The 57,671-nt window shown below is 63.4% G+C and carries 47 protein-coding genes (1 of these 47 running past the window's edge); 25 read left to right on the top strand and 22 right to left on the bottom strand.

Annotated features, from left to right (window positions below; genetic code table 11):
- Both FQ746_RS33530 and FQ746_RS33520 read left to right on the top strand, forming a co-directional pair.
- Nucleotides 1–315: the end of a sensor histidine kinase gene (locus FQ746_RS33530; RefSeq protein ID WP_144114104.1), read on the top strand. It extends 1,209 nt beyond the left edge of the window; only the last 315 of its 1,524 coding nucleotides appear in the window; the start codon falls outside the window, past its left edge; it ends in the stop codon at nt 313–315.
- 434 nt (nt 316–749) lie between these two features.
- Entirely contained in the window at nt 750–1,913 is a 1,164-nt protein-coding gene (locus FQ746_RS33520; RefSeq protein WP_144114103.1) for a porin, read from the top strand.
- 75 nt (nt 1,914–1,988) lie between these two features.
- Here FQ746_RS33520 and FQ746_RS33515 read toward each other — a convergent pair whose 3' ends face one another.
- Both FQ746_RS33515 and soxC read right to left on the bottom strand, forming a co-directional pair.
- Nucleotides 1,989–2,570, bottom strand: coding sequence for a c-type cytochrome (locus FQ746_RS33515; protein ID WP_144114102.1), 582 nt, complete (start codon nt 2,568–2,570; stop codon nt 1,989–1,991).
- Nucleotides 2,563–3,846, bottom strand: a complete 1,284-nt coding sequence (gene soxC, locus FQ746_RS33510) for a sulfite dehydrogenase (protein ID WP_144114101.1) — start codon at nt 3,844–3,846, stop codon at nt 2,563–2,565. The genes FQ746_RS33515 and soxC overlap by 8 nt, the downstream gene beginning before the upstream one ends.
- 281 nt (nt 3,847–4,127) lie before the next feature.
- Between soxC and FQ746_RS33505 the strand changes: the two genes are divergently transcribed.
- The 5 genes from FQ746_RS33505 (at nt 4,128) to FQ746_RS33485 (ending at nt 11,889) form a co-directional block, all read left to right on the top strand.
- A complete protein-coding gene (locus FQ746_RS33505; RefSeq protein WP_144114100.1) occupies nt 4,128–4,718 on the top strand; it encodes a DUF2760 domain-containing protein in 591 nt (196 codons plus the stop codon).
- A complete protein-coding gene (locus FQ746_RS33500; protein WP_144114099.1) occupies nt 4,715–6,568 on the top strand; it encodes an Hsp70 family protein in 1,854 nt (617 codons plus the stop codon). The genes FQ746_RS33505 and FQ746_RS33500 overlap by 4 nt, the downstream gene beginning before the upstream one ends.
- A 1-nt stretch (nt 6,569) precedes the next feature.
- Entirely contained in the window at nt 6,570–9,452 is a 2,883-nt protein-coding gene (locus FQ746_RS33495; RefSeq protein WP_144114098.1) for an Hsp70 family protein, read from the top strand.
- A gap of 301 nt (nt 9,453–9,753) precedes the next feature.
- The gene (locus FQ746_RS33490; protein WP_144114097.1) at nt 9,754–10,974 is read left to right on the top strand and encodes an amidohydrolase family protein; all 1,221 of its coding nucleotides are present in this window, start codon (nt 9,754–9,756) and stop codon (nt 10,972–10,974) included.
- Nucleotides 10,975–10,992: 18 nt separating this feature from the next.
- Nucleotides 10,993–11,889, top strand: a complete 897-nt coding sequence (locus FQ746_RS33485; RefSeq protein WP_144114096.1) for a LysR family transcriptional regulator — start codon at nt 10,993–10,995, stop codon at nt 11,887–11,889.
- Here the strand turns inward: FQ746_RS33485 and FQ746_RS33480 are convergent.
- Both FQ746_RS33480 and FQ746_RS33475 read right to left on the bottom strand, forming a co-directional pair.
- Nucleotides 11,883–12,686 (bottom strand): alpha/beta fold hydrolase, encoded by an 804-nt coding sequence (locus FQ746_RS33480; RefSeq protein WP_144114095.1) that lies wholly within the window; start codon nt 12,684–12,686, stop codon nt 11,883–11,885. The genes FQ746_RS33485 and FQ746_RS33480 overlap by 7 nt on opposite strands.
- Complete coding sequence (locus FQ746_RS33475; protein WP_144114094.1) at nt 12,683–13,660, bottom strand: isopenicillin N synthase family dioxygenase; 978 nt, start codon at nt 13,658–13,660, stop codon at nt 12,683–12,685. Before FQ746_RS33475 ends, FQ746_RS33480 begins: the two co-directional genes overlap by 4 nt.
- A gap of 202 nt (nt 13,661–13,862) precedes the next feature.
- Between FQ746_RS33475 and FQ746_RS33470 the strand changes: the two genes are divergently transcribed.
- Together FQ746_RS33470 and FQ746_RS33465 are read left to right on the top strand one after the other, a co-directional pair.
- Nucleotides 13,863–17,498 carry a helix-turn-helix domain-containing protein gene (locus tag FQ746_RS33470; protein WP_144114093.1) on the top strand — a complete coding sequence of 1,212 codons (3,636 nt, stop codon included), beginning with the start codon at nt 13,863–13,865 and terminating at the stop codon, nt 17,496–17,498.
- A gap of 142 nt (nt 17,499–17,640) precedes the next feature.
- On the top strand, nt 17,641–21,390 hold the full coding sequence (locus tag FQ746_RS33465; RefSeq protein ID WP_144114092.1) for a helix-turn-helix domain-containing protein: 3,750 nt from the start codon (nt 17,641–17,643) through the stop codon (nt 21,388–21,390).
- 100 nt (nt 21,391–21,490) lie between these two features.
- On the opposite strand, the gene phnX is transcribed toward FQ746_RS33465, so the two are convergent.
- Entirely contained in the window at nt 21,491–22,294 is an 804-nt protein-coding gene (gene phnX / locus FQ746_RS33460; protein ID WP_144114091.1) for a phosphonoacetaldehyde hydrolase, read from the bottom strand.
- A gap of 20 nt (nt 22,295–22,314) precedes the next feature.
- Nucleotides 22,315–23,511 (bottom strand): 2-aminoethylphosphonate--pyruvate transaminase, encoded by a 1,197-nt coding sequence (locus tag FQ746_RS33455; protein ID WP_144114090.1) that lies wholly within the window; start codon nt 23,509–23,511, stop codon nt 22,315–22,317.
- 137 nt (nt 23,512–23,648) lie between these two features.
- On the opposite strand from FQ746_RS33455, the gene FQ746_RS33450 reads away from it, so the two are divergent.
- On the top strand, nt 23,649–24,530 hold the full coding sequence (locus FQ746_RS33450) for a LysR substrate-binding domain-containing protein (protein WP_144114089.1): 882 nt from the start codon (nt 23,649–23,651) through the stop codon (nt 24,528–24,530).
- A 59-nt stretch (nt 24,531–24,589) separates the two neighbouring features.
- Here FQ746_RS33450 and FQ746_RS33445 read toward each other — a convergent pair whose 3' ends face one another.
- Nucleotides 24,590–25,336 carry a glucose 1-dehydrogenase gene (locus FQ746_RS33445; protein ID WP_144114088.1) on the bottom strand — a complete coding sequence of 249 codons (747 nt, stop codon included), beginning with the start codon at nt 25,334–25,336 and terminating at the stop codon, nt 24,590–24,592.
- 431 nt (nt 25,337–25,767) lie between these two features.
- On the opposite strand from FQ746_RS33445, the gene FQ746_RS33440 reads away from it, so the two are divergent.
- Nucleotides 25,768–26,655: a LysR family transcriptional regulator gene (locus FQ746_RS33440; protein ID WP_144114087.1), complete on the top strand. Its 888-nt coding sequence runs from the start codon at nt 25,768–25,770 to the stop codon at nt 26,653–26,655.
- A 10-nt stretch (nt 26,656–26,665) separates the two neighbouring features.
- Here FQ746_RS33440 and tssM read toward each other — a convergent pair whose 3' ends face one another.
- From tssM to tssB, 9 genes are all read right to left on the bottom strand, one after another.
- Nucleotides 26,666–30,838: a type VI secretion system membrane subunit TssM gene (gene tssM / locus FQ746_RS33435; RefSeq protein WP_144114086.1), complete on the bottom strand. Its 4,173-nt coding sequence runs from the start codon at nt 30,836–30,838 to the stop codon at nt 26,666–26,668.
- A 37-nt stretch (nt 30,839–30,875) separates the two neighbouring features.
- On the bottom strand, nt 30,876–32,099 hold the full coding sequence (gene tssL / locus FQ746_RS33430; protein WP_409932462.1) for a type VI secretion system protein TssL, long form: 1,224 nt from the start codon (nt 32,097–32,099) through the stop codon (nt 30,876–30,878).
- Complete coding sequence (gene tssK / locus FQ746_RS33425) at nt 32,081–33,427, bottom strand: type VI secretion system baseplate subunit TssK (RefSeq protein ID WP_144114084.1); 1,347 nt, start codon at nt 33,425–33,427, stop codon at nt 32,081–32,083. The genes tssL and tssK overlap by 19 nt, the downstream gene beginning before the upstream one ends.
- Nucleotides 33,428–33,438: 11 nt before the next feature.
- Nucleotides 33,439–33,984 (bottom strand): type VI secretion system lipoprotein TssJ, encoded by a 546-nt coding sequence (gene tssJ / locus FQ746_RS33420; protein ID WP_144114083.1) that lies wholly within the window; start codon nt 33,982–33,984, stop codon nt 33,439–33,441.
- A gap of 98 nt (nt 33,985–34,082) precedes the next feature.
- Nucleotides 34,083–34,565 carry an Hcp family type VI secretion system effector gene (locus tag FQ746_RS33415; RefSeq protein ID WP_144114082.1) on the bottom strand — a complete coding sequence of 161 codons (483 nt, stop codon included), beginning with the start codon at nt 34,563–34,565 and terminating at the stop codon, nt 34,083–34,085.
- A 79-nt stretch (nt 34,566–34,644) separates the two neighbouring features.
- On the bottom strand, nt 34,645–35,157 hold the full coding sequence (locus FQ746_RS33410) for a hypothetical protein (RefSeq protein ID WP_144114081.1): 513 nt from the start codon (nt 35,155–35,157) through the stop codon (nt 34,645–34,647).
- Nucleotides 35,154–35,543, bottom strand: coding sequence for a tlde1 domain-containing protein (locus FQ746_RS33405; RefSeq protein ID WP_222105913.1), 390 nt, complete (start codon nt 35,541–35,543; stop codon nt 35,154–35,156). Before FQ746_RS33405 ends, FQ746_RS33410 begins: the two co-directional genes overlap by 4 nt.
- 82 nt (nt 35,544–35,625) lie before the next feature.
- Nucleotides 35,626–37,119, bottom strand: coding sequence for a type VI secretion system contractile sheath large subunit (gene tssC, locus FQ746_RS33400; protein ID WP_144114080.1), 1,494 nt, complete (start codon nt 37,117–37,119; stop codon nt 35,626–35,628).
- 39 nt (nt 37,120–37,158) lie between these two features.
- Nucleotides 37,159–37,743 carry a type VI secretion system contractile sheath small subunit gene (gene tssB / locus FQ746_RS33395; RefSeq protein WP_144114079.1) on the bottom strand — a complete coding sequence of 195 codons (585 nt, stop codon included), beginning with the start codon at nt 37,741–37,743 and terminating at the stop codon, nt 37,159–37,161.
- 428 nt (nt 37,744–38,171) lie between these two features.
- Between tssB and FQ746_RS33390 the strand changes: the two genes are divergently transcribed.
- The 6 genes from FQ746_RS33390 to FQ746_RS33365 all read left to right on the top strand — a co-directional run bounded on the left by FQ746_RS33390 (nt 38,172) and on the right by FQ746_RS33365 (nt 45,061).
- Nucleotides 38,172–38,894, top strand: a complete 723-nt coding sequence (locus FQ746_RS33390) for a TagK domain-containing protein (protein WP_144114078.1) — start codon at nt 38,172–38,174, stop codon at nt 38,892–38,894.
- A gap of 3 nt (nt 38,895–38,897) precedes the next feature.
- Nucleotides 38,898–39,485, top strand: coding sequence for a type VI secretion system baseplate subunit TssE (locus tag FQ746_RS33385; protein ID WP_144114077.1), 588 nt, complete (start codon nt 38,898–38,900; stop codon nt 39,483–39,485).
- 37 nt (nt 39,486–39,522) lie between these two features.
- A complete protein-coding gene (tssF, locus tag FQ746_RS33380; protein ID WP_144114076.1) occupies nt 39,523–41,406 on the top strand; it encodes a type VI secretion system baseplate subunit TssF in 1,884 nt (627 codons plus the stop codon).
- The gene (gene tssG / locus FQ746_RS33375; RefSeq protein WP_144114075.1) at nt 41,403–42,470 is read left to right on the top strand and encodes a type VI secretion system baseplate subunit TssG; all 1,068 of its coding nucleotides are present in this window, start codon (nt 41,403–41,405) and stop codon (nt 42,468–42,470) included. Before tssF ends, tssG begins: the two co-directional genes overlap by 4 nt.
- A complete protein-coding gene (locus tag FQ746_RS33370; RefSeq protein ID WP_144114074.1) occupies nt 42,467–43,606 on the top strand; it encodes an ImpA family type VI secretion system protein in 1,140 nt (379 codons plus the stop codon). The genes tssG and FQ746_RS33370 overlap by 4 nt, the downstream gene beginning before the upstream one ends.
- 117 nt (nt 43,607–43,723) lie before the next feature.
- Nucleotides 43,724–45,061: a TAXI family TRAP transporter solute-binding subunit gene (locus FQ746_RS33365; RefSeq protein WP_144114073.1), complete on the top strand. Its 1,338-nt coding sequence runs from the start codon at nt 43,724–43,726 to the stop codon at nt 45,059–45,061.
- Nucleotides 45,062–45,171: 110 nt separating this feature from the next.
- Here the strand turns inward: FQ746_RS33365 and FQ746_RS33360 are convergent, their stop codons facing one another.
- A complete protein-coding gene (locus tag FQ746_RS33360) occupies nt 45,172–46,068 on the bottom strand; it encodes a ProQ/FinO family protein (RefSeq protein ID WP_144114072.1) in 897 nt (298 codons plus the stop codon).
- 353 nt (nt 46,069–46,421) lie between these two features.
- Here FQ746_RS33360 and FQ746_RS33355 point away from each other — a divergent pair, with 353 nt between their 5' ends.
- The 3 genes from FQ746_RS33355 to FQ746_RS33345 all read left to right on the top strand — a co-directional run bounded on the left by FQ746_RS33355 (nt 46,422) and on the right by FQ746_RS33345 (nt 49,273).
- Nucleotides 46,422–47,540 (top strand): aliphatic sulfonate ABC transporter substrate-binding protein, encoded by a 1,119-nt coding sequence (locus FQ746_RS33355; RefSeq protein ID WP_409932464.1) that lies wholly within the window; start codon nt 46,422–46,424, stop codon nt 47,538–47,540.
- 84 nt (nt 47,541–47,624) lie between these two features.
- Nucleotides 47,625–48,512 (top strand): ABC transporter permease, encoded by an 888-nt coding sequence (locus FQ746_RS33350; protein WP_144114070.1) that lies wholly within the window; start codon nt 47,625–47,627, stop codon nt 48,510–48,512.
- Nucleotides 48,513–48,520: 8 nt separating this feature from the next.
- Complete coding sequence (locus FQ746_RS33345; RefSeq protein ID WP_409932463.1) at nt 48,521–49,273, top strand: ABC transporter ATP-binding protein; 753 nt, start codon at nt 48,521–48,523, stop codon at nt 49,271–49,273.
- A 41-nt stretch (nt 49,274–49,314) separates the two neighbouring features.
- Here the strand turns inward: FQ746_RS33345 and FQ746_RS33340 are convergent, their stop codons facing one another.
- Complete coding sequence (locus FQ746_RS33340; RefSeq protein ID WP_144114068.1) at nt 49,315–49,518, bottom strand: cold-shock protein; 204 nt, start codon at nt 49,516–49,518, stop codon at nt 49,315–49,317.
- A gap of 304 nt (nt 49,519–49,822) precedes the next feature.
- On the opposite strand from FQ746_RS33340, the gene FQ746_RS33335 reads away from it, so the two are divergent.
- Together FQ746_RS33335 and FQ746_RS33330 are read left to right on the top strand one after the other, a co-directional pair.
- Complete coding sequence (locus FQ746_RS33335; protein ID WP_144114067.1) at nt 49,823–51,268, top strand: NAD-dependent succinate-semialdehyde dehydrogenase; 1,446 nt, start codon at nt 49,823–49,825, stop codon at nt 51,266–51,268.
- A gap of 92 nt (nt 51,269–51,360) precedes the next feature.
- A complete protein-coding gene (locus FQ746_RS33330; protein WP_409932461.1) occupies nt 51,361–51,936 on the top strand; it encodes a GNAT family N-acetyltransferase in 576 nt (191 codons plus the stop codon).
- Between the two features lie 24 nt (nt 51,937–51,960).
- Here the strand turns inward: FQ746_RS33330 and kdgT are convergent, their stop codons facing one another.
- Nucleotides 51,961–53,031, bottom strand: coding sequence for a 2-keto-3-deoxygluconate transporter (kdgT, locus tag FQ746_RS33325; RefSeq protein ID WP_144114065.1), 1,071 nt, complete (start codon nt 53,029–53,031; stop codon nt 51,961–51,963).
- A gap of 213 nt (nt 53,032–53,244) precedes the next feature.
- Nucleotides 53,245–54,195, bottom strand: a complete 951-nt coding sequence (locus FQ746_RS33320) for a TauD/TfdA dioxygenase family protein (protein WP_144114064.1) — start codon at nt 54,193–54,195, stop codon at nt 53,245–53,247.
- 492 nt (nt 54,196–54,687) lie between these two features.
- Here FQ746_RS33320 and FQ746_RS35445 point away from each other — a divergent pair, with 492 nt between their 5' ends.
- The 3 genes from FQ746_RS35445 to FQ746_RS33310 all read left to right on the top strand — a co-directional run bounded on the left by FQ746_RS35445 (nt 54,688) and on the right by FQ746_RS33310 (nt 55,597).
- Complete coding sequence (locus FQ746_RS35445; RefSeq protein ID WP_260854260.1) at nt 54,688–54,819, top strand: hypothetical protein; 132 nt, start codon at nt 54,688–54,690, stop codon at nt 54,817–54,819.
- A gap of 60 nt (nt 54,820–54,879) precedes the next feature.
- Nucleotides 54,880–55,248: a hypothetical protein gene (locus FQ746_RS33315; RefSeq protein WP_144114063.1), complete on the top strand. Its 369-nt coding sequence runs from the start codon at nt 54,880–54,882 to the stop codon at nt 55,246–55,248.
- Between the two features lie 100 nt (nt 55,249–55,348).
- Nucleotides 55,349–55,597, top strand: a complete 249-nt coding sequence (locus tag FQ746_RS33310) for a hypothetical protein (RefSeq protein WP_144114062.1) — start codon at nt 55,349–55,351, stop codon at nt 55,595–55,597.
- Between the two features lie 68 nt (nt 55,598–55,665).
- Here the strand turns inward: FQ746_RS33310 and FQ746_RS33305 are convergent, their stop codons facing one another.
- Both FQ746_RS33305 and FQ746_RS33300 read right to left on the bottom strand, forming a co-directional pair.
- On the bottom strand, nt 55,666–55,920 hold the full coding sequence (locus tag FQ746_RS33305; protein WP_144114061.1) for a hypothetical protein: 255 nt from the start codon (nt 55,918–55,920) through the stop codon (nt 55,666–55,668).
- Nucleotides 55,921–56,116: 196 nt separating this feature from the next.
- Entirely contained in the window at nt 56,117–57,292 is a 1,176-nt protein-coding gene (locus tag FQ746_RS33300; RefSeq protein ID WP_144114060.1) for a 4-hydroxybenzoate 3-monooxygenase, read from the bottom strand.
- Nucleotides 57,293–57,671: the final 379 nt, after the last annotated feature.

The following is a 57,671-nucleotide window of genomic DNA, read 5'->3' as shown; positions in this document are numbered from 1 at the left end:
GGCCATATCGATGTCGATCTGGCGTTGCAGGACGGCAAGGTCGAGGTCACCGTCAGCGACACCGGCTCCGGCATTTCCCCCGCGCAGCGCGAAGCGCTGTTCGAGCGGCCGTTCAGTGCAAGCGGCGCGCATCGCGGCGGCGGTCTCGGCTTGCTGATCGTGCGGCGCATGCTGCAGTTGCACGACAGCCGCATACGGCTGGTCGAGCGCGACGCGACCGGCAAGGCAGGAACAATAGACACGCCCGGCGCGACCTTCCGCTTCGAATTGCCGACCGGCGACAGACAGGCGACTCAGCTTCCCGGCAACGCGTAGGCCTTCATTGCCGCGTCGTCACCGACGACGAAGGTCGCGCCCGCATCCCCTTCATGTTCGGCCCACACCACGCCGAGATGCCGCATCCTTTCTCTCCGCTATATCCCCTTGAATATAACGAGCGACAGCGCGCGCATCTACGGTGCAATCCGGTCGGCGTATGTGTCATAAAGACGACAATCAGCTTCGATACCGTTTACCAGAACATGACCAGTCGCTATATTCCGTAAGCTATAACGGATTGGACGTAACAACTCCTGCAAGGAATCCTGTAAAAAGCCGCGAGTTCGCCGGTGTCGGAAACACTTCCTCCCCTGCTGCCCGCCGCGATTCCTGTTTCCAGTCCATCGCATAGCCCACACAACGCTTCCCGTTGCTGCACGACATTCGTGCGGCTCGATGCTGCGCGCTCAATTCAGAACAGAAGGAAAAAAATGAAGAAGACTCTCCTCGCCACCGCCCTCCTCGGAACCGTCACGCTCAACGCGCATGCACAAAGCAGCGTCACGTTGTATGGCCTGATCGACGCCGGTATCAGCTACGTGAACAACGCGCGCGCCGGCACGAGCCATGAAGATCTCGTCAAGTACGACGACGGCGTGGCGTCCGGCAGCCGTTGGGGTCTGCGCGGCACGGAAGATCTGGGCGGCGGTCTGAAGGCGCTGTTCGTGCTCGAAAACGGCTTCAACAGCGGCAACGGCACGCTCGGTCAGGGCGGCGCGCTGTTCGGCCGTCAGGCCTTCGTCGGTCTGTCGCAGAACAACGTCGGGTCGGTTACCTTCGGTCGTCAGTACTCGTTTTCGACTGACTATCTGGGCGGCACGTATTCGACCGGTAGCCAGACCGTGGCCGGCAACTACGCCTACCACATCAACGACGTCGACCAGTTGACGTCGAGTCGCATCAACAACTCGGTCAAGTTCAGCAGCGCGAATTTCTCGGGCTTGACGTTCGGCGCGTTGTACGGCTTCTCGAACCAGGCCGGCGCGTTCGCCGGTGCGCCGGCTACCGGCACGACCGCCGCACCGGTTGCAGGTTCGTCGCGCACGTACAGCTTCGGCGTGAACTATGCGAACGGCCCGATCGGGGTGGGCGCCGCATACACGGACATCCGCTATCCGAGCCAGTCCACGCCGGCTTTCTCGACCACCATTGCCAACGTGTCGGCGGGTACCGTGCGCGGTCTGCGGACCTACGGCGTCGGCGGCCGCTATGCGATCGGCGCGGCCACGCTGTGGGCCCTGTACACCAACACGCGTTTCGAAACGCTGACCGGTTCGGCGACCACGTTCACCGCGTACGACGCAGGCGTGAAGTACGCGTTCACCGCGGCGCTGACCGTCGGTGCAGGTTACACGTACATGCATCTGGGCGACGCCGCCAAGGGTCACTGGAATCAGGGCGATCTGAGCGTGGACTATGCGTTGAGCAAGCGAACCGATGTCTACGCGCTCGGTATCTACCAGATCGCGTCGGGTCGCAACGGGACTCAGGACGTGCAGGCGCAGATCGGTTCGAGCACCAGCTTCTTCGGTCCGTCCGGTGCGGGCGCGGATAGCCAGCTGGCGTTCCGCGTGGGCGTGCGTCACCGGTTCTGAGCGACGGGTCGTCACCCGTACCGTGTCGACGATGGCGCTACCTCGAGGAACCGCCATCGTCGTTCGTCTTTCGCTTTATAAACTGCCCGGCCGCGGATCGCTCACGAAGCCGTTCCGGTTGGGCATCACGACACGCGGCAGCGACGCCGCATCGAGCCGCGTATCGGCCGGCACGATGCCGTTGCGGTTGAGCAGAAACGCGCTGACCGCATAGACCTCGTCGGCGGACAGCGACTGCGGCGCGTTATACGGCATCGCCCTGCGGATGTAATCGAACAGCGTCGTCGCGTACGGCCAGTAGCTGCCCACCGTGCGCTTCGGCTTGGCGCTCGCAAGCGACCCCAGACCGCCGACCAGCGGATCGCCGAGACCGCCTTGCCCCTCTGCGCCATGACAGGCCGCGCATTTTTCGGCGAACACGTGCGCGCCGGTAGCGACATCGCCGCTGCCTGCGGGCAGGCCGCGCCCATCCGGTCCGATGTCGATGTTCCACGCCGCGAGATCCTGCTCGGTGACGGGCGTGCCGATGTCGTGGCCGCTTGCGCCCGCTTGCGGCTCGCCGGGTGCGATCGACGAACAGGCGGCCAATGCGATCAGCGACAACAACGCCACCAGCATCGCTCGCCACACCCCACGGTTGTACCGGCGCTCACGCATTGAGCACCTCGCCGCTCGCCTCGACGCGCCATGACTGAATCGCGTTGTAGTGGTACTGCGAGTTCAGCCCGCGCGCGGCGACCAGCTCGGCGCGCGTCGGTTGCAGATAACCGGTCGAATCGGTCGCGCGCGACAGAATCGCCGCCGTGCCGCCGTCCCAATACCAGTCCGCCTGAAAAGCCGTGAGCGCGCGATCGCGCACCGTGCCGTCGAGCCGCGCGTCTCGCCAGGTCGCACCGCCGTCGGTGGACACCTCGACCTTGCGAATCGTGCCGCGCCCCGACCAGGCGAGACCGGTGATCGGGTAATAGCCGTGAGTCGTCAGCCGATGTCCCGGCGAAGGCCGCGTGATCACCGACTTCGCATCCATCTCGAACACGAACTGACGGGCGCAGCCGTTGCCGAGCAGGCTGGTGTACTTCGAGGTCTCTTCGCGCGTTTCGAGCGGCGCGTCGACCACTTTCAGCCGACGCAGCCATTTGACGTTCGTATTGCCCTCGAAGCCGGGCACGATCAGTCGCAGTGGATAACCGTTTTCGGGCCGCAGACGTTCGCCGTTCTGCGCGTACACGACCAGCGCGCGATCGAGTATCCGGTCGAGCGGCAGACTGCGCGTCATGGCCGCGGCATCCGCGCCTTCCGCGAGCATCCAGCCGCGGGGCGCGCCGGGCGCCGACGACAGTCCGCCCACTTCTTCCAGCAACGTCGACAGCCGCACGCCGGTCCATTCGCAACACGACAGCAAGCCATGCGTGAGTTGCACCGGCAAGCCGCTCGGGCCGTTCCACTCACTGCCGGTGTTGCCCGAGCATTCGAGAAAATGGATCCGCGATTCGGAGGGCAGGCGCACCAGGTCGTCCATCGTGAAGACCTTGGGCGTGCGCACGAGACCATGAATCGCGAGGCGGTGCTGCGCGGGATCGATGTCCGGCACGCCGTTGTGATGGCGCTCGTAGACCAGACCGTTCGGTGTGAGCGTGCCGTACAGATCGGCGAGCGGCGTCAGCGACGACGCCGCGCCGGGCAGCGGCCAAACGCGGGCGGCGCGCCGCACTACCTGGGCCTCGTGCGGCGACGGCAACCCGTAAGGATGGTCGAGAACCGGCGCGCCGGGCACGCGGCTTCCGGGTGCTATCTCTAGCGGCTTGAGCAGTTCGGATGCGGCGGCGCCCGCGGCTTGTGAGGCGACGAAACCGCCGGCCGCGAGGCGTCCGAGCAGACGCCGCCGGCCACGCGACGGCACGCGCTCGGGCGTTGGCTTGGGAAAATTCGGCATGGCTGGGCGTGTCGTGGGCAAGCTGACTATCGTAGCCACAGCTGGGGCCGCGCCCAACCGATGAATCGTCATATCGATTGCAGAAAGAACGGAGGAGCCCTAGCCCCAACCGCCCTTCGCCAGCCGCCATTTATCGGCTAATGACCGCTAGAATGGCCGGCTTTGCCCGGCGCCCGCGCGCCACAGGGCAAAATACGGGTTTTGCGCAGGCCGCGCCGCGCGGCCCGCCGCGTGCTGCAGGCAGGACAGCTCGTCCTTAACAGAGCCACTCAGGAGCATTGATGACCGATTCGAATCCCTCTTTCCTCGGCAGGATTTCGCTTGCCGTAGGCACTTTTTTCCGCATTCTCGGCGATGCCGAATTCGCCGGCAGCGTGCTGCGTCTGCGTGATGGCACGGCCGCCACCGCATCTGCCGCCAGCGCCGCCCCAGCCGCGAAGCCGGCCCCAGCGCCCGCTGCGGCCCCGACACCCGCCCCCGTCCTGAAAGAAGCCACCCCCGACGCCGCACTGCAACTGCTCGGCCTGCTGCAACGCGACGCCCGTCTGATCGATTTCGTCGAGGAAGACATCCAGCGCTTCAGTGACGCCGACATCGGCGCCGCCGCCCGCCTGGTTCACGAAGGCTGCCGCACGGCAATCCGCGAACATTTCACGCTGCATCCGGTTCGCAGCGAAACCGAGGGCAGCCGCATCACGCTCGCCGAAGGTTTCGACGCAGGCGCGGTGCGCCTGACCGGTAACGTGGTCGGCCGCGCGCCGTTCACCGGCACGCTCAGCCATCGCGGCTGGCGGGTCGACGACGTGCGCCTGCCACGCGTGAGCGAAAGCCACGATCTGAAGATCATCGCCCCCGCCGAGGTGGAACTGTGAGCGGCGCCCGCTATTCCATCGGCATCGATCTGGGCACGACCCACTGCGCACTGTCCTACGTCGACACCCACGCCAGCGACGGCGAGAAAACCAGCCAGAGCGTGCTGCCGATCGCGCAACTCAGCGGCCCCGGCGCAATCGACAATCTCGATCTGCTGCCTTCGTTCCTGTACCTGCCGCATCCGGACGAACTCGCGTCCGGCGACCTGTATCTGCCGTGGACGGGTCAACGCGAATTCGCGGTCGGCGAGTTCGCCCGCAGCCGTGGCGCGGCGACGCCGATCCGCCTCGTGTCCAGCGCGAAAAGCTGGCTGTGTCACCCGGGCGTCGACCGCCGCGCGGCGATTCTGCCCAACGACGCGCCGCCGGAAGTCGCGCGCGTCTCGCCGCTGGAAAGCTCGGTACGCTATCTGACGCATTTGCGCGAAGCCTGGGACCACGTCCATCCGGACGCGCCGTTCGGCCAGCAGGACATCACGGTGACGATCCCTGCATCGTTCGATCCGGCCGCCCGCGAACTGACGGCCGAAGCCGCCGAAGCCGCCGGCTACGGCCGCATGACGCTGCTCGAAGAGCCGCAAGCCGCGCTGTATAGCTGGATCCAGAAGAGCGGCGGCCAGTGGCGCAAGCAGGTCAAGGTCGGCGACATCATCCTGGTGGTGGACGTGGGCGGCGGCACGACCGACCTCTCGCTGATCGCGGTAATCGAGCGCGACGGCAATCTCGAACTGCATCGCGTCGCGGTCGGCGAACACATTCTGCTCGGCGGCGACAACATGGACCTCGCGCTCGCGCACGTGGTCGCGCGCAAGCTGGCGGCAGCCGGTACCCAGGCCGACGCGTGGCAACTGCGCGCCCTCACCTACGCGTGCCGCTCCGCCAAGGAAACGCTGCTGTCCGACCCGAGCGTCGACACCGTGCCGCTCGTCGTGCCGAGCCGCGGCTCGAAGCTGATCGGCGGATCGATCCGCACCGAACTCACGCGCGCCGAACTCACGCAGATCATTCTCGAAGGCTTCTTCCCGCCGGTCGATAGCGCGGCGCGTCCGGTCAGCCGCGCGCGCGCCGGTCTCACGCAACTCGGTCTGCCGTATGCGCAGGACGCCGGCATCACGCGGCATCTGGCGGCGTTTCTGGGTCGTCAGGTCGGCGCGCTCGCCGAACTCGACGGCCTGCGCGATCTGGCCCAACCGTCCGATGCGAGTTTCCTGCATCCGACCGCGGTGCTGTTCAACGGCGGGGTGTTCAAGTCGGCGTTGCTGGTCGAGCGTCTGATGGGCACCCTCAACCAGTGGCTCGGCGCTGAAAACGCGCCGCCCGCGCGCCTGCTCGAAGGCGCCGATCTCGACCTCGCGGTGGCGCGCGGCGCGGCCTATTACGGCTACGTGCGACGCGGCCAGGGCGTGCGGATTCGCGGCGGCACGGCGCGCGCCTACTACATCGCGATCGAATCGGCGATGCCCGCGGTGCCGGGGCTCGAACCGCCGTTGCAGGCGCTGTGCGTGGCGCCGTTCGGCATGGAAGAAGGTACCGACGCGCCCTTGCCCGCGCAGGAATTCGGGCTCGTGGTCGGTGAACCGGTGCACTTCCGCTTCTTCGGATCGTCGGTACGTCGTCAGGATCAGGTCGGCACGCTGCTCGACTTCTGGGGTCCCGAAGAGCTTCAGGAACTCGAGGAAATTCAGGCGACGCTGCCGGCGGCCGGGCGCACGGCCGGCGACGTGGTGCCGGTCAAACTGCACGCGCGCGTGACCGAGGCGGGCACGCTCGAACTCGAAGCGATCCCGCGCGGCAGCGACGAGCGCTGGAAGGTCGAATTCGACGTGCGCGGCGGCGTCACGGCCGAATGAGATGAAGCGGTACAGCGTCGGTATCGATCTCGGCACCAGCAACACGGTGCTCGCCTACGCCGAGGCGGGCTCGACGCAGATTCACGTGTTCGGGATCGAGCAACTGGTGAGTCCGGGCGAAGTCGCCGCGCGGCCGCTGCTGCCGTCCGCGCGCTATCACGCGGCGCCCGGCGAGTTGAAAGCGGGCGATCTGGCGCTGCCGTGGGCAGCGTCGGCGCCCGCCGCTGCTTCGAGTCGGGACGCCCGACACGATCAACCCGTCGTGATCGGCCGGCTCGCGCGCACACTCGGCGCGCAGGTGCCGGGGCGGCTGGTCGCGAGCGCGAAAAGCTGGCTGTCCCACGCTTCGGTCGATCGCACCGCGTCCATCCTGCCGTGGGGCGCGCCCGACGACGTCCGCAAAGTCTCACCGCTCGAGGCCAGCGCCAGCTACCTCGCGCATGTGCGGGCCGCATGGAATCGGCGGTTCCCCGACGCGCCACTCGAAACGCAAGACCTCGTATTGACCGTTCCCGCCTCGTTCGACGAAGGCGCGCGGGCGCTCACCGTACAGGCGGCGCGTCAGGCAGGCTTGCCCAAACTGCGGCTACTGGAAGAACCGCAGGCCGCGTTCTACGACTGGCTGTTCCAGCAACGCGAGCGGCTTGCCGCCGAACTGGAGCAGACCCGGCTCGTGCTGATCTGCGACGTTGGCGGCGGCACGACCGACCTCACGCTGATCGAAGTGAAACCGGGCGACGCGTCGGCCATGCCGCAATTGACGCGTATTGGCGTGGGCAATCATCTGATGCTGGGCGGCGACAACATGGACCTGGCGCTCGCGCATCGCGTCGAAGCGCGCCTCGCGCCGAGCGGCACGGAGCGCGCGCGGTTGTCGGCGGCCAGCCTCTCGCAACTGGTGGAACGCTGCCGCGCCGCCAAGGAGCTGCTGTTGGGGCCGCAAGCGCCCGATACCGTCCCGATCACCCTGCTCGGCGCCGGTTCGAAGCTGATCGGCGGCGCGCGCACGGTGCAGGTCACGCGAGCGGAAGTCGAGCAGATCATCGTCGACGGATTCTTTCCGGTCGTGGGGTCGCACGAACGGCCCGGGCGGCCACGCGGCGCGCTCGTCGAATTCGGGCTGCCTTACGCCGCCGATGCCGCCGTCACGCGTCATATCGCGGCTTTTCTGAGCCGCTTCGCGGCGCAATCGCGTGCGGCGCTGAATGGCGACGCGCCGGTTTCCGCTGAGTCCGCAGAGTCCGCTGAGTCCGCTGAGTCCTCTGACAAGACCACGCCGCTGCCCCTCCCCATTCCCGACACGCTGCTGCTGAACGGCGGCGTGTTCCGCGCGGACGCGCTCACGCGACGACTCGCCGACACCTTGGGCGGCTGGCGCGGTGCGCCGCTCAACGTGCTGCACAACGACAACCCCGACGTCGCGGTCGCCCGCGGCGCGGTGGCTTACACGCTGGCGCGTGCGGGCAACGCGCCGAAAATCGGCGGCGGCTCGCCGCGCAGCTACTTTCTCGTGCTGGACGAAGGCGCGGCCGACGCCCCGCCACGCGGCATCTGTCTGCTGCCGCGCGGCACCGGGGAAGGCCATGAAATCCTGATCGCCGATCGCACGTTTGCACTGCGTCTCGGGCATCCGGTGCGCTTCCATCTGGTGTCGTCGAGCGCCGACACGCGCTATCTTCCCGGCGAACTCGTCGAACTCGCCGGGGGCGACTTCGTGCGTCTGCCGCCGCTCGCCACCGTCGTCGCCGCGCAGGGTTCGAACGGCACGCGCCACGAAACCGAAGTCCGCATCGCGACCTCGCTCACCGAGGTCGGCACGCTCGACGTGCACTGCATCGAAATCGCGTCCCCCGGGCAACGCTGGCTGCTCGAATTCCAGTTGCGCCGCGACGATGCGCAAGTCGATCTCGCCGCCGCCGATCCGGCCCACGCCCGCCACCCGGCGCTCGATCAGGCGATCGAACAGATCGACCGCAGCTTCGGCGCACGCGCGCAGAAGGTCGATCCGAAAGAAGTGAAACGTCTGCGCGCACAACTCGAACAGTTGCTCGGTCCGCGCGACGGCTGGAACAGCGCGCTGCTGCGCGAACTGTTCGGTGCGCTTTGGGAACGCGTGCGCCGGCGGCGGCGCTCGGCGGATCACGAACGGCTCTGGCTGAACCTGGCGGGCTTTTGCTTGCGGCCGGGCTTCGGCTATCCGCTCGACGAATGGCGCGTCGACCAGGTGTGGTCGCTGTTCGACGACGGCATTCAATACGTCAACGACAGCCAGGTCTGGTCCGAATGGTGGACGCTGTGGCGCCGCGCCGCCGGCGGTCTCGACGAAACCGCGCAACTGCGCGTGCTCGACGCGATGGCGTATCTGCAGGGCGCGGCGCAGACGCGTCTCAAGCTGCCGTTCGACGTCGCGAAAACCGGCTTTACCGATATGGTTCGCCTGAGCGCATCGCTTGAACGCATTCCGGTCGAACGCAAGATCGAACTCGGCGAGTCGGTCCTGACGCGGCTCAAAAAGCCCGCGGAAAACCATCAGAGCTGGTGGGCGGTCGGGCGGATCGGCGCGCGGCGGCCGTTCTACGGCAGCGCGCATAGCGTCGTCCCGCCGGAAGTCGCCGCGCGCTGGCTGGAGGCGATTCTGGCGCTCGACTGGAAAAAGGTCGATCCCGCCGCGTTCGCCGCGGTGCAGATTGCCCGGATGACCGGCGACCGCTCGCGCGATTTGCCCGATGCGTTGCGCGAGAGCGTCGTGCGTCGGCTCGAAACGGCCGGGGCGCCGCACGCGTGGCTCGCGATGGTGCGCGAAACCGTCGAGCTGGACGATGCCGACGAAGGCCGGGTGTTCGGCGAAGCGCTGCCGGTTGGCCTCAAACTGATTGCGCGGTGATTGCGCGTTGATTGCGCGTTGATCTCGCGTTGATCTCGCGTTGATCTCGCGCTGATCTCGCGCTGCTCCCGGTTAGATCGCACGTCGAAGCGTGCAACCCGAACGATCGGACGTCTCGCGCACTGCCATTCGAAGATTCCCTGGCAATCGTGCGGGCGTCGCGAAGTACAATTCACCCGCCGCCCGGACGCCGTGTTTTTCTCCCGCGTCACGGGTCCGCGCTTTCGAGACATCATGCCCACCGTGGCCGCCGCATAGCGCAGCGCGGCCCGACGGTCGGCATCGCCAGCCAACGCCTGCCATGACCGCCACCGCCACTCCGTCTCATCAGCCCCATACCCTGCTCGTCACCGATGTCCGGCAAGTCGATGGCAGCCGCGTCGACGTGTCGATCGTCGACGGCCGCATCGCCGCACTCGGCCCTAACCTGCCGCGCGATGCCGCCACCGCGCTGGAAGACGGCGCAGGCGCGCTGCTGCTGCCCGGTTTCGTCGAAGGTCATACGCATCTGGACAAGACGACGTGGGGCATGCCGTGGTATCGCAACGAGGTCGGCCCGAAACTTACCGACCGTATCGAGAACGAACGCCATTGGCGCGCGCACAGCGGTCATGACGCCGGCGTGCAATCGCTGGCATTGGCGCAAGCGTTCCTGCAGGCCGGCACCACGCGGCTACGCACTCACGTCGATATCGACACCGTTGCCGGTCTGCGTCATCTCGAAGGCGTCCTCGCCACGCGTGAGACGTTGCGCGAGGTGCTCGACATGCAGATCGTCGCGTTTCCGCAGTCGGGCGTGCTCGGCCGTCCCGGCACCGACGCGCTGCTCGGCGAGGCGCTGGAAGCCGGCGCCGATGTGCTCGGCGCGCTCGACCCGGCGTCCATCGACGGCGATCCGGTGCGCTCGCTCGACGTCACGTTCGGACTCGCCGAGCGTTACGGCAAACCGGTCGACATTCATCTGCACGAGCCCGCCGAACTCGGCGCTTTCACGTTAGGTCTGCTGCTCGACCGGGTGGCCGCGCATGGCATGCAGGGGCGCGTGGTCGTCAGTCACGCGTTCTGTCTCGGTGCGCTGCCCGAGCGCGAACGCGACGCGCTGCTCGCGCGGCTCGCCGACTTGCAGGTCGCGCTGCTGACCACGGCGCCGCCTTCGGTGCCCGTGCCCTCGCTCAAGGCTTGTCTCGCGATGGGCGTAACCCTGTTCGGCGGCAACGACGGCGTGCGCGATACGTGGACGCCCTACGGTTCGCCCGACATGCTGGAGCGCGCGATGCTGATCGCGATGCGCAACGGTCTGCGCCGCGACGACGATCTGGCGCTCGCGTTCGACTGCGTCAGCAGCATCGCCGCCCGCGCGTGCGGTTTCGCGGACTACGGCCTGCACGTCGGCGCGCGCGCGGACCTCGTGCTGGTCGCGGCGGACACGCTCGCGCACGCCATCGTCGCGCGGCCGCCGCGCAGGCTGGTGGTGGCCAACGGCAAAGTCGTCGCGCGCCACGGCGCCGCGCCGGCGGTCTGAACAGGTTTCCCCCTTCACATGATCAATCTCTTCCAGGCCATGCAGGCCTTCATCAAGGTCGCCGACGTGGCCAGCTTCGCGCAGGCCGCGGAGCAACTGAACGTGTCGACCTCGGTCGTCACGCGCCATGTGTCGAGCCTCGAAAAACATCTGGGCATCCGGCTGTTTCAGCGCACCACCCGCAAGGTGGTGCTGACCGAAGCCGGTGCGGATTACGCGACCGGCTGCCGCGTGCTGCTCGCCGAACTCGACGAAGTCGAGTCGCGCGCCACCACCACGTCGAAGGAAGTGGCGGGCGAGTTGCGAATCGTCGCGCTCGGCAGCTTTTCGCTGTTCCGCCTGACGCCGCTATTCGCGACCTATCAGGCCGCGTTTCCGCTCGTGAAGCTGCGCGTCACGCTCACCGAGAAGCGTGTTGATCTGCTCGAAGGCGGCTTCGACGTCGGCATCGTCACCGAGCACATGATCCGCTCGGAATCTCTGGTAGCGCGGCGTCTGGTCGATTCGCGCGCGGTGCCGGTGGCCGCCGCCGCGTATCTGGACCACGCCGGTTATCCGCACGTCCCGGCCGATCTGGCCGCGCACCGGCTGATTGCCGCGCCGCTCGATACCAATCCGCAGACGTGGGTGTTCAGCGACCACGAGGGCAACGAAGCGAGCATCGCGCTCGATCCGTCGCTGACGGTGAACAGCATGATCATGCAGAAGCAGGCGGCGCTCGGCGCCATGGGCATTGCGCTGCTGCCGCTCGAAATGGTCACCGACGAATTACGCAGCGGCGCGCTCGTGCAGATTCTCACCGACTATGCGGTGCTCAATGGCGATATTGGCGTGTCGCTGGTTTATCCGAGCCGCGAATTCGTGCCGCGCAAGGTGCGCGAATTCATCGATCTGGCGGTCAGCTATTTTCATTGAGCGGCGGCGGCGGCGGGTTCAATACCGATGCCGATGCTCGCGAGCGCGTCGCACACCAGCGTCGCCAGTTCGGCAGGCCGGGCGAGTTGCGGCACGTGTCCACAGTCGATCGAGCGCACGATCGCGCCAGGCATCAGCGCCTGCATCCTGCGCTGCAGCGGCAGCAACACGGAGCGGTCGCGCAACGCCTCGATATAGATGCGCGGCACGCGGCCGAAGCGTTCGGCACTAAGCGTCGTGACCACCCTGCGGCCGCTTTCCTGCTGCGCGGTAAGTTTGCCGGCGGCGGCGCGCGCGGCGGCCGGCGGGCAATCGTGCAGAAAGATTTCCAGCGCGGCTTCGGGCGGCACGACGGTGTACGCGCGGTCGTCGCTCCATTGCAGATAAGGCGCGATGCCGCTCGCGTTCGGCACCTCGGCGGCGCTGGCCTCGACCAGTTCCGCGTAACCCATGCCGGCAGGCAGCATCATGCCCGCCACGTAGACAATGCACGCAATGCGCTGCGGCAACGCTTCGGCCAGTTGCGAGACCGGCACGCCGGCGCCGCTATGCGCGACCACGACCACCGGGCCATCGAACGTGTCCAGCGCATCGCTCAACGCGTCGACATAGCCGTCGAGCGATGCGGTGAAGCCGGCATCCTTCGACGGATCGGCGCCGTTGCCGGGAAGATCGACCGCCTTCGCGGGCCAGCCCCGCGAAGCCAGTTCCGGTAGCCACGCGTCCCAGGCCCAACTGCCCTGCCACGCGCCGTGGACCAGCAGCATGCCGGCGGCGCGAACCCGCGTGGGCATCATCCGTAGGTTCTCCGGTAGCACGCTTGCAGATGGTCGACCACCGTGATCGGCGGATACTTCGGCGCTTCATCGCCCGTCGTGCAGCCCGGCAGGCAACTGACCACGTAATCGGGACGCCCCGTGAAAAAGAACGGCATCGAGTAGCGCTCGCGGCCCGATGCATTCACTACCCGATGCAGCGTCGAGCGATAACGGTCGTTGGTCCAGCGCGCGATCAGATCGCCGAGATTGACGACGAAGGTGCCCGGCAGCGGCGGCACGTGAATCCAGCTGCCGTCGCTGTCCTGCACCTGCAGACCGCCATTGCCGTCCTGCCACAGCAGCGTGAGGCAACCGAAGTCCGTATGCGCGCCGCAGCCCTTCTGTTCGGGCAAGGCCTGCGCGGGTTGCGGTGGATAGTGCAACAGCCGCAACGTGCCCATGGCTTCGTCGCAGAAGGACTCGAAGTGGTCTTCGGGCAGATCGAGCGACAGCGCAAGCCCGCGCGTGAGGCGCTGGGACAGGGCGAACAACGCGGCGAAATACGCTTCCATTGCCGGGCGGAACGCGCTCTCGTGATCGGGCCACTGATTCGGTCCGCAATTGAAATCGCGCGCCACCACGCGCGGATGATCCAGCGGCAATTCGTTGCCGATGTAGAAACCTTCCTTCAGATCGGGCGGCGTGCCCGCTTCCAGCGTCTGACCGCGCAAAGGTTCATAGCCGCGATTGCAGAACGACTGAGCTTTGTCGAACCGGCGCTTGCCGGCTTCGGGCAGCGCGAAGAAACGCTCGGCTGCGTCACGCGCCGCGTCGATTAGCGCGGCATCGACGCCATGGTGGGAAATATAGAAAAACCCCTTGTCGATGCAGGCGGCGTGCAACGCTGTACCGACTGCCGCGCGTTGCAACGGATCGCCCGACGCGAGTCCCGCGACGTCGATCACGGGCAGGCTGGTTTGCGGTACCGCGCGCGCGGATAGAACTTCGGACATTCCGACTCCTTCGATGGCGTATCGATGGAGTCTAGAGTGCGACGCGCGATCAATAAAGCGCGAAAAAAATGTCGATGGGTGTGCCCGTTCCAGCGCCGAACAGGCGATGGATAAGTGCGACCTCGACGCGCGGCCGGCATGCTGCAATGGCATCGGCAGTTGTCATTCGCCGCTCATTCTTTATCGCACCGGGAGTTCATTCATGACTGAATCGTCAGTGAGCAGTTCGACGTCCGCGGCAAGCGGGCAGATTCGTGCATCGCATCACGAAAGCCAGGCATCGAGGCCTGCGGCGCCGGTTGGCGCGACACCTCGCGAGACCGCTGCGGGCTTCTCGCTGCGGCAAGCGCGTGGTCTTTCCGTGCATAAGACGGCTGCTCCGGCTAAAGCGACACAGGAGGCGGCCACCGACGCGGTGCTGCCGAACGCCAGCGTCGCGGAGTTCGAAGCGCTCAACCAGCGCTACGACACCGCCGCCGGTTATCTGCCCAACAATGCCGAGGGCGACACCCGTAACGCACAAAAAATCGAGGACGGCCTGCAGCAGGATATGACGGGCTATCCCCCGCAAGTGGTCCAGTTCCAGCAACGCACCGCGCATCTGCAAGGCATGCTGGCGAGTCTCCCCGAAAAGCAGCGTCAGTTCTATGCCGGCATTCTCGCGACGCTGAACGTGGCCTACCAGCTGGATACCCACGACGACACACGCTACGCGCTCGGCCAGAAGATGACCGAACTGGAAGATGCCGTACGCGGAGAAGCGACCCGGGTCGGCAACGATCCACTGTCTCGCGCGCTGGCCCAGTTCGAGCCGCCGATGGGAGAAGCCTGGCTGGGTAAGGAAGATCGCGAGAGTCTCGACGAACTCGGCCGGTTGCGTGACGACTTTCTCGATGCACCCGACGCCGATGAACGCGAAGCCGTGTTCCAGGAGGCGAGCGACCTCAAGCGGCAATTGCAGGCCAAAGTCTCGGTGGCGATCATCGAGCATCAGCGAAGCGCGACTGCCCAGTGGAAAGAAGCCAACGGCGAGGTCGACCGCATTCTTAAAGAGGCCGAAGCGCAGACCGATCCGGCCAGACGCTACGAACTGATCGGCCGGCAACTGTTCCAGATCGACCCCGGTCAGGACGCGTTGAAGGACAAAGTCGTGCTGGCCTTCACCCAGCGCATGCAAGATTCCCCGGCGCTGCGCGACAAGCTCGACACGTGGCACGACCAGGTCAGCGGGCCGCTCAACACGTATTCCGTCGGCGCCCCGAAGCGGTACACGGATATCCTCAAGAACCTGCCGCCGGTCAGCAACGACTATGTGCGCGATCTGAGCGACCAGTACAACGCGGTCCTGCAGGACGCCAGCACCAAGGACGAGTCCATTACCCCTTCGGCGCGGGCGATGAGGCTCGCGGGACAGATACTCGAAGTCATCGAGCGTGTGCTGTTGGGGCTGACACCCTTCGCCCCGCTCGCCGACATATTGCCGTCGACGCTGCCGCCCGGTGTGCGGATGGGGCTCGACTACGGCAGCGCTTATCTGGGCATGCTGGCGGGAGAAGGCTGGGGTGCTATCAAGGAGATCAGCCTGACGGGCAAGGCCATATCCAGTGGTTCCCGTGAGGCCGAACTCGGCGACCGGTCGGCCGGGAGCCAGCTCGTTAAAACCGGCGCCCGGGGTCTCGTCGAAAGCAGCGCGACCGAGTCCAGCCTGAGCCATGAAGCAAAGGCGGCCGAGCGGGCGCTGGAACAGAAGACGCTCGACGCGGGCGCGCCGCCCGCCGACCCGGCGCTCGAGGCCGCGCGTGCAAAGATGAGCGGGACGGCTCCCCACCCGGTCGACAGCTACGCGGCCGCCGATGTCCATCGTGAAGACCTCGAGCCCGGCAGCGCGCCGGGTCTTCTTGTCGACGCGAAAGGCGGCAACTATATCGAGCTGGGCGACAAGCTCCTGCCGGTGCGCTTCGACAAGGACAACAACACATGGCGCGTCGTCGACCGCGACAACGCGCTGAGACCGCAGTATCCGGTTCGTCTGAACGAGGCGACCCATCGGTGGGAATTGCATCACGACGTCGGATTGCCCGGCGGCAGAAAAAAACTCGCCGAACCAGTCCGCCAGGAAATCGTCCGCTTGTTGAAGGAAGGCGAACTGTCGTGGCGCAAGATTGCAGACAGGATGGGGACGACCGAGGATCAGGTGCGTACGATTGCGCATAAGGAGAATATCCGTAATCCCGCTGTCCGTACCCTTACGCCCGCCAGCCGGCAGGAAGCCATCAAACTACTGCGGCAACATCAGTTATCGATGTATCAGATCTCGAGAAAGCTGGATATTTCTTACAACACCATCCTCAGGCTGGCAAAGAAGGAAAATATCCCTTCGCGAGTGACTCGCCCCCTCGCGCCGACGCCACAGCAGGAGCAGGAAACGCTCAGGCTGCTCACGCAAGAGAATCAGCCCCGTGAGCAGGTCGCCCGGCAACTCGGCTTGTCGTCGGAATCAGTCCGGACTATCGCGGAAGACAACCGGGTGGCAGAGACACCCGCCGCATCGGTGAGCAATACGCGCATATCGCCGGCAATCAGGCAGCAGATCACCGACCTGTTGCACGAAGGCGCACTTTCGCAGGCGCAAATCGCGTCCCGCGTCGGGGTGTCCCGGTGGACTGTTGGAAGAATGGCCGCCGATACCGGCTATGCCCCTACTTACCCCTCCGGCGTGACGGCCAGCCAGGCCGCCTCAGTCTTCGAACTGTACGATCAGGGCAAGTCGACGAGCGAAATTGCGAATACGCTCGAGCTTCGGCCAGGCAGAGTCAGGCACATTCTGGCCCATTACAACCCGGAGACGAACAAAAAATCCTGGTGGGACACCACGCCTGAAATCCGCAGCAAAGCGATTGCACAACTCGACGCAGGCCACACGCGCAAGCAGGTGGCGCACGATCTCGGCCTGCCGATCGAAACCGTACGCGGCATCGCGAACCAGCAACGGGTTGCCCGGGATAACCTCGCGAAGGAACTGCTCGAAGAGGGGAAAACGCCAGGGGAGGTTGCGAATTCGCTGTCGATCACACCGTCGTACGTCCTGGGCCTGCAACGAGGCGTACCCGAAGGCACTCATGACATCCACCTGCCGCAGACCGACCTGGATACCGCGATGGACATGTTCGGCAAGGGTTACACGCGGCAGGATGTCGCCGATAAACTCGGACTCTCGAGGTGGCACGCCCAGTCGCTGGCCAATCAGTATCGCGCACGGCTGATGGACACCGTGACGCCGCAACAGCTGGACGATGTCGCACGCGCGCTCGCAACGCCGGGCTACACCTTCCGTACCGCCGATCTGGCCTGGGCGACCGGCTTGCCCGAAAGCACGGTTGCCTTCCTCGAACAGGAGTATGCGAACGGTTTTCTCGTGTTGCGCCCTCAGTCGCCTCAGGCGGGCCCATCATGGGCTGCGTCCGCCGCAACGGCCGAACGCTACGAATGGGTGCGGCCGCTAACGCCGGAGCAGCAGGTCCAGGCTTTTCACGAACTGGATACCGGGCATACGCCGCAGGAAATCGGCGCCGAACTCCAGGTGCCCGATGTCGCCGTCGAACAACTGTATGCGCAAGACGACCCGCTGGTCGCGCCGCTCGACGATCCCAGCATCTCCTCGCCCGCAGAGGATTTTGCACAAGCACCGACGACATTCACCGCGCAGGACGAGGCCGAGATCCGTCAGTTGTCACGGGACAGCGGGCTCAGCGCGGCCTTCATTGCCGGCTGGTTCAATACGACCGAAGAGGAAATCAGGAAAGTCTTGAAGCGAGGCGCCGGCGCGCCTCCGGCCTGACACGGGAACCGGCCGGCCTGCCATTGATGGATACCACCGGACCGGTCGGCCGGCATGCTGCAATGACATCAGCAGTGTCGTGTCGCTCATCGAGCCGATCGTTTTCACTGCGCCTTTTCTCTCTCTTCAGGAGTTCAGACACATGACGAGTCCCTCAGTGGGTAGCACGCCCTCCACCATTCCTGCCGATCTGCAACCGGTGCATCCGGAGACGGCGCCCGATACCAACCCGGCCGTCGCATTTCACGGGCCGAAGCGCCATGTCGAAACGTTTTCTCGCGCCCTGCCGCAGCAGGCGCGCTCTGCGCCTGCCGCATCCGGTAGCGCACGGTCCGCTCGAATCAGTACCGCCGCTACGCTGACAAACGGCTCGGGTGCGGCCAACGCGCCGGCCAATGCGCTGGCGCCGCGCCAGGATGCGCCAGCCGGACAGGAGCCGCCCGGCTCGAGCGCGTCCGGCATCCTGCCGGATGTCACGCGGGAAGAGTTCGAGAATCTGGCCCTGCGCTACGACACCGAGGAAGGCTACCTGCAAAGGCGCAGCGGCGCCGACATGCAGAACGCGCAAAAAATCGAAGACGGTCTCGACCAGGAGCTGACCGGCTATCCCGCTCCGGTCATCCAATTCCAGCAAAGACTTGCCCACGTTCAAGGGATGCTGGCCCAGTTACCCGACAGCGAGCGTCAGTTCTATGCCGGCGTGCTTGCGACAATGGGTGCGGCCTATCAGCTCGAAACCAGCCTCGACAAACGGTATGCGATCGGTCAGAAAATGACCTCGCTGGAAAATGCGATTCGCGACGAGTCCACGCGTGTGCTCAACGATCCCGTCGAGCGGGTCTTGAGCCAGTTCAATCCGCCCATGGGCGTCGCGTATCTGAGCAAGGAAGACCGGCAGAACGTCGACCTTCTCGCCCGGTTGCGCGACGACTTCATGGCGGCGCCGGACGCCGGCGAACGCGAAAAACTCTTCCAGCAGGCAACCGCGGTTCAGGAAAAACTGCAGGACCGTATCTCCGTCGAGATCGGCAAACGTCAGCGCACCGGACGGGCGCAATGGAAAGAAGCCAACGGTGAAGTCGACCGGATCCTGAAAGAAGCACGGGCACAGACCGATCCGGCGAAACGCTATGAACTCATCGGCCGCCAGCTTTATCAGAGCAATCCCGGTTACGACGATTTGAAGGACAAGGTCGTGCTGGCATTCACGCAGCGCATGCGCGACTCGCCGGAACTGCGCGACCTGCTCGACACCTGGCATAGCCAGGTGAGCGGACCGCTGAACGCCCATTCGGTGGGTGCCGCGAAGCGATACACCGACATCCTGAAACAGCTGCCGCCGGTGAGCGGAGATTATGTCCGCGATCTCAGCGACCGGTATAACGCCGTGCTTCACGATACGAGCGACAAGAACTATTCGATCCAGCCCTCGGTGCGCGCGGCGAAGCTGGCCGCACAGATCATGGAGGGCATCGAACGCGTGCTCCTCGGCCTCACGCCGCTCGCGCCGCTCGCCGACGCGCTGCCCTCGACGCTCCCTGACAACGTACGGATGGGCCTCGACTACGGCTCGGCCTATCTCGGCCTGCTGAGCGGCGAAGCGTGGGGAGCATTGAAGGAAATCAGCATCGCAGGCAGGGCCGCTTCAGCGGCGGGTCGCGATGCCGAGCTGTCCAGTCTGGCAGGCAGACGCACCGGCACGGCGGGCGGCGACCTCATGCGCGCGACGACCGAAGGCGTGATCGACGGAACTCGCATGGAGCAGAGTTTGAGCCAGCAAGCCCGGGCCGCCGAGCGAGCCCTGTTCCAGCAGACCCTCGACAACAACGGCCCGCTCGCCGATCCCAACAGCCTGCTCGCGCACCGGAGCGTGGAGCGCGGTCGTTATGCGTCGTTCGAACCGTATGCCGACGCGAACGTCTCGCGTGGAACCCTGCGCCCGGGCCCCACGCCCGGTATTCTCGTGGATGAGCGCGACGGCCGCTATATCGACCTCGCGGGCAAGCTTTATCACGTGCGTTTCGACAAGGACAACGGCACCTGGCGAGTCTTCATGAAAGACAATCCGCTTAAACCGCAGTATCCGGTCACCTTCGACGCAACGACTCGCCAATGGTCCCCGCATGACGATGTCGGACTCGCCGGTGGCGCGCCGAAAATGAAACCCGAAGTGCGGCAGGAAATCATCCGGCTGTTGAAGGAAGGGGAACTGCCGCGCACTAAAATTGCGGAAAAGATGGGTGTATCACCGGCGACGGTACTTAAAATCGCGAAAAGCGAGGGCATCGGACTGGCCGCCGACGCCTCCCTGCGTTCCCTGCCCCTGACGCCTGCTACCCGGGCGACGATCATCAAGCAGATTCAGGACGGGGAACTGTCCTATCGGGAGATCGGGAGGAGACTGGACATCTCGCAAGTGACAGTCAGCAAGATCGCCAAGCAGATCGGCGCGCCCAAGCCTCACGTTCAGCTCTCGCTCATGAACCGCGACGTGCCGGGCATGCTCAAGCTGCTTAGGGAAGGCAAAATGTCATACCAGGAAATCGCCAATCAATTCAACGTGTCGCGCGGCTCGGTCGCCCGTCTTGCTAAAAAACACGACATCACTCTGCCTGCGGCGATTTCGTTGCGAAATCTGAAAGTTACGCCGGAGATCGAGCAGCAAATCACGCAACTCTTACGCGAAGGAACCCTCACGCAACGCGAGATTGCCGCGAAATTCAATGTATCCGATACGACCGTGTACAACCTCGCGACCCGCAAAGGCATAGCCCCACCCAAACCGCAGGGCGTCACGCCCGAGTTGGTGAGCCAGGTTTTCTCCCTCAAGAATGAAGGAAAAACCAACGCAGAGATAGCGGATACCCTCAAGCTCACCGAGCGCAAGGTTCAGAAAATCTACGCCCACTACAACTCCCAGACCGCCAAAAAAACCTGGTGGGACACGTCGCCCGAAAATCGCACTACCGCGATCGCCATGCTCGACGCGGGCAAAGGCCCGAGCGAGGTCGCGCGCACGCTGAAGATTCCGGTGAATACCGTGGAGGGGATCGCCAACCAGCATCGCGCAGCAAGAGACACATTGATTCGCGAGCTTCTGGCGCAAGGACAGCCGCCCGACACGGTCGCCGAAACTTTGGGCGTCAGCCGCAGCTATGTCATGCAGCAGACGCGCGGTGAGGTGGCCAGCACTCACGACCTTCACTTCACGGTAAAAGAACGCGACGCGGTTATGGATATGTTCGCAAAGGGCTACAGCAAGGAAGACGTGGCGCACCGTGCGGGCATTTCGCCCTGGAAGGTCCAGAGCCTCGCCAATGAATTCCGCACGCAGACCATGGGCACCGTTTCGCAGCAGCAATTGAACGATGTCGCGGGTGCGCTGAATAACCAGGACTACACCTTTACGACAGTCGATCTGGCCAAGGCGACGGGTTTGCCGGAAAGCACCATCGCGCTGATGGAACACGAATATGCGGAAGGCTTCGTGATCAGGCGTCCGCAGTCGCCGCAAGCGGGCCCGTCGTGGGCCCAGCCGGCGACGCCGCCCGATCGGTACGAATGGGTTCGACCGCTCTCGCCGGCCCAGCAGATCGAGGCGATTCGCGAAGTGGACGACGGCAGGAGTCTGAAAGAAGTGGCCGAGCAACTCCAGCAACCCTATGCCGCCGTCGAGCGCCTGTACGAGGCCGACGATGTGCCGCTCGTGGCGCCTTACGACGATGCCGAAGGCATATCGATCGCCGATCACGTGGCGCCGTCGCCGAGCGCCTTCAGTGCAGACGATCAGGCGGAAATCCGGAAACTCGCGGAGAGCAGCGGACTGAGCCCAGGCTTCATTGCGACGTTGTTCAATACGACTGAGGCCGAGATCCGCAAGATACTCGGTTGACTCGACTGATGCGTGAGCGGCGCCGCGTTAGGTCCGCGTTAGGTCCGCGTTAGGTCCGCGTCGGGACCGCTTCGGGGCCGCTCACGCTACTGCCCGTTGCTCAGGGCCGCTCGCCGCGCGCCAGTCGTGCTTCGATCTCGTGCACGACCGGCATCAGGTCGGCCACGCTGTCGATCACGTAATGCGCACCGGCCGCTTTGAGCTTCTCGATCGCGGCCTTGCGTCGCCATGCGAATTCATCGGGCGCCAGCGCCTTGACGTCGGCTTCCGCCATGCCGAACGCGTTGCCGCTCACCGACACGCCGACTGTCCACGTACCGCCGTTGATGCCCTCTTCGATACCGACTTCGGTGTCGTCGACCTTGATCGCGTCGCGCGCGAGCCAGACACCGAGTTGCGGCAAGGTCTTGTAGATCATGTACGGCGACGGGCGCCCTTCCGGCGTGTCGCCGGTGCAGACGATGCTGTCCGGCGAAAAGCCCTGCGCCGCCGCGCCCGGCACGATCTCCGCCATGATCTCGCGGGTGTAGCCCGTCGTCGTGCCGATGCGGATGTCGTCGTGACGCAGCGCGCTCGCGACCTGCGCAACGCCCGGAATGACCGAGCTATAGCTCGCAGCCACCGCGATGTTCTTCGGGACGAAGACGTCGTAGACGGCGTCGATATCGGCGTCGCCCGGTGCATGACCGTACTTGTCGGCCCAGGCCTGCGCGACGCGCGGCAAAGCCATCAGCGCAGCGATGTGCGGCCGTTTGGCCATCCCCATCGGACCGCGCGCTTCGTCGATCGTGATCGACACGCCGAACTGCTCGAAGGTTTCCACGAAAGCGCCCATCGGCGCGAGCGAACCGTAGTCGACCACGGTGCCGGCCCAATCGAAAATGACTGCCTTGACGTGTTTCATCTGCATGACTCCTCGCGAATTCAAGAACGCGCGCGCGGCGCGGCGTGGTCCACGCCCATCGCCTGCAACGATGCGGCGCAGGCGTCGACGACGCGGCGCATGACCTGCGCATCGACCTGACCGATGCAGCCGATGCGGAAGCTCTCCGCCACCGTCAGCTTGCCCGGATAGATGATGAAACCCTTCTGTTTCATCAGTTCGTAAAAGCGATCGAACCGGAACGACGGATGCGCCGGCGAGAAAAACGTCACGATGATCGGCGAGCGCCAGTGTTCGTCGAGAAGCGGCTCGAAGCCGAGCGTCTGCATGCCGGCCACCAGCACGTCGCGATTGTTCGCGTAACGGGCGAGGCGCCCCGGCTGGCCGCCTTCGAGCGCGTGCAAACGCAGCGCTTCGATGAACGCGGCCACCGCGTGCGTCGGCGGCGTGAAACGCCACTGGCCGGTGCGGTTCATCACGTCCCACTGGTCGTACACGTCGAGCGCGAGCGAGTGACTGCGGCCTTTGGCTTCCTGCAACGCGCTTTTTTTCGCGATCACGAAACCGAAACCCGGGACGCCTTCGATACATTTGTTGGCCGACGACACGAACGCTTCGCAGGCGATCCGGCGCACGTCGAGCGGCACCGCGCCGAACGCGCTCATCGAATCGATCAGCAGCTTGCGGCCCTTCTTCGCCGTCGCGGCGGCGATTTCTTCGATGGGGTTGAGGATGCCCGAGCTGGTTTCGCAGTGCACCGCGATCACATGCGTAATGGCGGGGTTCGCGTCGAGCAGTTGTTCCACTTCGGCGCCGCGCGGCGGCAGATAGTCGCCCTTGTCGAGCACCGTGCAGTCGCGGCCGAGGTAGCCGAGGGTGCTGGCGATCCGTTTGCCGTATGCGCCGTTGGCGAGTACCAGCGCATGGCCATCGCGTGGAATCAGGCTGCCGAGCATGGCTTCGACGCAGTAGCTGCCGCTGCCTTGCAGCGGGACGCAGTCGTATTCATTCGTGGTGTCGCCCGCAATCGCCAGCAGGCTTTGGCGCAATTGCGCCGTCATCGCGCGGAAGTCGCCGTCCCAGGAGCCCCAGTCGCGCAGCATCGCTTCCTTGGTCGAGAAGGCGGTGGTCAGCGGGCCCGGCGTCAACAGATAAGGCTCGCCTTGAGCCGGCGGTGCGCAGTTCGAGCCGGCAGGCACGCCCGACTCGGCGAGGGTTCGGTCGATCACACTGTTCATGTTCGGAATCTCCGGGCTGGTTGCGATGGCGTTTGCGCCGGGTCATACAGTAACGAACCGCCGTCCATCGGTAAAATCGATATAATCGATGGCGGTATCGTAAAAACTTATCGCAATTTTTTCCCGGCGAGGCAGACATGCAATACGCGCAATTGCGGGCCTTCCATGCGGTCGCGGAACACGGCGGATTCTCCAAAGCGGCGCTGGCGTTATCGCTCACGCAGCCGGCGGTGTCCGATCACGTCCGCCGTCTCGAGCAGGACTACGGCGTCAAGCTGTTCGAGCGCGGCCCGCGCGGGGTCGTGACCACCGAACTCGGTCTGCGCCTGTTCAGCGTGACGCGGCAGATGCTGAGTTGCGAACGCGACGCGCGGCAACTGCTCGAATCGGCGGGCGGGCTCGAGTCCGGCTCGCTGTCGCTGGTCGCCGACGCGCCCGATCTGGCCGTCGCGCTGATCGGCGCATTTCGCCGTCTGCATCCGGGAATCGTGGTCACGCTGTCCATCGCCAATGCGGCCGATTGCATGCAGCGCGTGCTGTCCAGCGCGGTCGACGCCGCGATCACCGCGGCGCCACAAGTGCACAGCCGCCTGGAAGCCCGCGTGTTGCGGCGCGATCCGCTGGTGGCCATGGTGCCGGTCAACTCGCCAGCCGCGAAAAAACGCAAGCTGAGCTACGCCGAACTCGTGCAGCAACCGATGATTTTTCGCGAGCCGCAATCGGTCACGCAGCAACTGCTCGAAATCGAACTGGTGCGCGAGTCGCTGCAGGTCGAACCGGTGATGTACGTGGACGGTCGCGAAGCGCTCGAAGAAGCGGTCGCGCAAGGGATGGGCGTGGGCGTGATCGCGCGGGCGGAGTTCAACGAATCGCGCCGGATCAGGATGATTCCGCTGCAGGACTGCCGGGTGCTGATGACCGAATCGCTGACCCGGCTCGCCGAGCGGCCCGGGTCGAATCTGCTCGATGCGTTGTTCGCCGTGCAGCTGCCGGCCGCGGCGAACAACCCGGCCGAATAGAACAAAACGGCCCCACGGCGCGATGCGTGGGGCCGTTTGCCTATGCGGTGAAGCCGGGCTTAGCGCACGCCGCCGCTGGCAATCAGGCTTTCGCCAGTGATCCAGCGCGAATCGTCGGATGCGAGGAACGTGACGACATCCGCGATATCGTCGGGCTGACCGATACGGCCGAGCGGCGTCGTGGCCAATACCTGAGTTTCCATTTCGGAGCCGATAATCCCCGCGCTCTGAGCGCCTTCGGTCTCGATCATCCCCGGGTTGACCGAGTTCACGCGAATCTTGCGCGGACCGAGTTCGCGAGCCAGCGACCCTGTCAGGGCATCCACGGCGCCTTTGGTCGCCGTATAGACGGCGGCGTTCGGCGGCGTAACGCGGCTGACCACCGAACTCACGTTCACGATGCTGCCGCCTTCGCCCAGATGCTTGACGGCCGCCTGCGTGGTCAACAGCAGGCCCAGCACGTTCACGTTGAACTGCCGGTGGAAATGCTCTTCGGTAATGTCGCCGACAGGCGCGAACTCGTACACGCCCGAGTTGTTGACGAGGATGTCGAGCCGGCCATACGTTTCGACCGCCGCCTCGATGATGCCTTGCGCGTCCGCCGCTTTGGACACGTCGCCACCTACCGCCGTCGCCTTGCCGCCCGCCGCGGTGATCGCCGCGACTACCGCGTCCGCGCCGGCCTTGCTCGACGCGTAGTTCACCACGACGGAGGCGCCTTCTGCCGCCAGCGCTTTCGCGACGGCCGCGCCGATACCCTTCGATCCACCCGTTACCACCGCTACCTTACCTGTGAGCTTGCTCATGATCGTTTCCTTTAGCTGGTTGTGCGCCGACGTGCCGCCGCGACGATTCGCGGACCGCCGCCGATGAAGATCGGAATCCAGTGGCGCTGTCACTGGACACAATGTAGACAGACCGGCGATGCCGATAAAGCGGCTGAAGGCGAATAGATACGTCGGACGAGCCGAACAATCTCGCAAAGCGTTGGGGCGTGGGGCCGACAAGGCGGCGGATGGCTCGGAGGTGGTCCTTATTTGTCATTAAGATTGGCGGGAATGGGCGGTCTTACCCGCAAATCGCTGTTCCATATACAGAACATCGCGCGCTGCGCGTCATGCGCACGAAGCTGATAGAGATGGAAGATTCGTAGACCGTTGTCGGGCACTGTGATAGAAACACACCGCCTTCTGCGGCCAACGCCGATCCCGACACCTTCCCGACCTTGGGGCCCTGCATGGAACTTCGCCAACTCCGCTATTTCATCGCGGTCGCGGAAGAAATGAACATTACGCGCGCGGCTCTGCGGCTGCACATGACACAGCCGCCGCTCAGCCGCCAGCTTCAGCAGATCGAAGAACAGGTGGGCCTTGCGCTGTTCGAGCGGGGCGCGCGGCCGTTACGGCTGACCGAGGCAGGACGCATCTTCTATACGCAGGCCAAGCGTCTCGTCGACGAAGCGGACGAACTCGCGCCGCTGACGCGGCGGCTTGCGCAACTGGCCGAGCGCATCGTGATCGGCTTCGTGCCGTCGACGCTATATGGCGCGTTGCCCGCGGTGATTCGTGCATTTCGCGAGGCCGCGCCGAATATCGAACTCTCGCTGATCGAAATGTTCACGATCGAGCAACTCGCCGCGCTCAAGGGTGGCCGGATCGACGTCGGTTTCGGCCGGCTGCGTTTCGACGATGCGCAACTGGCGCGCGAGGTGCTCGTCGAAGAGCGCATGATCGCTGCGCTGCCGCAGGACCATCCGCTTGCGCGGCAGAAGAAGCCACTGACGCTCGCGGCGCTCGCCGCCGAGACGCTGATCGTGTACCCGAGCACGCCGCGCCCGAGCTATGCGGACCAGCAATTGTCGGCCATGCACGATCACGCGCTGGAACCGAAGGCCATTCACGAAGTGCGCGAGTTGCAGACGGCGCTGGGCCTTGTCGCCGCGCAGGTCGGCGTGTGTCTCGTGCCGGAGAGCGTAGAAGGTTTGCGCGCTCACGGCGTGGTGTACCGCCCGATTCCAGCCGCGAAGGTGGCGTCGCCGATCATCATGAGCCGCCGTCTGCAGGACGAGTCGCCGGCGACCACCCTGCTCTGCTCGCTGGCCCGCAGCCTGTTCAAGGCCGAATGAGATGCGTCGATCACGCCGCCGGCAAGCCCACCGGCGCGCCGCTGTCGGGCAAAGCGAAACCCGGCGAGGTTCCCGGGCAACGAAAGCGGCTTAACAACTGGCTCGTGATCGGATCGGCCACGCTTCCCGCGCCGCTCACGTCGAGCACGGCCTGACGACCGTCGAAATCGAACGCGATGCGTGTGCGGCCGGGTATCGCCGTTGGAATGCGTCTACCCTTTCCCAGCAAGCGTAAAAGCGCCCACGGTCCGTCGGCCGATAGCGACGAGGTCTCCGGGCGAATCAACGGACTGGCCGTGATGGCCGCATGCGCGCCACCGCGCGGACCTGGCCAGTCCACCGCAAAAGGACTCACGGGACCGTGTTGATACTGCATGCCTTGTCCATCGATATCGAGCGTCAGCCGCATGACGGCAGGATCCAACTCGGGAATCCGGATGGTTGTGCGCCAGGCGACCTTGCGCTGACCCGGCTCGCTAAAAAACATGGCGCGGATGGCCTTCGCCGTTTCGAACGGCTGTAACGCGGGTCCGTTTAGCGGTGCCGTCGCGCCGCGCGGCGTGCGGTAACGCCATGGGTGAGCGGCGGTATCGACGAACGGCGCGAGCGTTGTCGTGAAGAAATCGTCGAGCAGGCCGCCCGGCGCGAACACGCGGTCGAAGTCCGCGATGCCGGCGTCCTGCTGGCTTTCTGGCGCGAACGGATAGTTGCCCTCGACGGTGAGCCTGCACGCTTCGCCCAGACTTGCCTGCATCTGCCGCGACAGCAACTGGCCGATGCCCTGGTTGACCTCGCGGGCGCTCTGCACGGCCAGTTCGCGGACGACTTCACGAAACGGCGCGGGCAGCGTATCTGCCGTGAGCATCAGTTTGATCGAGCGATCGTCGGCGGGCGGCAGGCCGTTGTTCGCCAACGCGTTCGCCGCGATGGTTAATACCGTGTAGTAATCGTTGAGCTGGGTGGTGAGGTCGACTAATGCCGGGTGCGTGCCGGATTGTGCGGCGCCTGGGGCTGCAATGCGGTTCGCGGTACCGGTGACGACTTCGTGCAAGGCGGCGAAGCGGTTGTCGACCAGTTCGCGCTCGAGTGGTTTCGTCTCGCTGATCGTCTTGTCGGGCGACAATGGATCGTCGGTCGTGGCGACGGTGCGGGTCAGCCTGGTCTCGTCGGCGACTGCACGTCCCAAGCGAGTGAGTGGAGAGTCCGACGATGCGAACTCACGCAGGATAGTTAGCTGGAAAGCGAGGGTCGTGCCGCTGACCGTCCGGATGTCCGATAGGAACGCATCCCACCGTTGCGCGTATTCGGTCAGGTATTGACGGCGGATTGCGTCGGTGAGGGCGTGGTCTTGGTTGGTTGCTGCGTTGGTTGATGCGTTGGTTGCTGCGTTGGTTGCTGCGTTGGTTGCTGCGTTGGTTGCTGCGTTGGTTGCTGCGTTGGTTTTTGCGTTAGTTCCCATTACCCACGCGTCGTCGATGCGTGCGGCGCGGATGAAATCTGGCAGGCGTGGATCGAACAGTTTGTGATAGCCGTCATAGGTGAAGAACCCTGGAATACCGAGAGACAACGGCTCGCCACTCGCCCGCGTAAATACCGTGCCGGCTTGCGGACCCACGGCTCGCAGCAGCGTGAATGCCGCCGGCGCGTCCGGCTGCATGACGCGCTTTGCACGCTCGTACAGGCGTTGACTCGCGCTGTTCGTGTCGAGAAACACACGGGCCTGCTGGATCAACGCATCGTTTCGCGGCGCTAACGTCGTGCGTGCCGACGGCAAGCGCCCGGCGAGTTCACGGGTGAACAATCGATCGACATGTTCGACCATGACCGTGCGACCGCCGAACACCGACCTGCTGCCCGCGCGGGCCCAGTCGGAGAACACCCAGGCTTTGAGTTCGCCTGCGTTGTAGTGGGCTTTCGACGAGGCCGCGTCGCCTGGCCCGCCTTGCAGCATGAGATAGACGCGTAAGGTCTGGTAGACCGTGTCCGCGTCCCGGCGGGAAATGGCGTCGGCGAGCACCGCTTCCATACGACGGAGGATCGGCGGCAGAAGCAGCCGGTCTTGTAGCAGCTCGACTATGCGCCGGCTTCCGGCTGCCACGTCTCGGCCAGTGAACAGGCCGTATCGATAGGAGATATCGGGGACGGTAGGCACGGCGTTGGCACCTTGTCCTGAGTCGAAGTCCGGGTAGGCGGCCAGGTCGCGAGCTTCGTTCAACACCTCGGGAATCGCTTCCTCCTTCGATCCGTCTTCGAGTTGCGCGAGCTTCGTGGATAACGTTTGGGTCTTGCGCGTCATCGCCGCAAGATAGGTCTCGTTGTGGCGAAAGCTCACCCAGATGCCAATGGAGAGCCACGCAAAAATCAGCAGCACGAGTGCGTGACCGATCATTCGCAGCAATTTGAACCGGAATTCCCAGCGGAGATTCGGCCGCACGAGGTGCGCATCGCAAAACACTACCCTGGTCAGCAGGTCGTGCAGGAAATAGCTCTGCTGGCTGGAGACGGCGGCGGGGGGAGTGGCGAGGGCTCGCTGTGATGAATCCTGCGAATGCTGCGGCCGGCGCTGCAATCGTTGCACGATGGTGCGGCGTTCCGCTACGACCAGATCGTCCGTTTGCATGGCGCTCGTGAAGTAGACGCCCCTTAGCGTCGCGTGAAGTTGAGTGGCGTCGTAGCGCGAGTCGAGAAACACGCTGTGAATCAGGTCGGCGAGCGGTCGCGTCAACGCAGCGAATTCCTCGGTGAGCGCCGCCAGTTTCCGGCGTTTTACGGGGTCGTATTCGTCCTGCAGACGTGTCGTCATGCCGCCGGCCAACCGAGATGTGAGCAAACCGAGTTCGCTTTCGCACCGCACACGCAGCCCCTCTGCCGCGACGGTACCGGTGTCGGCAGGTAACGTGAAGCCCCAGACTTGCGCGCGACGCTCTGCCGTCAACGCGCCGAAGTATTCGTTGAAGCCGGTTAGACGGTCCATCTTGGTGACCATGAGATAGACCGGAAAGCAGATGCCCAATTGCGTGCGCAACTCGGCAAGCCGCTGACGGAAAGCCGCCGCTGCCGCGAGCCGGGTCTGCTCGTCGTTGTGCAGTAGTTCGGTCAGGTCGACTATCAGCAGCGCGCCGTTGATCGGCGCGCGCGGCCGGTGCTGGCGCAACAGGTTGAGCAGGTGGAGCCATTCGGCGTGGTCGGTTGAAGCGGTTGAAGCGGTTGATTCGGTTGAAGCGGTTGAAGCGGTTGAAGCAGTTGAAGCGGTTGATGCGGTTGATGCGGTTGATGCGGTTGATGCGGTTGATGCGGTTGATGCGGTTGATGCGGTTGATGCGGTTGATGCGGTTGATGCGGTTGATGCGGTTGATGCAGGCGGCGCGCTCCGGGCGTCCGGTTCGGCGGAGGCATCGAGCAGCGCATGGTCGTGGTGGGCGTTGTGTGACGTGTAGCGGCCCGCGGTGTCGATCAGCACCGCGTCGTTCGTCAGCCACCATGCAACCGACCCGGTCTTCATACGGCTTCCGACCAGTTCGCCGGAAGCACGCTGCATCTGCTCCGCCACAGGAAAGGTCAGGCCGGCATTCAGAAGCGCACTGGTTTTGCCGGCGCCGGGCGAACCTAGCGCGATATACCACGGCAATTCGTATAGGTACCGCTTGCCATGTAGTAGACGGTCCAGCCCGCTCGCCCCGGTTCGCATCGATTTCAGCCGGGTCAGCGCGCTGTCGACGATACGAGTCAGGTTTCGATGTGGATCGCCCGCAGTCGGAGACGCCGATTCGTCCGCGCGTCTCGACATTCGCGAGAGGAAGAGCTTGTCGGTTCGCATGCGGCGCCCTATTCGGAACGCCCCAACTATCAGGTAAGCGCCGAGCAAGACAGCGAGGACGGCGACGCGTGCCGACACCGGCTCGAACGGCCGAGCGCCGCCGAAGGATAGCGCGGGCGCGGCATACCAGATCAGCACGCACAGTAAAGCGAGCCACAGCGTCAGCATCGATCGATGGGTCAGCCACAGCAGCAGCCCTGCCAGCAGCAAAGCAAGGCTCAATGCCCGAAGACCGGGGTCGGCGAGCGGTCTGAACTCCCCGAACGTTATCAGCGGCCCGCTCCACCAGAGCAAATAGCCGACGACCAGCAGCGCCACCGCCGACAGCAGCGTACGTGACAGTAGAAAAGACAAATGCTTTTTCATCCTCACGTTCCAAATAATTTGAGCATCTGCGGGGCTCTCATTCAACGACGTCGATCTGCACGCGACGGTTGCGCGCGCGGCCTTGCAGCGTGCGGTTATCGGCGATCGGCACCGTATCGCCTCGCCCGACGGCTTCGAGCCGGCCTTCCGGCACGCCCTCGCCGTGCAGCAGTTGCACGACCTGTTGCGCCCGCGCTTCGGACAGCGCCTGATTGGACTCGAACGCACGACCGCGGATCGGCACGTTATCCGTGTGTCCGGTGACCGTCACCTTGCCGGGCACTTTCCGGACTTCGCCGGCGATTCGGCCGATGAGCGCCACCATCGATGCGTTCACGGCGGCTGTTCCCGGCACGAACATGTCGTCGCCGTGAAACGTCACTGCACTGTGATGCTCGTCTTCTTCGACACTAACCTTAGCCGCGGCGATCTCGTCTTTGAGCAAGGTTTGTAGACGCAGCCTCGGTTGCTCCGCAAGCGGCCTCAGACGACCCAACGCCGCGATGTCCTGCTGGACAGCCACAGTGCGCATCGCGAGTCGATACTTCGCGTAGGCGAACGACGCCAGCAGAATCAGCGACATTCCGAGTGCCGTGACCCAGACCGGCAGGTCGCGCCATGTCTGGCTACGCCCCTGTGTGTCGCCGACCCAATGAGGCGACAGCGCGGCTGGCGGCAAGCCTCGCTGCGCGACGATCTCACCATACAGACGCTGCCGCACCGCATCGTGCTTGCGATTCCCCTCGGGTTCGAACCGATAGCGCCCGGAAAACCCAAGGCTCACCACGCGGTAGATGACCTCCAGCAAATCGATATGCTCGTATGGCTCGGCGAGAAGACGCGCAATCAGCAGATAAATTTTGTCGCCCCCTTCACGATCCTGGTGGAAGGTGGAGGCAAGGCCGTTGGTAATCCATTCGACGCCGCCGTTGCCAGCGCTGCCCCAAGATGTCTGCATCGCGGCTTCATCGAGCGCCGTGCACAGACAGTAGCTGGCACCCAGCCGATGATCGCGACGGACATTGGCTTCATCACATAATTTCTCCAGCGTGCGCACTTCGTACTCGAGAAGCCGCCGTAGAACGTCTCTGTCTTCGGCTGGCAGATCGTCAGGCATGTCGCACAGCGCGCGCAACAGCACCCGCGACGCTTCAAGCAAAGGACTCGGCGACGACTTCACTGCCTCGAGCCGGGCAATATAGGGCTCTGCGGGAAGCGAGAAGACCGTAGGCGCCGACGTACTCATCCGCGTACGCCCCACAACTCCAGCTTCAACGACGGAAAATCTCCCGCCACGTGCAGCGCCAGGCCGCCGTACCGGGCGACTTCATCCCATAGCGCACCGCTACGCGTGAACTCGTAGTAGACATACCCGGCATTGAACGGAATCTGCCTTGGCGGCACGGGCAGCGCCTGCAACACGATGCCCGGAAGATGCGCGCGCACGAGGTCCGGCAAACGCCCGGAGGGGCCCGCCTTCGACTGCAGCGCGAATTGCTGTTGCAGCACGTCGGACGGCATTTGTGCGTGCACGGCCAGCACCAAGGCAGAAAAACCTTGTACTTCGGCCTGGTCCAGCACCGCGTTACACATCCCGTGTGCGTGTTCCTGCAACTCGATGCGCTCCGCGCCGCGTACCAGCACCGCGTTAAGGAGCCGCTGGGTGTCGTCCACCAACGGCTTGAGGCTGAGATGCGGCGCGGCATGCTGGTAGGCGGGATGCGAATCGAGCGGACGCCGGGTCTCCAGGCGCACGTACGTGGACAACTCGCCGGCCATGCCGAGAAGCAGCGCATAGAGTTCGACCGGCGCCGTAGCTGGCACACGCAAACAGTGCTGAAGCTGCGGCTCATAGCGATTGAGCGATTGCAGCAGCAAATAGTCGGAAACTTCGGATACGGTAGCGGCCTTTCCATCGCCGCCGGTCAGCCGCCGTGCGAGCGCATTGGCCCGCAAACGCGTGAGGTCGTGAATACGCACAAGCCAGTCCGTCAGCAACGGGCTGGCGCCGTAACCGCTCACCGGTGGAACCAGGCTATCGTCCAGCTCGACACTACTGTCGGCGCGAACCGCCTTGACCCGGGTCAGCGCGAGGCCAATCCATGCATCAGTCAGTTCTTTTTCCGGCACGAGCCGCACGCGCAAGTGGGCGAGTTGCACGGCCTTCGGCCCTTGCGCAATCGAATTCGTGTCTCGCAACTCCGTTTCGAAGACGCCATAGCGTGCCAGCGAGTCGGCAGCGTGGTCAAAGCTGATTTCTTCGACATTCGGCAAGCGAACCGGCACGGCCAGATAAATGACCTGATCGAGATGCTCCTCCCGAATGCTGAGCGGCGCGGGTGGCGGCACGCTGCCCGGCGTATCGAATGGCGTGCCGTCGGCAAAGAGGCCGGTCGCTCCCTTGACGACGATTTTGCCGATCGAGAGTGCCTCACTGTCGATGCTGTAATGGCTGAAGCCGAAGAAAAATGGCGACAACGGCGCAGCACGCTTGTGCGCGAAACGCTCGAGATAACGCTCCTGCTGTTGAAACAGCTGCGGGCGCAAAAATAGCCCCTCGCTCCAAACCACTTTGTTATGCCAGCTCATGCCTGATTCCATTACTTGTGTTCGGAGACCTTGACGGCAGCGGCGCCGAGTTCGATGTTCAGTTCGATCGTGTCGCCGCGCCTGTACCACACGGCAGTCGGCGCGGGCTGCAACGCATAGCTCGCTCGCCACACCGAGTGTGGCAAATCACGGTAAGCAGCGACGATTCCAATCGCCCTCGTTTGCGGATTCGCGGTACGCCGGATGACGCGCGCGTCGCCAGGACGCAGCAGAAATTCTTCGCGTACGAGTATCTGATCGCCGAGCACCACTTTCTCCTTATCGCGCAACGAGAAGAAATCGGCTGACTCGAATGCGTCGTCGTTGCTGAGTTCGTACACGCGCACGAGGATCGGTGCTGCACGACCCGTGTCGTCCGGATTGACCTCTCTGGTCGCCACGATCGACAGCATCAACTGGCGCGTTTCCCTTGATGCACCGACGTCCGAATGCCCCGATGCGCAGGCGGCCAGCGTAACAACCAGACCGCATGCGGTCAGCGCTCGTAAAAGTGAAGCGATTTCGAGCGGCGTAGCTGCGAATTCTCGAGAGCGCATCGATTTCCTGCTCCAGAAGTGAAGGGGTGGGTTGCAAGACGGACTGATCATGCGGCGCGTGAGTGCAGGCGAGTCGCCCTAACCGCTCCTTCCGTGCCCTAGGATTCCTTATTGCCCTTGATGTCATAGCTAGCCGTTACGGCCCCTGCACTGCCTCCTTGCGGATTCTGGACCACATACTCCTGCTTGACGTTCGCAAACGACATCCGGACCTGTTCACGCATGCGTTCCTCATTGATACAGCCGGCAGGCTGAACCGCGGTAACGATGACATCGCTCATGGTCAGCTTGAAGTACTCGAGCGGGTTGCCGCCCGCCTTGCGCGCGACCAGGGTCGCCTCGCTGATATGTTTGCCGGTCAGGCAATACTTCATGAGGTTTGGACTGGCTCGGTCCACGTAATGCTCGAATGCAAGGTCGTCGACACTGGCTTTGCCTGCTCCACCGCCCGAGCCCGCATGCATGTTCGAAGACTGCGATACGCGCCATCCCCAACTCATCACTTCGATTTCGTTCTTGTGCGACGCGTCTTGCGACTCACCGTCGATGCCACTGATTTTTAGAAAGATGTCCTGAGCCACGTACCACTCCTGTTTGAGAATTGGTTGAGAACGGGCGGCCTCGCATGGGAGCCTGCGTCGGCCCGCTCGACATGTGTAGCTAGAGCGCAGCCGCAGCAGCCTTGGCGCGATTCAGCGCTTCGAGGCAGGCGCTGCGTTGGGCGAAGTCCTTGGCCGGCGACACGCGCGTCACCGCCGGTATCGCCCGCCGAAGATACGCGGAGACGGAACGACGCGTGGGCTCGACAAACGGCACGCCGCACACGATGTCCGCACGCATGACGGGACCGCCGTCCAGAACCTGCAGCACCGCCTGCGGATTTTTGGGCAGAGCCGTTGCGAGCGCGATACCGAGCCCTGCCGAAGCGCCTGCGTCGGTGCCTTTGGACAGTTCCGGCGCGAGCCCGACCCAGGCCGTGTTGCCGGATGCGATGCTGGTGAGCACCGCGTCGAAACGCCCCGAGCGATCGAGCATCTGGACGACGGCCGTTGGCCCCCGCGAACGCATGTCTACTGCCAGTTGCGCGGGGCTCAGGGTCGCCGCGTAACACGCGCTTGATAACACGAGCGCGGACACGATCAAGGCTAGTTCGAGATAGCGGGTCGATTTCATTTCACCGTCAACTCTCTGTCGGTACTACGGTCGATTTTTTCCCGGACAGCGCGGGCCAGGATGATGCACCCGTGCGATGCGGTATGCGAAAGGTTGTCGCCATGAACCAGAAAACCGCTGCGGCCAAAGGTCTGCGTCGCAGCAATCGGCATCAGGTCCATGGAAACCGGGCCGGTATGCGTAGAAATGCGCGCATGGCCGACACGGTAAGAACCGCGTGGAATCGGGCCGATATTCGGCACCCCTTCCATCGACGTGTTGTTGCGGCCGTCGCCAAAACCGGAATAGCCGGTGGCAATCAGGTTTCCTTCCGGGTCCTGCATGACACCAGTCGATTGAAAATACGTCCAAGGCATGGTTCTGATTTCCCCTTCGAAGGTCGCCACGCACGCATACGACAGCGTTAAACGACCGGCTGTTTCCTGTTCGAACGTGGCGCCAGCTCGACGCGTGGCCCGTCGAATCGGGTCAGGCCGCCGCACGGATCGACGGCAATCTTGCGACGAGACGCAACGATACGGTCAGCCCCTCGAGCTGAAAATGTGGCCGTAGGAAAAATTTGGCCCGGTAGTAACCGGGGTTGCCCTCGACGTCGTCCACCAGCACCTCAGCCGCCGCGAGCGGCCGGCGCGCCTTGGTCTCCTGCGATGAATTGGCCGGGTCCGCGTCGACGTAATTCATGATCCATCCGTTCAGCCAGCGTTGCATGTCCTCACGCTCGCTGAACGCGCCGATCTTGTCGCGCACGATGCACTTCAAATAATGTGCAAACCGAGAGCACGCGAACAGGTACGGCAGGCGAGAAGAAAGGTTCGCGTTGGCCGTTGCGTCCACGTCGTCGTATTGGACGGGCTTCTGCAGCGATTGGGCACCGACGAACGTGGCATGCGCCGTGTTCTTGCGGTGAATGAGCGGAATGAATCCGTTACGCGCGAGTTCGGCCTCACGTCTATCGGAAATGGCAATTTCCGTCGGGCATTTCATGTCGATGCCGCCATCGTCGGTGGGAAACGTGTGGCACGGCAGGTTCTGCACGGTGCCGCCCGATTCCACGCCGCGAATCAGCGAGCACCAGCCGTATAGCTTGAAAGAGCGGTTGATGTTGACGCCCATTGCGTAAGCGGCATTGGTCCATGCGTAGCGACTGTGATCGGTGCCGTCGGTGTCTTCCTCGAAATCGAATTCGTCGACCGGATTGGTCATGGCGCCATACGGCAAACGCGACAGGAAACGTGGCATGGCAAGGCCGAGGTAGCGGGCATCCTCGGTCTGTCGCAGCGCATTCCACGGCGCGTATTCGAGGTTTTGCGCGAAAATTCTGGTCAGGTCGCGTGGATTCGCGAGTTCCTGCCAGGACTCCATTTGCAGCGCCGCCGGCGAAGCCCCGGCGATGAACGGCGTGTGTGAAGCTGCCGCGATTTTCGCTATGGATTGCAGCAGATCGACATCGGGCGGCGTGTGGTCGAAGTAATAGTCGGCGACCAGACAACCGTACGGCTCGCCACCTAACTGACCGAACTCTTCTTCATAAATCTGCTTGAAGAGCGGGCTCTGGTCCCAGGCGGCCCCCTTGTACCGCTTCAACGTGCGCCGCAATTCTTCTTTGGACACGTTCATCACGCGGATCTTCAACGTCTCGTCGGTCTCCGTATTCGAAACCAGATGGTGGAGCCCACGCCACGCCGACTCGAGCCTCTGGAAGTCGTCGTGATGCAGGATCAGATTGATCTGTTCCGACAGTGTCTGATCGATTCGGCCAATGAGCGCCTCGATACTTCGATACGCGTCGTCGCTGATCGTGACCGACTGCTGGAGTGCCTGCTCGGCGAGCGTCTGCAATGCGATTTCGACCGCTTCGCGCGCTTCGTCCGTCTTCGGTTTGAACTCCTGCTCGAGTAGCAGCGTGAAGTCCTGGTCGGCTCGCGGTGGCGCGACCGCAACCTCGGTTTGAAGTGTCGTCATAATGGGGTCCTCCTGGCGCGAGTGGATAGGTTCGGGGCATCAGGCGATGTCGCTGCTGTCGGTCGGTTTTTGCGGCTCAGCCGGCTCATCAAGCACGTCCCTGCCGGATGTGTCTGTCGTCCTGCTCGGCGGGCCGGCCAAGGCCGCCAACGCGCATAACAACGCCGGGTCGTTGAGCAACCGCGTGACGAGCCGCTCTGCACCTGCCTTGCCATCCATGTATGTCTGCAGGTTGGCGAGTTGCGTGCGGGCGTCGAGTAGCCGCTTGAGCGAATCGACCTTGCATGCAATCGCCGCCGGCGAAAAGTCTTCAATGCTCTCGAAGCGCATGTCGACGGCCAGCAGCCCCTCTCCAGTCAATCGATTCGGCACCGCGAAGGCGATTCGCGGTTCGATGGCCCGCATGCGTTCGTCGAAATTGTCGATATCGATTTCGAGGAAGGTTCGCTCGGCAAGCGGCGATTGCGCCTCGACCGGCGTACCCGACAGATCGGCGAGCACACCCATGACGAAGGGCAATTCGATGGTCTGCTCCGAACCGTACAACTCCACGTCGTATTCGATCTGTACGCGAGGCGCCCGATTACGCCCGATGAATTTTTGTGAACTGGTGGCGGTGAACATACTTGCCTCCTAACGCTGCCGGCGGTTGATGAAATGAGCTGCAAGAGAAAATCAAAACTAAAAATCGCCCGGATTTAATCCTCCCCAACGCCAAATCAATTTAAAAACAAGCTTATTCTCGAAGCAAGCGAATACCAACGCCTCTGATTAATAAAGCCAGAGTCGCCAGATTGAAATTTAATTGAGATGCAGGGATGCCCAATTGAATCTAAACAAAATCCGTTCGCTCAATATATCCAGGTCCGACGTATTTGTGAAGATATCGACAACAACTAAAATTTAGAATGATTGTTTTAACGAATTTCGGATTAATCCTATAGCCAAAACATCGACCCCGCTGGTCTTGCTGTCGAAGCGATCACGGCGAAGAAACGTTGAAAATTCGGAGATTTATAGCGATAATCCATCGACTCTTTCGGAGGCCGAAAATGACGCCTATCCTTTACTTCCTCGCAGCAATAGTCATAGGACTATTTAAGAAAAATTCAGATTATCCGAAAATCAATTGCCTTATTTTCAAGACGCAAATCGGTTCTTTTACCAAGAAATATCTGGCCGCTCGCAGACTCAATGAGACGCATACAGAATCAATTAGCAACGGCACGTCCTTCCCGCCCAGCAATATAGTGGCGCAGGACCTGATCGCGGCATTGCGCGGTCAGTACTTTCAGGCGCTCTACGATCCGCAAATGCGGCCCGACGTCGATTTGAGTGCCTACGTGGCCCCTCCGCCGGCCAGCGTGGACCCGTCCCGGGACAGACCACGCCAGCACGAATGGCGCGTTCGTGACTCGATCGAAGCGTTGCTGTCGAAGCCGGGTAGCATCGACGCCGAGTTCGGCCTTGTGCGCATCGACAACCTGCCAGACCCCGAGCAAACAGTCGTCCCGGAAATCCTGCGGGTGTTCGCGCCCAATGGACCAATAGACGCGCAGGAACCTGCGCGAAGGCCTCCCGAACTCGTGCTCCGTGAACATCACGCGGTCAGTCTCGACACTCCGCTTCGTTGTCCGCGCTTTACAGAGGCAACCGGCAATCGACACCCAGGCACAAGCCTAAGCACCCGCCCAAGCAGACCCGATCACGTGTCGTCGCTTCATTTTCTCGAAGCCTTCACACCGGGTCTCGAAGCGCCAGGAGAGGAGAAGTAGAGAATGTCCACCATCGGAAGCCTCCCCCGCCAGTCCAACGGGCGATTGGTGCGCCAACTGCGACGCGCGAATGCCACCGTGTTGCCGACCTTACTCGACCGTTTGTGCCACGATGCGCCGCGCCGGATCAACGAGACATCGTCCGAATGCGCGCCTACGCGTGCACGGATGCGCGAGATCCTGTTGCGCGATTTGGGCTACCTGCTGAGTACGACCAGTCTGGAAGATCAGATCGATCGTGCGCGCTTTCCGGAGGCAGCGGCTTCGACTGTCAATTTCGGCATTCCACCGCTCTGTGGAACCTGTCTCGCCACCCGCCGTTGGTCCGACATTGAGCGCGTTATTCGTCGTGCGATTCTCGAATTCGAGCCACGCGTGCTGCCGGCGTCTCTTGCTGTGCTGCCCATCTCGCAGGCGAGCACGGGTATCGCGTACAACCTGCTCATGTTCGAAGTCAGCGGAGTGATGAACATGAAACCCTACCCGCTGGATTTCCTGTTGAGCAGTTCGCTCGATCTCGAAACCAGCCGGATGCAGGTGGTCAACGCGCGCACGGCTAAACATCGACAACCGGCCGCAACGCGAAGATAAACCAGCCCCCAAACCACCCGCGATATCGAAGACCCGTATGGACCCGCGACTGCTCGACTACTACAACCAGGAATTGATCCGCTTGCGCGACACCGCGGGCGAATTTGCAAGGGCGCATCCAGGCATCGCCCGACGGTTGTGCTTGCAGCCGGATGAAATCGCGGACCCTTATGTCGAGCGGATCGTCGAATCGTTCTGTTTCCTGGCAGCGCGCCTGCGGATCAAGCTCGATAGCGAATTTCCCCGTTTTGCCACGCAATTGCTCGACCTGTTCTATCCGAACTGCGTTGCGCCGGTACCGTCGATGGCGGTCGCGCGAATTTTCCCCTGTCGCGACGGCAACGCCCTTCGCAACGGCGTCAAGCTGCCGCGCGGCTCCATCTTCACCGCGCGCGTACCCGACGGCGAGCAAACAGCTTGCCGCTTCCGGAGCGGACGGGAGCTCACGCTGTATCCGCTGGAAATCGTCGGCGCGCGGCTCACCGGCTTTCCGTCCGACCTGCAGTTGCCCGACCTGCCCACGACGACGCACGGCCAAGTGCGGGCCGCTTTGCGTCTGCGCTTGCGTACAACCGCGGACATCGACCTGACCGACCTACGAGGTCTCGATACACTGCCCGTCTATCTCGCGGGCGACGAGCACGTTGCGTCGCACCTTTTCGAACTGCTGCACACGAGTGCCGTTGCAACGCTGATCGCGCAACCAGGCGAATCGGGTCGGGCGATGCAAGCGGTTAGCGCTGAGGCAATCTCACTGGACAGCGTGAACGCGGACCAGCGTTTGCTGACGCCCATCCATTCGAACTGCGTGGGCCAGAGTCTCCTGAGCGAATACTTTGCGTGTCCGAGTTGCTTCTACTCGTTCACATTGAACGGGCTCGAAGCCGGCTTGCGACAGATTAACGGCAAACAGGCGGACATCGTCGTGTTGCTCGACCGCAAGGCCGGGGCGTTGGTCGATCGGATCGACACATCGGACTTTGCATTGTTCTGTACGCCTGTCATCAACCTGTTCAGGCAGCAGACCGACCAGATACGGATCTCACCGTCCGATAGCGAATTTCACGTAGTGCCGGCGCGTCGGCATCCCCTCGACTACGAAGTGTTCGCTGTCGAACGCGTAACGGGTCGAACGGCTAGCGGCTCTGAAACGGTAGCGTTCCGAAGCCTTTATGAGACGCTCAACAGCGACCCAGGCAATTACGGACGCTACTTTTCACAGCGCCGAGAACATCGTCTGATTTCGGACTCGGTTCGGCAATACGGTGAGCGCAACGCGTATCGGGGAACGGAGACTTTCGTATCGCTGGTCGACCAGCATCACGCTCCCTATGCAGCGAACCTGTGCTATCTATCGGTCGACGCCTGGCTGACCAATCGCGATTTGCCGACCCTGGTACCGCGCAACGGCATCGACGATCTGAGCGCGTCGGACTTCGCGACAATCGGCAGCATCGGACTGATCCGCGCGCCCAGCACGCCGAAAGCACCTCACCCCGAGGCCGAGCGGGCCGCACGGCTGATACGGCTACTGAATTTCAATTACCTGCCGCACACGCAACTCGATCCCCATGCAGAGGCGCAAACACTACGCGACTGGTTGAGCCTGTTCCTGAGAGAGGGTGACGAAGCGCCACGTCAACAGATCGGGAGTCTCGTCGGCATGCATCTGCAATCTGTCATTCAGCGATTGCCAGGCCGAGGTCCGCTCGTCTTCGGCCACGGTACGACGTGCTCGCTGACTGTCGATGAAGCCGGCTTCTCCGGCACCAGCCCGTACCTGTTCGGCACGATTCTGGAACGGGTCTTCGCGCTTCGGGCATCGCTCAATGTGTGCACGCAAACCGAACTTATTTCGGTGTCGCGCGGTTGCATCGCTCGCTGGCCTGCACGCATCGTCGAACGAGGACCTTGCCGATGAAGCCGCTGTTTACGACCCGCGTCGAACGCAACACTGAGCTCTCCGCTCAGACGACATACGAACAGCCCGTGCCTCCCGAGCAGTACGGATTCCTGAGCCTACTGCGGTGCATCGATGCACATTCCAGAACCGCGGCCGTCGGCCGTACCTCGCGGCCACGAGCCGAAGCGTATCGGCTCGGTCAGCATCCGGGCCTCGCGTTTGCGCCGCGCGAGATCGCAAGCGTCGATCACTCGGCGTCACGGCTAAAAGTCGGTTTGTTCAGTCTCGGTATGCTGGGACCGAACGGACCGTTGCCCCTGCATGTCACGGAGATAGCACGGGAGCAACTCGAAGGGCGACGGGACAGCACACTGGTCGATTTTCTCGATCTCTTCCATCACCGCTATTTCTCGTTGTTTTACCGCGCGTGGTCATCGGCGCAAGCGACTGCCGGGCTGGATCGTCCCGGTGAAGAGCGCTTCACGTTTTACGTCGCCAGTCTTCTCGGACAAGGCTCCGCAGGAACCAGCCGCATCGGTCTGGCGGCTCATGCCCGGCTGTCGGCGGGCGCGCATCTGGTGCAGGAAGCACGCAGCCCCGTCGGCTTGCAAACCATGCTCGCCCGCTTCTTCGATGTACCGGTCGCGATCGAACAACACGTGTGGAACTGGATCGCTATCGATCCCGCCGAGCACTGCAGACTCGGTGCACCCGGCGCCGAGTCCGTATTGTCGGCAGGTGCACTGCTCGGCGAGCTTGCACCCGACCGGCAGCACATGTTCCGGGTCGTCATCGGGCCGCTCGATATGGCCGGGTATCTGCGCTTCACGCCGCACGGCGAGAATCTCGCAAAGCTGATCGAGTGGATGCGGACCTTCGTCGGGTACGAGTTCGCATGGGAACTGGAGTTGCAAATCGTTCCGCACGGCGCCTCTGCGGCAATCCTGTGCGGCCCGCAACGACTCGGTTGGTCCGGTTGGCTCGGCCACTCGCCGAACGACGAAGCGATCACGGGTATGCGCTTCGAACCCGAACACCATGCATGGACAGCGCCTCACTCTTCGCGGGGGGTACGCCAATGAACTCACGATCCGGCATTAGCCCGAAGACATCGACTACGACAGCCGTTGCCGGGCACGGCCCATCGGACTGGCTCGACGCGCTCTCCCATGACGCGCCTTGCGGCGTCGATCTCGAATACGACCCGGCGTACGTGGTGTTGTCTGCGAAAACGACGTTGCAGCCGGATGTGCAGTACGGCAACTTCATCAGGGCGCCGCAACCCATCGACTGGCAAGAGATCGAGCGCGGCTGCCGTGGTCTGATGACGCGCAGCAGGGACATCCGGCTCGCCATCGTATTTGCGCGCAGCCGTACGCGGCAGGGCGGAGGCGCCGGGTTGGCGCAAGGCCTGAGTCTGCTCGCGCATTGGCTCGACCGTTTTCCCGATTCCATCCATCCGCAAGCCGATGTCGATGCCCAACGCGACGCCGCACTGCAAATTCGCGCCAACGCGCTGGCTGCCCTCGTCGACGCGGACGGTCTGCTCGGCGACTTGCGGGCGATCGTTCTCGTGGGGACGAGCACGACGCGCCTGCTGGTCCGCGACGTGGAACGCGCGTATGCACGGCCGCGCCGGGCCGATTCGCTCACGCAGGAATCCGTGAATCTGCAGCTCGACGAACTGCGCGCGCGTACACCCGAACGGCTGGGTGGATTCGATCGGGCACTGGCAAGTTTCGAACTCATCGAAAGCTGGTCCAGGTCGCATCTGGCAAGTTTCGCTCCGAACCTGGAAGTGATGGGCATGTTGTTGCGTCGGCTAGCGCGATCGACCGGGCAAGTGGATCGAGCTACACCCGTGCGCGCCGCTCCGACCGCAAACTCAAACATTGAGTCGACCACCGAAGCAACCGTCACGGCAACGACGGAGACAAACCCAAAAACAGGCGCAGAAACCACCCGCGAGCCGGAAACGGCCACCACTCAATCGCAAAACGACAGACCTCACATCATCGAAACCACGGCGCTGCTCGCCGACCGTCAAACCGCCCTCGGCAGGATGATCGAAGCGCGGCTCTGGTTCGAAGCCCACGAGCCGAGCAGTCCGATTCCGCTGTTGCTCAGACGCGCCGAGCAACTCGTCGGAAGGCGATACACCGAAATCGTGCAGGCGATTCCGCCCGAGCTCCTGCTGCAATGGGAGAGCGAACCGTGAAAATCAACCCTCCGCGCAGCCCTTCACGACATCCGGTCAATAGAGCGAACTGCGGACGGCACGCGCGCGCCAGACAGTGGACAATGCCATCACCCCGATACACGGCACAGACCTTCCATGAAAGCGCAGCGCCCGCCTCACCTGTCCTTTCCGAACGGCGCGCCCCATGTCGAATGGCGCGATCACACCATGCCGTACGTGGTCACGGCATTGCTCGTCGTGCTGCTGGTAACCGGAATCGTTTGGGCCGTCGATCCCGCGCCGCCGAAAACCATCACACTCAGCGCGGGCCCGCACGACAGTTCGTTTCTGGTCGCAGCCGAGCAGTACCGGAAGATCCTCGCACGCAACGGCGTCACGCTGAACGTGCTCGAGTCCGACGGTTCCGTGCAGAACCTGCACCGGCTGCTCGACCCCAAACAGCACGTCGATCTCGCGCTGGTTCAAGGGGGTGTGGCCGATGGCATCGACACCTCGTCGCTAGTGTCGCTCGGCAGTGTTTTCTATATTCCGGTGGTGGTGTTTTATCGCGGGACGGGTGTGAGCCAACTGTCGCAACTGGAGGGCAAGCGGATTGCCGTCGGTCGCGACGGCAGCGGCACGCGCCTGCTCGCGCTCAAGCTGCTGGACGCCAACGGAATCCAGCCCGGCGCAGACACCACCCTGCTTCCCACAGATGGCCTGCAAGCCGCTACGCAACTGGTGGCGGGCGATGTCGATGCCGCGATCCTCAACGGCGACTCGGCCACGCGCGGACTCATGCTGCGCCTGCTCAAGGTGCCTGGCATCTCGGTCATGAATTTCGACGAAGCCAGCGCGTACACGCGGCTCTTTCCGTATCTGGACCAGATCGATCTACCGGTCGGCGTGCTCGATTTGCGGCGCAGAATCCCGCCCGACACGGTGCATCTGATCAGCCCGACCGTGGAACTGGTGGCGCGCAGCCATCTGCATCCGGCCATCTCCGATCTATTGATCGAAGCCGCGCAGGAAGTACATGGAATGCCGGGGCTTTTGCAACGCGCAGGCGAGTTTCTGAGCCCCGTGGCCCGGGAATATCAGATCAGCGAAGACGCGCAGCGCTATTACCGGACCGGCAAGAGTTTTCTATACCGCACGCTCCCCTTCTGGCTGGCAAGCGTGGGCGACCGGACACTCGTATTGCTGCTGCCGATGGCAGTGCTGCTGTTCCCCGCCATGCGCCTGATTCCGGCGCTGTACCGGTGGCGCATCCGCTCGCGCATCTATCGCTATTACGGTGCGTTGATCGCGCTCGAACGCGGCGCGCTCGCCGATTCCACCGAGGATCAGCGTCGCTCGCTATTCAGGCAACTGGACCAGATCGAGGAATCGCTGAATCAGCTACGCATGCCGCTGGCCTACGCCGATGCGTTTTATGTACTACGCGAGCATGTGGGTTTCGTGCGAGACCGCCTGGAGTCGACCGCGCACTGAGCCAGCCCGATAAAAAGGGAGGCGAAAGTGGACAAACGGAACAGGAAGGATGATGAAGCAGCCACCCCGAACCAGATCGGCCAGGGTGGCAAAACATGCAGTAACGTGGATCAGCTTTGCGCTTCGGGCGTCGGCGTCGCCACCGGTTCCACCGACGACGGCGAAGAAGGCGACGAAGACGAAGTAGACGAAGTAGACGAAGCCGCAGATTCTGTCGCTTCAGGCTTCACATCGGGGCTAACAACCTTGCCCGGTTCGACAGCCTCGAGCGAACCCGCCTGTTCGCCAGCATCTGCTTCCGCCGATGCCTGAACCGGCGCCACCTCGACCGAACCGGCCGTATCGGCCGTACCAGCAGAATCAGCCGGGGCAGCATCCTTCGGCGACCCCGCCTTCTGCCCGCCCTTCTGAGCACCCCGGCCCGCACGATGCGCCTGCAGACGCTGCGCGCCCGCAGCTTCCTGCGCCGTAACCGTGCCAGCTTCCGTACCCGTCAGATCGACGCGCGCAGCGCCTTCGACGAGGCACTTCCAGTAGCGGCTGCCGCGACACCAGGTCTTGATCGCGTCGCGCAACTCGGCTTCGCTCAGCGACAGCTCTTTCGCGTGAACCACGAGGTCTTCGAAAATCCCGACCTTCAACGGCAGCTTGGGCGCCGGATTCTTCGGGAATGCGACCGGAAAGCGCTTTTGCAATCGTCCGATGGATTTGACGACCGGATCGACCGGTTTCGCATCCACCGGCCTCGCTTGCGCGGGCTTCGCCGGTGCGTCGGCGGTCTGGGCTTCGCCGCGCGGCGGCGCCGGCTTGCGTGCCGGCCTCGCCCCCTGCTGGTCGCCGGCCTTGGCGACGGGCCTCGCGCCCTGCTTCGGCTGGTTGCCAGCGCTCACACCAGGCCTGGACGGCCGGGCGCCAGACTTCGCACCCTGCTTGGCGGCAGGCGCGGCTTCGGCGCGAGCAGCAGCGGCCAGTTGCTTCTTCAGTTCGGCAAGTTGTTCGAAACCCATAGCGCACAATCAGTCGAGAAAGACGGGATTGTAGCAGCGTGTGCCCACAGCTTCGTGACGATGCCGTGCGGTGTGGCGCGCACTCGACGTCCCAACGCGCCAACACCCTCGCACAATTCCGCCAGCACCCCGTGTGCAGAGCCGCGTAGCGGCCGCCCGGCCGGTGTCGCCAACCGCGCAGGAGTTCTCCCATAGCGCCGCTACTGCTTTGATTGTGCGTATTTATTGGTTCAGTTCCGCATGCGCTTTGACTACATTGTCCGGTCGGGATTTCGCCGGACAGGGGCTCGAACCCAGGCTCGCCCCAAATCCGGCCTTCCCCCTCCACCGCGACAAACCAGACATTCACCAACATTCGACCAACGACAGGACCAGCCATGAGCACCACGCGGGGTTTAACGACGACGCTTCCACTCTCCTCACCGCGGCAAGGCTCGCGCCGCCTGCTGCCCGTCGGCCTGACCGGCCGGCTCAGGGCAACCGTAGCTGCGCTGGCTATCACGACTGCCACCTTCACTGCCGCCTCAATCGCGCTGTTCTCCCCCGCTACGGCAGAAGCCGCGCCGCCCGCCGAACTGAAGCTCGATTACGCCTACTACTCCCCGGAGAGCCTCGTCATCAAGCGCAACGGCTGGCTGGAGCAGGCGCTCGCGTCACAGCACACGCAGGTCAAGTGGGTGCTGAGTCTGGGCAGCAATCGCGCGCTCGAGTATCTGAACAGCGGCGCGATCGATATCGGCTCGTCAGCCGGACTCGCCGCCGTGCTCGCCAAGGCGAACGGCAATCCGATTCGCGCGGTGTATATCTTTTCGCGGCCGGAATGGACCGCGCTCGTGGTCCGCAAGGATTCGCCGATCAAAACGCTCGCCGATCTGAAGGGCAAGAAAATTGCCGCGACCAAAGGTACCGACCCGTTCCTGTTCACGCTGCGCGCGTTGCACACGGTCGGCCTGACGCGTGACGACGTCGAAATCGTCAATCTGCAGCATCCGGACGGACGCACGGCGCTCGCTAACGGTCAGGTGGATGCATGGGCCGGGCTCGATCCGCACATGGCGGCCGCGCAGATCGACGACGGCGCGAAGCTGCTGTACCGCAACGTCGATTTCAATACCTGGGGCTTTCTGAACGCGCGCGAAGATTTCATTCGCGAGCATCCGGAAACGCTGGAACAAGTGTTGAAGGTGTATGAAAAAGCCCGTCTGTGGATCGCCGCTCACCCCGACGAGACCGCCCGAATCGTCGCCGAGGAATCGAAGCTGTCGTTGCCGGTCGCACGCCTGCAATTGAGCCGCAACGATTTCAGCCATCCGCAACCGGGCGCGCAGCAGGTGACGGCGCTCAAGGCGGCCGCGCCGATTCTCGTGCAGGAACAGTTGGTCAAGCCCGACACGAACCTGAATCAGATCATCGATGCGCTGGTCGATTCGCAAGCGGCCCAACCGGTTATCGCATCGACCAGCGGCAAGTGATCAATACGAGTGATCACCACTCAAGCGGCGACTGAGCGACCAAGCCGCTGCACCGCACGCATCAACTCATCAGGACTTCGCTTTATGGCAACCGACGAATCGCTCGCCATTCACCAGCGGCCAACGACGACGGCCCACACCGGGCCGCTCGTCGCGCCATCAGCGGATCGCAAAACGTCGCCCCGCGATCCGCTCAAACCCTGGCGCACGGCCGGCCTGCTGCTGCCACTGGTGCTGCTCGCGTTGCTCGAAGCGCTGGTGCGTTCATCGATCCTGCCGGCGCATCTGGTGCCGGCGCCGAGCACGATCGCCGAAACGCTGTGGCAGCTCGGTGGCGAACGTCTCGCCCGCCATATCGGCGCCAGTTCGGCGCGCGTATTTGCCGGGTTCGGCATCGGCACGCTGCTCGCGCTCGTGCTGGGCGCGGCGATGGGTCTGAGCCGCCGCCTCGAAGCGCTACTCGATCCGCTGTTCCAGGCATTGCGCGCGATTCCGTCGCTTGCATGGGTGCCCATCCTGCTGCTGTGGATGGGTATCGACGAGGCGCCGAAAATCACGCTGGTCGCCATCGGGGCGTTTTTCCCGGTGCATTTGAGCGTGGTCGCGGGCATTCAGGGCGTCGACCGGAAGCTGGTCGAACTCGGCGAAGTCAATCGTTTGAGCCGGCGCGCGCAGTTCACGCGCATCCTGTTGCCGGCGTCACTGCCGCAGATTTTCACCGGACTGCGAACGGGGCTGAGCCTCGCGTGGATGTTCATGGTCGCGGCGGAACTGATCGCGGCGACGCGCGGCCTCGGCTATCTGTTGAGCGACGGCCGCGAGACCGGTCGGCCCGATCTGGTGTTCGGCGCGATCCTGCTGCTTGCATTGCTCGGCAAGCTGAGCGACAGCGTGCTGAAGGCACTCGAAGCGCGCGTGCTGTCTTGGCGCGATACCGCGAACGCGGGCACGTCGACGCGAGGTGCACGATGAGTCGCAGCATTTCGACCCCGCTGCTGGACGTCCGCGGAATCAGCCGGCATTACGACACGCGCGCCGTGCTGCATCGCGTGAGCTTCGCGATCGCACGCGGCGAGATCGTCAGTCTGATCGGTCCGAGCGGCTGCGGTAAGAGCACCTTGTTGCGCGTGCTCGCGGGCCTCGATCGCCAGTTCGACGGCGAGGTACGCATCGACGGCGACCTGCAACGCGGACCATCGGCCCGACTCGGCGTGATTTTTCAGGAACCGCGTCTGCTTCCGTGGCTCGATGTGGCGGATAACATCGCGTTTTCGGCGGGGCCGCGCCGAGGCAACGATCCGCGTGTGGCGAAGCTGCTCGAGGAAGTCGGTCTGGCCGGCACCGGCGCTGCGCTGCCCAAGCAACTCTCCGGTGGTATGGCGCAGCGCGTGGCACTCGCGCGAGGACTGTTCGGCCAGCCCGACCTGTTACTGCTCGACGAACCGTTTAGCGCCGTCGACGCGATGACCCGCATGCGTCTGCAAGCGCTGTTGCTCGAACTGACCCGCGCGCACGGCACGGCGGCGCTGATCGTCACGCACGATCTGGATGAAGCGCTGTATCTGTCAGACCGGGTGCTGCTGCTGAACAGCAGCGCGGCCGATGGCACCGGACAGTTGCTGCGCGAAATCGAAGTCGATTGCGCTCGTCCACGCGACCGGCGCGACGCCAGGCTCGCGGCATTGCGCCATGAACTGCTGGAGGGAATCGGCGCGACAGCGCCTCTGGTGTGACGGCCGGCTGCACACGCTCGGGTGTGAACCGGCCTGTCCCGTCATGCCGGTTTGATATCGGCCGCCTGCTTGCCCTTCGGCCCCTGCTTGATTTCGAAGCTGACTTTCTGGTTTTCCTGCAACGATTTGAAACCTTCGCTGCGAATCTCCGAGAAGTGCGCGAACAGATCTTCACCGCCGTCGTCCGGGGTGATGAAGCCAAAACCCTTCGCGTCATTGAACCACTTCACTGTTCCAGTTGGCATGTCGATTCCTCGTGTGCATCCAGGTTGATTGAATTGCATTCGCCGCCGGCGTGACTCGGGTGACCGGCGGTTCCTGCGACTTGCCGCCTGACTGTACGCCTGTTTGCGCGGCACTGCTGCATGCCGCGGGCCGGTGCCCGCCTCGCACCGCGGCTGTGCGGCGCCCGATGCGAATGCTCGCAATCAGATAAGATAATCGCTTTCGGCAGTCCATCCTTGGGCACGCCGGTCTGGTGCATCGCACCACGATCCGCACCCGGTCGCGCAGTTCCCCCGTCTTGTTTTCCCATTTAAAGGAATCAGCATGTCCACCTCGAGCTATACCGACACCCGACTTCTGATCAACGGCGAATGGACCGACGCCGCCAGCGGCAAGACGCTCGACGTCGTCAATCCCGCCACCGGCAAAGTCATCGGCCACGTGGCCCACGCAGGCATTGCCGATCTCGATCGTGCACTGGCCGCCGCGCAAAAAGGCTTCGACGCATGGCGCAAGATTCCCGCGAACGAACGCGCCGCCACGATGCGTAAAGCCGCCGCACTGGTGCGCGAGCGTGCCGCCGACATCGGTCGCCTGCTGACGCAGGAACAGGGCAAGCCGTTCCCCGAAGCGCGTGTCGAAGCACTGGCGGCAGCCGACATCATCGAATGGTTTGCAGACGAAGGCCGCCGCGTCTATGGCCGTATCGTGCCGTCGCGCAATCTCGCTGCGCAGCAGCAGGTGTTGAAGGAACCGATCGGCCCGGTCGCTGCGTTCACGCCGTGGAATTTCCCGGTCAACCAGATCGTGCGCAAGCTGAGCGCGGCGCTCGCCAGCGGCTGTTCGTTCCTCGTCAAGGCACCGGAAGAAACCCCGGCGTCGCCGGCCGCGCTGCTGCAGGCTTTCGTCGATGCAGGGGTGCCACCCGGTACGGTCGGCCTGGTGTTCGGCGACCCGGCTGAAATTTCGAGCTATCTGATTCCGCACCCGACGATCCGCAAGGTCACGTTCACGGGTTCGACGCCGGTCGGCAAGCAACTGGCCGCACTGGCCGGCGCGCACATGAAGCGCGCCACGATGGAACTGGGCGGCCACGCTCCCGTGATCGTCGCCGAAGACGCCGACGTCGCGCTGGCCGTCAAGGCCGCCGGCGCCGCCAAGTTCCGCAATGCCGGTCAGGTCTGTATCTCGCCGACGCGATTCCTGGTTCACAACAGTCTGCGTGAAGAATTCGCCGCGGCGCTCGTCAAACACGCCGAAAGCCTGAAGCTCGGCGACGGCCTGACCGAAGGCACGACGCTCGGGCCGCTCGCCAATCCGCGTCGTCTGACAGCCATGAGCAAGGTGCTCGACGACGCGCGCAAGACCGGCGCCAAGGTGGAAACCGGCGGCGAACGCGTCGGTTCGGAAGGCAACTTCTTCGCGCCGACCGTGCTGACGAACGTGTCGCTCGAAGCGGACGTGTTCAACAACGAGCCGTTCGGTCCGGTCGCTGCCATCCGCGGTTTCGACAAGCTGGAAGAAGCGATTGCCGAAGCGAACCGTCTGCCGTACGGCCTCGCCGGTTACGCGTTCACGAAGTCGTTCGCGAACGTGCATCTGCTGTCGCAACAACTCGAAGTCGGCATGCTGTGGATCAACCAGCCGGCTACACCGTCGCCGGAAATGCCGTTCGGCGGCGTGAAGGATTCGGGCTACGGTTCGGAAGGCGGTCCGGAAGCGATGGAGGCTTACCTGGTCACGAAGGCCGTCTCGGTCATGGCCGTCTAGGTTCGCTTTCTGCTCGATCCTCCGCGAAAGCCCGCGAGCGTTCATTCGTTCGCGGGCTTTTTTTCGTCATGCAGCCACAGTTAATAGAACCGATGCAACCTACCCTGACCGGCGCAAGCGTCGAACTTCGCCCGCTTCAGCCGGACCATGCGCCGGCGCTGCTCGAGGCGGCCGCCGACGGCGAGCTATGGAATCTCACGCTGACCGTCGTGCCGGGTCCGCAGACGATGGCCGCCTATCTCGCCACCGCGCTCGAAGGACGCGCGGCGGGCAGCGTGATGCCCTTCGTGATCGTACAGCGCGATAGCGGCAGGATTGTCGGCAGCACGCGTTTCTGGAAGATCGACCGGGCCAATCGCAAGCTCGAAATCGGGCATACGTGGTTGAGCGCGTCGGTGCAGCGCTCGCCGGTGAACACGGAGGCCAAGTATCTGCTGCTTCAGCATGCGTTCGAGACGATGCACTGCGTGCGCGTGCAGTTCACCACGGACGAGCTGAACGAGAAATCGCGCAATGCGATTCTGAGGATCGGCGCGAAACAGGAAGGGATTGTCCGGCATGAACGGATCATGCCGGATGGACGCAAACGCAACTCGGTGCGCTTTAGCTTGATCGACGACGAATGGCCTGTGGTCAAGGCGATGCTGCAGGACAAGCTCGGACGCTAGGTCAGGATCGAGCGCCCACCATCGTCAAACGTGCGCGTCCCGCTCACCCAGCGGCGCGGCCGCGCTGGTGACCGGGCTCACCGGACTCACCGGCGTCGTCACCGGATTGACGACGGGTTCCGAACCGAACCCAGCACGCGTGCGATGCGTGGCCTGATAGCGCCGCACCCAAAGCGCGGTCAGGATGGGCACCAGAATCGCGGTGACGAGGCACGCCGTCGCGACCATCGCGGTCGCGGCCGGCACCAGCGGTTTGAAGCGCGGAATCATCTCGCCGATGATCGCCGGATTCGCCACCGCCGCGCCCGCCGTCGACGAAGCCGCGAGACCCGCCGCGCCATTGCCGCCGGCAATCCAGCGATCCGCGAAAATCAGCGGAATGCCGGTCACGACGATCACGCCGAGCCCCAGCACGATACCCGGCAAGCCGCTCTTGACGATCACGCCGAGGTCGATGCCATTGCCCAGCGCGAAGCCGAAGAACGGAATCAGCGGATGCACGCAACGGCCGAAGAACTCGCGCAACTCGCCATCCAGATTACCCAACGCGAAGCCGATCAGAAATGGCAACACCGCGCCGACGAACAGCCGCGGTTCGAAAAACGCGACCCCGGTCGCGCCGAGAATGATCATGCTGACGAGCGGCCCGGATTCAATCGACATCAGCACGAACGCGCCAGCCTCTTCCTTGCTGCCGTACTGCTGCATGACCGCCGCGTACAGACCGCCGTTGGTCATGTCCATCGACGTCGTGATCGCGAGCACCGAGAGCCCTGCGAAGAGCCCGGCCTTGACGCCGTCGATGGGAATGAAATGAGAGGCGACGATGGTGGCGATCCACGCGACCAGCATCTTGGTGACGAGCAGTGTGCCCGACTTGCGCAGCACGAGACCGGTGGCGCGCAGATCGATGGTCGCGCCCATGCAGAAGAACCACACCGCCAGAATCGGCACGGTGCCGGAGATCAAACCGTTGGTGAACGAACCGAGGTATTTGCCGGCACCCGGCGCGAAGGTATGCACGCAAGCGCCGAGCAATAGAGGCACCAGCATCAGACCGCCTGGGACCAGGTCGATCGCTTTCTTTATCTTCATGTCTCCTCCGTGGACTTTTGCGTCCCGTTGGCCGGGCGTGTTGCCCGCAGTGATGTCCGCCCGGATCACGGGCTGCTCCCTTTCGGCGCAATATAGCATCGCACCAGGAGTGACGGTCCGCTCGTACGAGAGTTTGTGTTCATCGTTTACCCGTGTTTTAGCCGTGTTTTATCAATACTTTACCGACGCAGTCCGCGTTCGGGCCGCTTCGCCTCAGGCCGCGCGGGCCGGCTGGTTCGCTTCGACCAGACGGCTCACGCTGCGGCGTCCGTCGACGCTCACCGGCACATCGCCCGTCAACGTCACCCGCCGCACCACGCGATGCGCGTCGCCGTAATCGTTGACCGCGTAGTGCTGCGTGGCGCGGTTGTCCCAGATAGCGACATCGCCGGTTTGCCAGCGCCAGCGCACGATGTTTTCGAGTCGGGTCACGTAGCCTTGCAGCAGTTCGAGCACATGCGCCGACGCGGACGGCGTGAGGCCCACGAAATTTTTCACGAAGTGTCCGAGAATCAGCGTGTATTCGCCGGTCTCCGGATGCACGCGCACGACCGGATGCTCGGTTTCATAACGCGTCGATACGAACGCTTCACGGTAGCGCTGACGCGCCTCGGCATCGTGCCCGCGCGCGCCGACATTCGCGTGGTTCGCGTAGTCGTAGTCGTTGCTGTGCACGGCCCACAGTTGCTCGGCGAGCGCCTTCAGCGGCGGCGGCAAATCCTGGTACGCGGTCGCCGTATTGGCCCATACCGTGTCGCCGCCGACTTCCGGTATCGTCACGCCGCGCAGAATCGACGCTTGCGGGTAAGCCGCGACGAAGGTCACGTCCGTGTGCCATGAATTGGCGCGGCCGCCCCGGTTCGAATCGAGCTCCAGCAAATAGTCGGTACCGTCCACCACAGGCACCGTGGGATGCGAAACCGGCTCGCCGAGCAAGGCGGCGAACGCTTCCTGATCGGCATCCTGCAGATGCGTCTGGCCGCGAAAGAAAATCACCTTGTGCTGCAGGAGCGCGGCGCGAATCGACTCGACGGTGGTCGATTCGAGTTCCCCCGACAAGCGCACGCCACGAATTTCCGCACCGATGCGGCCGGTGATGGGATGAATCTCGAGCGTCTGACTCGCGGTGCGCGCGAACGGGTTGAGTTGGGTGGGATGGGCCATGCCGGTGTCTCCTGAGTGGAAGCGATCAGGACAATCTAACCAGCGCCTGCTGCTCACGTAAAAGACTTGTTTGCGAAGTGCTTATCACGCTGCGCATCGTGTCGATTCGCGTGAGCATGCAATAGCGCAAAGGCTGTTGCAGGGCTGAATGCAGGCCTGTTCGACCCTAGTCTGCAACTGAATGTATCTGTCGGGCATAGCTGTGCGGCGCTTGCCGCGGGCGTCCTCCTGTGGCGCGAGCATGCTTGCAATGGAGCGTTCGACAGCCCAGATAGCGCGCTATGCCACAAGGGTTTACATAGCCCGTTCAACTACTTGACGCGTGGCTTGCAGGCGCGCCGCGTCGCTGCCGTCGTTTGAATGCGGCGTATGACTGTGTCTACGCGATGCGAATTGGCATCGCTCGAAACGACAACGTCCTGTTACACACGAACACACTGGTAATGCGACCCGTCAGTAAAGTTCGATCACACGCAAAACGGGAGAAACATCATGAAAAAAATTCTCGCACTCATCATTCTCGCCACGACGTTGGGCAGCGCTTTGGGCGGTTGTATTTTCGTACCGCCGGGCGGTGGCGGCTATCACGATCACGAGCATTATCACGACCACGATCGCTACTGAGTCGAGACGCGCGGACCGTCGGGTTGAGCGCACTTCCAATTGCTAATCGGGGAATACAACATGAAGAAAGCACGAAACCACGCAGCGTCGCTGGCGCTCGTCGCCGCACTGGGCATCGGCGCATCGTCGATCGCATCGGCACAGGTCAACGTCGGCGTGAATATCGGTTCACCGGGTTATGCGCCTGCGCCGGTTGTCGTCGTCAGTCCGGGTTGGCATGGCGACCGCTATTACGACGGTCACCGCTACTGGGCGCGGCGTGACTGGGAAGCGCGTCATCGCGGCTGGCATCACGACCGCGGCTGGCATGGCGGCGGTGGCGACTGGCATGGTCACGGCGGTGGTCATGGCGGTGGCTACGGCGGCGGTCATGGCGGCGGCTACGGTGGCGGTCATGGCGGTGGCGGCGACCACGGCCATCGCCATTAACGCTAACGCAAACGGACGGGCCTCCCGCCATCACGGCGAGGCTCGCCTGTTGCGATCCGCGTGACATCGAGCATGCTATCCATTCAGCAGGAGCGACGCTTTGCTACGAAGCGATATACGGCGAGTCAGCACTTCGGTCGATGGCATGCAGATCTGCGCGGAATACAGCGAGCAGACCGGTCAATTGTGTCTGCGTCATGACGGCGTGCTTTTACGTGAATGGTTTCCACCGCACTCGTGGATGGCGATCGCATCGGTAGCAGGCGCACGACATTGGGGCACGCGCCCTTCCGACGACGATCTGGTGGCGCTACTGCAAAACGAAGTCACGTTGATGCGTTTGCCTTGATAACCACGAGTTTCGCGAGCATAAAAAAACGCGCGGCAATCATGCCGCGCGTTTTTTATATTGCATGCTCACCGTGCGTTATACACGGGCGGGGAATACGAACTGACCGTCGTATCGCCACCCCGATGACCGGCCTGCCATGAACCGTGACCGGCAGAACCGTAACCGGTCGAATCAGCCGGCGTAGCCTGTTGCTGGCCATACGACTGAGCCTGAGTGGCTTGTGAACTGTCGGGTGATGCCTGAGTGGACGACTGCGCGAAAGAAACAACCGGTGCGCTGAGAACGAGTGCAACAGCAACTGCTTGAATGAGCGATTTCATGAAACCACCTCCAGAGATTGTCTTATGCCCGCTGCGGGTAAGGTTGTTTGCAGCGATGGAAGGAGTGTAGGTGTCCGCCTCTTTCTGATAAATCCGTTAATCACGAATTCACTGTTGCTGACTACACGACAATTCAAACCACTACATGCATCGCTACGTATAAACCCCCACCGTTTTCTGCCGTTCGTTCGTTTCGCTATTGCACGACTGCCATGCCGACGTAATTTTCAGCCATCGCTGTCGCGGCCGCACGTGAGCTCGTCACATAGTCGAGCTCGGCGACCTGAAGCTGTTGCTCGAACGGCGACGCGCCTTCTATACGATGCATCATGCTGGTCATCCAGTAAGAGAAATGCTCGGCGCGCCACACGCGCTTAAGTGCGGTTTCGCTATAACCGTCGAGCAGATCGCTGCGATTTTCCGTATAGAACGCGTTCAATGCTTCGGTCAGCACACGCACGTCGGCGACGGCGAGATTCATCCCTTTTGCGCCGGTCGGCGGCACGATATGCGCGGCATCGCCTGCGAGAAAAAGCCGGCCATGCTGCATGGTCGCCGACACGAAACTGCGCATGCCCACAATGTTCTTCTGAAAGATCTTGCCGTCGACAATCTGCTGACCGTCGTGCGAATCCACCCGTGCATGCAGTTCCGACCAGATGCGATCGTCGGACCAGTTGTCGACGGAATCTTTCGGATCGCATTGGAAGTACATGCGCTGCACGTTGGGCGAGCGCGTGCTGATCAACGCGAAGCCGCGTTCATGTCGTGCGTAGATCAATTCTTCCGACGACGGCGGCGCCTCGCACAAAATGCCGAACCAGCCAAACGGATAGATGCGTTCGAAATCCTTGCGCAACGCCTGCGGAATCGCTGCACGCGAGACGCCTTGCGAACCATCGCAGCCGATCACGAAATCGCAGTGCAATTCGTGTTCGGTGCCCTCATGGCGATAGCGGATCGACGGCGCGTCGGTGTCGATACCGTGCAGCGACGTATCGGTCACACCGAAGCGCAGCGCACCGTCTGCCGCCATGCGGGCCGCCACCAGATCCTTGATGACTTCGTGCTGCGCATACACGGTGATCGAATGTCCGGTGAGTCCAGTGAGATCGATGCGGCGACGCTTGCCTTCGAACGCGAGTTCGAAGCCATGATGCAGCGCGCCCTCTGCTTTCATCCGCGCGCCGACGCCGGCTTCGGTCAGCAGATCCATCGTTCCCTGTTCGAGCACGCCGGCACGAATGGTGGACTCGATCTGTTCACGCGTGCGCGATTCGAGCACGACCGACTCGATACCGCGCAAATGAAGAAGATGGGAAAGAAGCAGGCCTGCGGGCCCGGCGCCGATGATGCCAACCTGAGTGCGCATGGGGTGTCTCCTGAATGCGGCGATTGATTTGCGCTCAGTGTGACGATCGTGCGCGGTATGGCGCAACGCGATACGGCGGATACGTACTATCTCCTGATCCGATACGACGAGCCAGGCTGCGCGAGGTCGAAGCCGGCATAACCCTTACTGCAAAGGCTTGCGGACACATTGCGGCATTCGTCTCACGATGAACCTGCTTTTGCAGACTCAAGGTAAACCCCGAGCCGCAAAAACGCTTCTGCCAATCACTTCAAGCAAGAAACAACCGATACACCGGGTTATGCGTTTCTTCCCAGTTCGGATAACCGAGCGTCGCCTGGAAGCGCGCGAACGCATCGTTCTCGCTCTCCGGCACCTGAATGCCGACGAGAATCGAACT

The sequence above is a fragment of the Paraburkholderia sp. BCC1886 genome (assembly GCF_900996245.1).
Taxonomy (GTDB): Bacteria; Pseudomonadota; Gammaproteobacteria; order Burkholderiales; family Burkholderiaceae; genus Paraburkholderia.
This window is presented reverse-complemented; position numbering and strand designations above follow the sequence as displayed.

Bases quoted from the DNA above. Each gene is read 5' to 3' on its own strand.
- kdgT (WP_144114065.1), bottom strand. From the start codon at position 53,031: ATGAAGATAAAGAAAGCGATCGACCTGGTCCCAGGCGGTCTGATGCTG.
- FQ746_RS33320 (WP_144114064.1), bottom strand. From the start codon at position 54,195: ATGGCCCATCCCACCCAACTCAACCCGTTCGCGCGCACCGCGAGTCAG.
- FQ746_RS33360 (WP_144114072.1), bottom strand. From the start codon at position 46,068: ATGGGTTTCGAACAACTTGCCGAACTGAAGAAGCAACTGGCCGCTGCT.
- tssB (WP_144114079.1), bottom strand. From the start codon at position 37,743: ATGTTCACCGCCACCAGTTCACAAAAATTCATCGGGCGTAATCGGGCG.
- FQ746_RS33490 (WP_144114097.1), top strand. From the start codon at position 9,754: ATGACCGCCACCGCCACTCCGTCTCATCAGCCCCATACCCTGCTCGTC.
- FQ746_RS33450 (WP_144114089.1), top strand. From the start codon at position 23,649: ATGCAATACGCGCAATTGCGGGCCTTCCATGCGGTCGCGGAACACGGC.
- FQ746_RS33390 (WP_144114078.1), top strand. From the start codon at position 38,172: ATGACGCCTATCCTTTACTTCCTCGCAGCAATAGTCATAGGACTATTT.
- tssM (WP_144114086.1), bottom strand. From the start codon at position 30,838: ATGAAAAAGCATTTGTCTTTTCTACTGTCACGTACGCTGCTGTCGGCG.
- soxC (WP_144114101.1), bottom strand. From the start codon at position 3,846: ATGCCGAATTTTCCCAAGCCAACGCCCGAGCGCGTGCCGTCGCGTGGC.
- tssJ (WP_144114083.1), bottom strand. From the start codon at position 33,984: ATGCGCTCTCGAGAATTCGCAGCTACGCCGCTCGAAATCGCTTCACTT.
- FQ746_RS33385 (WP_144114077.1), top strand. From the start codon at position 38,898: ATGTCCACCATCGGAAGCCTCCCCCGCCAGTCCAACGGGCGATTGGTG.
- FQ746_RS33340 (WP_144114068.1), bottom strand. From the start codon at position 49,518: ATGCCAACTGGAACAGTGAAGTGGTTCAATGACGCGAAGGGTTTTGGC.
- FQ746_RS33305 (WP_144114061.1), bottom strand. From the start codon at position 55,920: ATGAAATCGCTCATTCAAGCAGTTGCTGTTGCACTCGTTCTCAGCGCA.
- FQ746_RS33505 (WP_144114100.1), top strand. From the start codon at position 4,128: ATGACCGATTCGAATCCCTCTTTCCTCGGCAGGATTTCGCTTGCCGTA.
- FQ746_RS33495 (WP_144114098.1), top strand. From the start codon at position 6,570: ATGAAGCGGTACAGCGTCGGTATCGATCTCGGCACCAGCAACACGGTG.
- FQ746_RS33445 (WP_144114088.1), bottom strand. From the start codon at position 25,336: ATGAGCAAGCTCACAGGTAAGGTAGCGGTGGTAACGGGTGGATCGAAG.
- FQ746_RS33480 (WP_144114095.1), bottom strand. From the start codon at position 12,686: ATGATGCCCACGCGGGTTCGCGCCGCCGGCATGCTGCTGGTCCACGGC.
- FQ746_RS33315 (WP_144114063.1), top strand. From the start codon at position 54,880: ATGAAGAAAGCACGAAACCACGCAGCGTCGCTGGCGCTCGTCGCCGCA.
- tssK (WP_144114084.1), bottom strand. From the start codon at position 33,427: ATGAGCTGGCATAACAAAGTGGTTTGGAGCGAGGGGCTATTTTTGCGC.
- tssG (WP_144114075.1), top strand. From the start codon at position 41,403: ATGAAGCCGCTGTTTACGACCCGCGTCGAACGCAACACTGAGCTCTCC.
- FQ746_RS33350 (WP_144114070.1), top strand. From the start codon at position 47,625: ATGGCAACCGACGAATCGCTCGCCATTCACCAGCGGCCAACGACGACG.
- tssF (WP_144114076.1), top strand. From the start codon at position 39,523: ATGGACCCGCGACTGCTCGACTACTACAACCAGGAATTGATCCGCTTG.
- FQ746_RS33485 (WP_144114096.1), top strand. From the start codon at position 10,993: ATGATCAATCTCTTCCAGGCCATGCAGGCCTTCATCAAGGTCGCCGAC.
- FQ746_RS33455 (WP_144114090.1), bottom strand. From the start codon at position 23,511: ATGAACAGTGTGATCGACCGAACCCTCGCCGAGTCGGGCGTGCCTGCC.
- FQ746_RS33515 (WP_144114102.1), bottom strand. From the start codon at position 2,570: ATGCGTGAGCGCCGGTACAACCGTGGGGTGTGGCGAGCGATGCTGGTG.
- FQ746_RS33470 (WP_144114093.1), top strand. From the start codon at position 13,863: ATGACTGAATCGTCAGTGAGCAGTTCGACGTCCGCGGCAAGCGGGCAG.
- FQ746_RS33330 (WP_409932461.1), top strand. From the start codon at position 51,361: ATGCAACCTACCCTGACCGGCGCAAGCGTCGAACTTCGCCCGCTTCAG.
- FQ746_RS33475 (WP_144114094.1), bottom strand. From the start codon at position 13,660: ATGTCCGAAGTTCTATCCGCGCGCGCGGTACCGCAAACCAGCCTGCCC.
- phnX (WP_144114091.1), bottom strand. From the start codon at position 22,294: ATGAAACACGTCAAGGCAGTCATTTTCGATTGGGCCGGCACCGTGGTC.
- FQ746_RS33365 (WP_144114073.1), top strand. From the start codon at position 43,724: ATGAAAGCGCAGCGCCCGCCTCACCTGTCCTTTCCGAACGGCGCGCCC.
- tssC (WP_144114080.1), bottom strand. From the start codon at position 37,119: ATGACGACACTTCAAACCGAGGTTGCGGTCGCGCCACCGCGAGCCGAC.
- FQ746_RS33440 (WP_144114087.1), top strand. From the start codon at position 25,768: ATGGAACTTCGCCAACTCCGCTATTTCATCGCGGTCGCGGAAGAAATG.
- FQ746_RS33300 (WP_144114060.1), bottom strand. From the start codon at position 57,292: ATGCGCACTCAGGTTGGCATCATCGGCGCCGGGCCCGCAGGCCTGCTT.
- FQ746_RS35445 (WP_260854260.1), top strand. From the start codon at position 54,688: ATGAAAAAAATTCTCGCACTCATCATTCTCGCCACGACGTTGGGCAGC.
- FQ746_RS33520 (WP_144114103.1), top strand. From the start codon at position 750: ATGAAGAAGACTCTCCTCGCCACCGCCCTCCTCGGAACCGTCACGCTC.
- FQ746_RS33410 (WP_144114081.1), bottom strand. From the start codon at position 35,157: ATGAAATCGACCCGCTATCTCGAACTAGCCTTGATCGTGTCCGCGCTC.
- FQ746_RS33370 (WP_144114074.1), top strand. From the start codon at position 42,467: ATGAACTCACGATCCGGCATTAGCCCGAAGACATCGACTACGACAGCC.
- FQ746_RS33465 (WP_144114092.1), top strand. From the start codon at position 17,641: ATGACGAGTCCCTCAGTGGGTAGCACGCCCTCCACCATTCCTGCCGAT.
- FQ746_RS33335 (WP_144114067.1), top strand. From the start codon at position 49,823: ATGTCCACCTCGAGCTATACCGACACCCGACTTCTGATCAACGGCGAA.